We start from the raw sequence: 55,228 nt of genomic DNA, 5'->3' as shown, positions 1-55,228 counted from the left end.
GGCGCCGGTCGACAGGATGACGGTGCGCGACTTCAGGCTGGCGCCGTTCTCCAGCTTGACCTCGATCAGGCCGCCCGGGGTCTTGGCCGGGACCAGACCGACGGCCTTCTGCAGGTTCATGATGTCGACGTCGTATTCCTTGACGTGCTGCTCCAGCGCCGAGGCCATCTTCGGGCCCTCGGTGTGGGGGACCGAGATGAAGTTCTCGATGGCCATGGTGTCCAGCACCTGGCCGCCGAAGCGCTCGGCCGCGACGCCAGTCCGGATACCCTTGCGGGCGGCGTAGACCGCCGCGGCCGCGCCGGCCGGGCCGCCGCCGATGACGAGGACTTCGAAGGCGTCCTTGGTCTTGATCTTCTCGGCCGCGCGGTCGCCGGCGCCGGTGTCCAGCTTGGCCAGGATCTGCTCGACGTCCATGCGGCCCTGGCCGAAGGCTTCGCCGTTCAGCAGGATGGTCGGCACGGCCATGACCTGGCGGGCTTCGACCTCTTCCTTGAAGAGGGCGCCGTCGATGGCGACGTGGCTGATGCGCGGGTTCAGGGCGCTCATGGTGTTCAGCGCCTGCACCACGTCGGGGCAGTTCTGGCAGGACTGCGAGAAGTAGGTCTCGAAGCGGTAGTCGCCGTCCAGCGCCTTGATCCGCTCGATGACCTCGGCGTCGATGCGCGGCGGGTGGCCGCCGACATGCAGCAGGGCCAGCACGAGCGAGGTGAATTCGTGGCCCAGGGGCAGGCCGGCGAAACGCACATCCGCATCGCCCGAGGCGCGCGTGATGGCGAAGGAGGGCTTGCGGGCGTTGTCGCCCGACAGGTTCAGGCTGACCTTGTCCGACGTCGACACGACGTCTTCCAGCAGGGCCTTCATCTCCTGCGCCCCGGCGCTCTCGTCGAGGGAGGCGACCAGTTCGATCGGCTGGCGCAGGTTCTGCAGATAGGTGGTCAACTGGGTCTTCAGACCGGCGTCCAGCATGAGGCGCGCTCCCAAAAAGCTAAGGGGGAGAGGAGGGGCGTCCACAGGCGTGGGCGCGGCGGATTTTTCGGAAAAGATAGAGAGGCGCGCCGCCCCGCTCGGGCTGGAGCAGGGCGGCGGCCAGGGTCGATAGACCTTAGATCTTGCCGACCAGGTCCAGCGACGGGGCGAGGGTCTTTTCACCCTCTTCCCACTTGGCCGGGCAGACTTCGCCCGGGTGGCTGGCCACGTACTGGGCGGCCTTGATCTTGCGCAGCAGCTCGATGGCGTTGCGGCCGATGCCTTCGGCGGTGACTTCCATGAACTGGATCACACCTTGCGGGTCGACCAGGAAGGTGCCGCGGTCGGCCAGGCCGACGCCCGGACGCATGATCTCGAAGTTGTTGGTCACGTCACCCGACGGGTCGCCGATCATCGTGTACTTGATCTTGCCGATCGCTGGCGAGCTGTCGTGCCAGGCCTTGTGCGAGAAGTGCGTGTCGGTCGACACCGAATAGATCTCGACGCCCAGACGGGTGAAGACGTCGTAGTTGTCGGCCAGGTCTTCCAGCTCCGTCGGGCAGACGAAGGTGAAGTCGGCGGGGTAGAAGAAGAAGACCGACCACTTGCCCTTCGTATCGGCTTCGCTGACCGTGACGAACTTGCCGTCCTTGTAGGCCTGGGCGGTGAAGGGTTTGATCTCGGTGTTGATCAGCGACATGAGGCGCTCCGGTTGGAAAGGATGCCCGCTCTTACCGGCCCGACTCGCGATCGATCAAATTGATAAAAACACTTCGCAGGATAGAGTGGATCTATCAATTTCGCATAGGCGAGATGGGTTTGTCCGCCGGTGTCATAGCTGGTTGGCCGGATGATGAATAATTGAAGATTGGGTATGCGTTCAGGGCGCGGCGCTGAGGGACGCGTGTCGCAAAAACTTGTGGAGCAAGGGTTTGCCGAGGATCGGGCGCGCGCTCACGAGGCCGAGGCGGCTTCCATGGCGTCGTCGCCGATCTATTGCGCGGAATGAAATAATCCCTTCCACATTGCGCCAATTCAAGAAATCCAGCGCAGCAATATCTTCCTCGTCATGAGGCGACGGCGAACACCGGGTCGGCCTCGCTCAGAGGAGATCCGCCATGAAAAGCCTGCTCGTTTCGGTCCTGCTGGCCACCGCCGCCCTGGCCCCGATGACACCCGCGATGGCCGCGCCCAAGGCCCCGGCCGCCGCCGTGAGCGTCGCCCCGCCGGTGGTCCACTACCGCACCGCCACCATCGACGGCGTGAAGATGTTCTATCGCGAGGCCGGCCCGGCCGACGCCCCGGTGGTCGTGCTGCTGCACGGCTTCCCGACCTCGTCGCACATGTTCCGCAACCTGATCCCGCTGCTGGCCGACAAGTACCATGTGATCGCCCCCGACTATCCGGGCTTTGGCCAGAGCGACGCGCCGGACCACACCAAGTTCGAATACAGCTTCGGCCACTTCGCCGACATGACCGACACCCTGCTGAGCCAGCTGGGGGCCAAGCGCTACGCCCTCTACGTGATGGACTACGGCGCCCCGGTCGGCTACCGCCTGGCCATCAAGCACCCCGAGCGGGTCAGCGGCCTGATCGTCCAGAACGGCAACGCCTACGAAGAAGGCCTCCGCGAGTTCTGGAACCCGATCAAGGCCTATTGGGCCGACGGTTCGGCCGCGCACCGCGAAGCGCTGGCCGGCGTCCTGACCCTGGATACGACGAAATTTCAGTATACGGACGGTATCAAGGATCTGAGCAGGATCAGCCCCGACAACTGGGTCCACGACCAGGCCCTGCTGGACCGCCCGGGCAACAAGGACATCCAGCTGGACCTGTTCTACGACTACCGCACCAACGTGCCGCTCTACCCGCAATTCCAGCAGTTCTTCCGCGACCGCAAGCCGCCGACCCTGGTTGTGTGGGGCAAGAACGACCAGATCTTCCCGGCCGAGGGCGCCGTTCCCTACAAGCGCGACCTGCCCGACGCCGAGGTGCACCTCCTCGACACCGGCCACTTCGCCTTGGAGGACAAGCTGGACGAGATCGCCCCGCTGATCCGCGACTTCCTGGACCGCAAGGTCGCCCGCTGATCGACCGGATGGAGGCGGGCTCGCTTAAGATCGCCTCCATCCGGATTGGCTTGGTGTCTTTTTGATATTTGGTCAGGCCAATTTAGTTGATCGGCTAGGCCATCTCGTGCGAACCATTGGATGCGAACCTTTGCCTTGGGTGCTCGTATCGCTTGTGCGATCGGGTCATCCCCGACATGTTCCGGCATCCAGTGGAGTGTGCATTGACCGGCAAGAGACCGACCATCGACGACGTCGCCCGCGTATCGGGCGTGGCGCGCGTGACGGTGTCTCGAGTGCTGAACGGCGGGCCCAATGTCCGCGACGAGGTCCGGGCCCGGGTCATGCAGGCCATCGAGCAGCTGGACTACAAGGTCAATCCGCAGGCCCGCAGCCTGGCGGGCGGCGCCAGCCGGCTACTGGCCTTCGTCTTCGCCTCGGACCTCGAGAACGATCCGAACTCCTATTACGAATCCGCCCTGGAGCTGGGGGCCCTGCGCGCCTGCCTGACCCTGGGCTACCAGGTGCTGGTCCAGAACGTCCCGCAGCAGACGCCGGACCGCGAGAAGCGGGTGCTGGACCTGATCACCAGCCAGCGCTGCGAGGGCCTGATCCTGTCGCCGCCCTATAGCGACGATGTCTCGCTGATCCAGGCGGCCCTGGCCCAGGGCTGCAAGGTGGTGACGGTGTCGCCGGGCGGGCCGGGGCGCGGCATCGCTGACGGCGTCGGCGTCGACGACGAGGCCGGCGGTTACGACATGGCGCGCGAGCTGCTGCGCCTGGGCCATCGCCGCTTCGGCTTCATCGCCGGACTGGAGGGCCACCTTTCGGCCGACCGCCGGATGAAGGGCTTCGAGCGCGCCCTGGCCGAGCAGGGCCTGGGCGACGACGCCTGGACCATGGTGCGCGGCGACTTCACCTTCCGCTCGGGCACGCACCTGGCGCCGGGCCTGCTGGACCATCCGCTGAAGCCCAGCGCCCTGGTCTGCGCCAATGACGACATGGCCGCCGGCGCGCTGTCGGCCGCCCATGCGCGCGGCCTCAGCATTCCGCGCGACCTCTCGATCACCGGCTTTGATGACGCCCCCGTCGCGGCCATCGTCTGGCCGCCCCTGACCACGGTGCACCAGCCGGTGAAGGTGCTGGGCCAGCGCGCCGTCGAGATGCTGGTGGCCCGGCTGAACGGGACCAACACCACGCCCGGACCGGTGTTCCAGCAGCTGGAGCACGCGGTCGTCTGTCGGCAGACCACCGCCGCGCACTAGCCGCCCGCCAAGGGCTCTCCCCAAAATCCAATTGTTTCGATCTTGACAACGTTGTCGGCTCCGAGGTTAGTGGAAGCGCTTCCATGGAAGCGCTTCCACGGCCAAGGTTGGCCTCACGACAAAAAGGTTTGGTCGCTCGCGCAGGAGCGGCTTCAGAGGGGAGAAGAGCTCAATGCGAAACCGCAACAGCGGCGCGCGTTCGTCCGTCCAGAAATTCTACGTCACCGCCTCCACGGCCGCGATCACGCTGGCCCTGGCCGGCTCGGCCTTTGCACAAACGGGGGCCCAGCAGGCCCCGGCCCCGCAGGCCGACGACACGGTCGACGCCATCGTGGTGACCGGCATCCGCGCCGGCATCCAGAACTCGATCAACATCAAGAAGAACGAGACCTCGATCGTCGAGGCCGTCTCGGCCGAAGACATCGGCAAGCTGCCGGACGTCTCGATCGCCGAATCGATCGCCCGCCTGCCGGGTCTGGCGGCCCAGCGCGTCAACGGCCGCGCCCAGGTCATCTCGATCCGTGGTCTCGCGCCCGACTTCACCACCACGCTGCTGAACGGCCGCCAGCAGGCCAGCTCGGGCGACAACCGCGCCGTCGAGTTCGACCAGTATCCGTCGGAGCTGCTGTCCAGCGTCGTCATCTACAAGACGCCGGACGCCCAGGTCTCGGGCATGGGCCTGTCGGGCACCGCCGACCTGCGCACCGTGCGTCCGCTGGAATACGGCAAGCGCGTCCTGGCCCTGAACCTTCGCGGCGAAAAGACCTCGGGCAAGAAGCTGAACGACGACTCCCGCAACACGGGCGGCCGCTTCAGCGCCAGCTACATCAACCAGTTCGCCGACGACACCATCGGCGTGGCCCTGGGCTACGCCCACCTGGATTCGCCCTCGCAGGTGAAGCACTACAAGGGTTACGGCTACGAGGCCTTCGATCCGCTGAAGACCACGACCAACGCCGCCATCCCGCTGACCGACGCCGCCCGCGCCATCCCGGACGCCTCGGACGGCGCCCTGATGCTGAACGGCCAGGAGGTCTTCGCCACCTCGCGCAACAACAAGCGCGACGCGGTCATCGGCATCTTCGAGTGGGAGCCCACCGACCGCTTCCACGCGACCGCCGACCTCTACTACTCGACCTTCAAGCAGCATGAAGTCACGCGCGGCGCGCAGTGGTTCTCCAACCCCGGCGCCGACGCCGGCGCGGAGTTCACCTCGGTGAAGACCGATGACCTGGAAGGCTCGAAGTTCGCCCGCAGCGGCGTGCTGAACAACGGCGTCTTCCAGCTGCGCAACGACTACAACACGCGCCAGGACCAGCTGTTCTCGGGCGGCCTGAACACCGAGTACAAGATCAACGACAAGACCCGCCTGGTCGCCGACCTGTCCTACTCGTCGAACAAGCGCAAAGAGCAGATCATGGAGACCTACGCGGGCTACGGCCTGGGCGTGGGCGGCGTCACCGGCGCCACGCCGACCGTGGGCCGGACGTTCGACAAGATCGGCTTCGTGGTCGCCGACGACGGCTTCTCGCAATATGACGAAGGCCTGAACTACGCCGACGCCAGCAAGGTCAGCCTGGGCGACCACGCCCCGTGGGGCGGCTGGGGCCACGACGGCGCGATCCGCTTCCCGCACGTCAAGGAAGACGTCACCGCGGTCGACGTCCACCTCGAGCACGAGATGGACGGCTTCATCACCCAGGTCAGCGCCGGCGTGAACTACACCAAGCGCAACAAGGGCAAGACCGTCTCGGACAACGACCTGTTCCTGAAGAACGGTCGCCAGCAGGTGCTGGTGGATGCGGCCGACCTGGTCAGCCCGACCCAGCTGGGCTTCGCGGGCTTGGGCGGCGTGCTCAGCGTCAACATCGGCGACGCCTGGCGCAAGTACTACAACTGGTCCCCGATCCTCGACGCCAACTACTACGACAAGAACTGGGACATCACCGAAGAGGTCACGACCTTCTTCGCCAAGGCCAACTTCCAGACGGGCGACCTGCGCGGCAACGTCGGCGTCCAGGTGGTCAAGCAGTCGCAGGAATCGAGCGGCGTCGTGATCAACGGCCTGGCCTCGGGCCAGCCGATCGTCCCGACCAAGATCAACGCCAAGGACGACTACACCGACGTCCTGCCCAGCCTGAACCTGATCTACGACCTGGGTAGCGGCCATCGCCTGCGCTTCGCCCTGTCGAAGACCATGGCCCGTCCGCGCATGGACGACATGCGCGCCAACGTCACGCCGGGCTTCGACCTGCTGGTCTGCTCCAAGCAGACCTGCGGCGCCGGCGCGACCGTGCACCCGTGGTCGGCCTCGGGCGGCAACCCGCACCTGCGTCCGTGGGAAGCCAAGGCCGCCGACCTGGCCTACGAATGGTACGTCAGCCCCGCGACCTACGTGTCGGTGGCCGGCTTCTACAAGAAGCTCGACACCTACATCTACTCGCAGACGGGCACGTTCGACTTCACCGGCATCCCGCTGCCGCCGGGCTCCAACATCACCGCCGGCACCACGATCGATCCGATCGGCCAGATGACCCTGCCGGCCAACGGCAAGGGCGGCGTGGTCAAGGGCCTGGAGTTCAGCGGCGCGGTCGACTTCGGCCAGTTCGCCGATCTGCTGAAGGGCTTCGGCGTCCAGGGCAGCCTGTCGCTGACCAAGTCGAACCTCAACACCACCAACAACCCGGACCCGAAGCAGGAGGTCCGCATCCCGGGTCTCTCGGGCACGGTCTACAACGTCACCGGCTACTACGAGCGCGGCGGCTTCCAGGCGCGGATCAGCCAGCGCTACCGCTCGTCCTTCAAGGGCGAAGTGGTGCAGCTGTACGCCACGCGGGGCTTCACCGAGATCCTGGCCGACAAGCAGGTCGACGCCCAGATCGGCTACACCTTCGAGGACGGCCCGCTGGCGAACCTCGGCGTCCTTCTGCAGGTCAACAACCTGACGGACTCGCCGTACCGCACGCGGATCGGCCTCGACCAGGGCGGGACCAAGACCGCCAACGGCGGCTCGCTGCCGGAGACCTACGAGAAGTACGGCCGACAGTTCCTGTTCGGCGTGAACTATCGGTTCTAAGCAGGAGGCTGAGCCGGCCGCGCTCCCCCGCAGGGCCGGCTCGCCAGGCAAGAACCAACGGAGGCGGGGCCGCGCAAGCGGCCCCGACCTTTGAGCAACGGGAGGCGGGTGGTTGCAACCGCTCAAGAAGATACTGATCGCCGGCGGCGGGTCCGCCGGATGGATGACGGCGGCGCTGGCGTCGCGGCTGTTCCAGGGTCTCTACGAGATCGTCCTGATCGAGTCCGAGCAGATCGGCACCGTCGGGGTCGGGGAAGCCACCATCCCCGCCATCAAGAAATTCAACGAGCTGCTCGGCATCGACGAGGACGACTTCCTGCGCAAGACGCAGGGCTCCTTCAAGCTGGGCATCGAGTTCCGCAACTGGTTGCGCAAGGGCTACAGCTACCTGCACGGCTTCGGCGTGCTGGGCCAGGACCTGGGCTGGCTGCGCGTCCACCAGTACTGGCTGCGCATGCGCGAGCTGGGCCAGGCGCCGGAGTTCGACGACCTGTCGATCAACAACGCCATGGCGCGGACCGACAAGTTCCTGCGCGCCCGGGCCGACATGAGCGAGTCGCCGATCGGCCACATCGCCCACGCCTTCCACTTCGACGCGGGCCTCTACGCCAGGCACCTGTCGACCTATGCGCAAGCGCGCGGCGTCCAGCGGCGCGAGGGCAAGATCGTCGACGTCACGCTGCGGCCCGACGACGGCTTCGTGCAGTCGGTGACCATGGAGGACGGCGAGGTCATCACCGCCGACCTGTTCGTCGACTGCTCGGGCTTCCGTGGACTGATCATCGAGCAGGCGCTGAAGACCGGCTACGAGGACTGGACCCACTGGCTGCCCGCCGACCGGGCCATCGCCGTGCCGACCGAGCGCTCGGAGCACTTCACGCCCTATACCCGCTCGACGGCGCATGACGCCGGCTGGCAGTGGCGCATCCCTCTGCAGCACCGCACGGGCAACGGCCACGTCTACTCGTCGAAATATATCGATGACGACGAAGCCGAGCGTGTCCTGCTGGCCAATCTGGACGGCGCCCAGCGCGCCAACCCGATGCGCCTGCGGTTCACCACCGGCAAGCGCAAGAAGATCTGGAACAAGAACTGCGTCTCGATCGGCCTGGCCAGCGGCTTCATGGAGCCCCTGGAGTCGACCAGCCTGCACCTGATCCAGTCGGCCGTGATCCGCATGGTCCGCCTGCTGCCGGACGCCGGCTTCGATCAGGCGACGATCGACGAGTTCAATCGCCAAAGCGACTTCGAATACGAGCGCATCCGCGACTTCATCATCCTGCACTACAAGGCCACCGAGCGCGACGACACGCCGTTCTGGCGCTACTGCCGCGACATGGAAGTCCCCGCGACCCTGCAGCGGAAGATCGACCTCTTCCGCGCCAACGGCCGGGTGTTCCGCGAGGACGACGAGCTCTTCACCGAGGAGAGCTGGATCCAGGTGTTCCTGGGCCAGGGGATCATCCCGCGCGCCTACGACCCGCTGGTCCGCGTCCACTCGGACGAGGCGATCGCCGCCCACCTTCGCAACATCCAGACGGTGATCGGCAAGTGCCTGGCCGTGATGCCCAGCCACGCCGAGTTCGTGGCCAAGACCTGCCTGGCCCCGCCGCTGCCGGCTGCCCCCGTTCCAACCCCTTAGCTATGCCTACACGGAGTAACGCCATGACGACCGCCGCCCAGCCTTCATCCGCCCTGCGGATCCTGTGCCGGACCACCGCCGCCGTGGCGTTGCTTTCCCTCGTTCCGATGTCGGGCGCTGTCGCCCAGGTCATGCCGACCAAGGGCAGCGCTCCGCTGGCCCCGCGCACCGGCGACGCCGCCTGGGCCCGCGCCGACGCCCTCGTCAAGCAGATGACGATGGACGAGAAGATCACGTACCTGCACGGGCTCTTCCCGCCCAACACCAAGCCGGCCCCGGCCGACATGATCCCCTCGGCCGGCTACGTGCCGGGCGTGCCGCGCCTGAAGATCCCGACCCTGCGGGAAAGCGACGCCAGCCTGGGCGTGGCCAACCAGGTCGAGCAGCGCAAGGGCGACGTCGCCACCGCTCTGCCGTCGGGCCTGGCCCTGGCCTCCACCTTCGAGCCGAAGCTGGCCTATGCCGGCGGCGCGATGATCGGTTCGGAAGCCCGCGCCAAGACCTTCAACGTCTTGCTGGCCGGCGGCATGAACCTGACCCGCGATCCGTGGGCGGGCCGCAATTTCGAATATCTGGGCGAAGACCCGCTGCTGGCCGCCGAGATGGCCGCCGAGCAGATCAAGGGCGTGCAGTCCAACCACATCATCTCGACGATCAAGCACTTCGCGCTGAACGCCCAGGAGACCGGCCGCCACGTGATGGACGCGCAGATCGGCGAGGCCGACCTGCGCGAAAGCGACCTGCTGGCCTTCCAGATCGCCATCGAGAAGAGCAATCCCGCCTCGGTCATGTGCGCCTACAACAAGGTCAACAGTGACTGGGCCTGCCAGAACGACTTCCTGCTGAACAAGGTGCTGAAGCGCGACTGGAACTATCCGGGCTTCGTGATGTCGGACTGGGGCGCGGTGCACAGCACGGTGAAGAGCGCCCTGGCCGGTCTCGACCAGCAGTCGGGCCAGGAGCTGGACACCCAGATCTTCTTCGGCGACGACCTGAAGGCCGCCGTGGCCAAGGGCGAGGTCAGCCAGGCCCGGGTCGACGACATGGTCCGCCGCATCCTGCACGGGGTGATCACCTCGGGCCTGATGGACAATCCGCTGCCGACGACCGCCCAGCCGATCGACTACGCCGCCCACGCCAAGGTCGCCCAGGCCGTGGCCGAGCGCGGCTCGGTGCTGCTGAAGAACGACGGGAACCTGCTGCCGCTGGCCAAGACGGCCAAGAAGATCGTGCTGATCGGCGCCCATGCCGATGTCGGCGTGATCTCGGGCGGTGGTTCGTCCCAGGTCCGTTCGGTCGGCGGCGCGCCGGTCGAGATCCCGCTGAACGGCGGCGAGGCCGCCTCGTTCGTCCGCGTCACCTGGCACGCCTCCTCGCCGCTGGAAGCGATCAAGGCCGCCGCGCCGGGCGCGCAGGTGATCTATGTCGACGGCAAGGACCCGGCCGTCGCCGCCGCTGCGGCCAAGGACGCCGACGTCGCCATCGTCTTCGCCTGGCACTGGCAGACCGAAGCGCAAGATGCGCCGTCGATCGTGCTGCCGGAGAACCAGGACGCCCTGATCGACGCCGTCGCGGCGGTCAACAAGCATTCCATCGTGGTGCTGGAGACCGGCGGCCCGGTGACCATGCCGTGGCTGGATCGCGTCGGCGCGGTGCTGCAGGCCTGGTATCCCGGCCAGCGCGGCGGCCAGGCCATCGCCCGCCTGCTGTTCGGTGACGTGAACCCTTCGGGCCGCCTGGCCATGACCTTCCCGAAGAGCGCCGACCAGGCCCCCCGCGCGAGCGCCCCGGGCTTCGCCGAGCAGGCCGCCATCGACGACGCCCGCCGCGCCGGCCAGAAGGTCGATGGCATCAAGGGCTTCACCGTCCAATATCCGGAAGGCGCCGCCGTCGGTTACCGCTGGTACGCGCAAGAGAAGCGCCAGCCGCTCTATCCGTTCGGCTACGGCCTCTCCTACACCGCCTTCGCCTACAAGAACCTCAAGGTCGAGGACGCGGCGGGCCTGAAGGTCAGCTTCGACGTCACCAACACCGGCAAGGTCGCCGGCGCCGACACGCCGCAGCTCTACGTCACGGCCGGCCAGCGCAAGTCGATGGTCCGCCTGGCGGGCTTCGAGAAGGTCGACCTGGCCCCCGGCCAGACCAAGCGCGTGACCCTGACCGTCGAGCCGCGCCTGCTGGCCGACTACGACGTCGCCAAGCCGGGCTGGACGATCCCGGCCGGCAGCTATCCGCTGTACGTCGGCAGCCACGCCGGGGACATGGCCCTGACCGGCAAGGCCAACCTCAAGGCCTGGTCGCGGAAGCCCTGATGCGCACGCTCGCCCTCTCCCTCACTGCCGCCGCGCTCGTCGCGGCGGCCCCCGCCGTCGCCGCGCCCAAGCTGCAAAGCTGGACGACCACCGGCGACAAGAGCCAGCTGCTGGCCGCCCAGGCGCCGTCTGGCGTCGTGGCGGCCGACGCGGTCGCCGGCCTGCCGGTCATCGCCGTCGACGCCAAGGAGCGCCACCAGACGATCGTCGGCTTCGGCGCGGCGATCACCGACGCCTCGGCCTGGCTGATCCAGAACAAGCTGGCCCCGGCCCAGCGCGACGCTCTGCTGAAGGAGCTCTACGGGCGCGGCAAGGACGGCCTCGGCTTCAGCTTCACCCGGCTGACCATCGGCGCTTCGGACTTCTCGCTGGACCACTACAGCCTCGACGACGCCCCCAACGGCGCGGCCGATCCGAAGCTGGAGCACTTCTCGCTGAAGCGGCCGCAGGAGTTCGTCTTCCCGACCGTCCGCGCGGCCCTGAAGATCAATCCGGACCTCAAGGTCATGGCCTCGCCGTGGAGCGCGCCGGCCTGGATGAAGACCACCGGCTCGCTGGTGAAGGGCCAGCTGAAGCCCGACGCCTATCCGGTCTATGCCGACTTCTTCGCCCGCTACATCAAGGACGCCAGGAAGGTCGGCGTGCCGACCGACTACATCAGCATCCAGAACGAGCCGGACTTCGAGCCCGAGAACTATCCGGGCATGCGCTGGCCGGCCGTCGATCGCGCCAAGTTCTTCGGCGAGAACCTGGCCCCCGTGTTCAAGCGCGAGAAGATCACGACCAAGGCGCTGGATTGGGACCACAACTGGGACCAGCCGCAGCAACCGACGACGGTGCTGGCCGACGCCAAGGCGCGGGCCTTCGTGTCGGGTGTGGCCTGGCACTGCTACGCCGGCAATGTCGACGCCATGGAGACCGTCCGCGCCGCCCATCCCGACAAGGAGGTGTTCTTCACCGAGTGCTCGGGCGGGGAGTGGGCCCCGAAGTTCGACGACAGCTTCTCGTGGCTGGTCGAGCAGTTGATCATCGGCACGACCCGTCGCGGCGCGAAGGGCGTCCTGATGTGGAACCTGGCCCTCGACGAGAAGTTCGGCCCCCACGCCGGCGGCTGCGGCAACTGCCGTCCGGTGGTGACGATCGACAGCACGAGCGGCGCGATCACCCGCACCCAGGAATACTACGCCTTCGGCCAGGCCAGCCGCTTCGTGAAGCCCGGCGCGATCCGGATCGGTTCGCCGGAGAAGGTTGGCGATCTGCGCACGGTGGCGTTCCAGAACCGCGACGGCGGGCGGGTGCTGCTGGTGCTGAACACTGGCAAGACGTCGGTGGACTTCGCAATCGTGGAAGGCGGCCGGCGCTTCAAGGCCAGCATCCCGGCCCGCGCGGCGACGACGTTTACGTGGTGATGTGAAATCCCTCTCCCCTTGCGGGAGAGGGTGGCCCGCGCAGCGGGTCGGGTGAGGGGTTTCTCGGCGCGTCCGGCGCGACCCCTCATCCGTCGCCTACGGCGACACCTTCTCCCGCAAGGGGAGAAGGAGAAGCTTACGTCGCGATCTTCGCTTCCAGCTCGTTCAGGCGCGCGCGGGTCGCCGCCAGGTCCGGCCCGAACTTGGTCGGGTCGGCGGCGGCGAGGCGGCCGGCGATGTCGTAGCTTTCGCGGTAGAGGTCCAGGGCCCGCATGCGGTGGCCACGGTCCTCGCGCAGGTCGGCCAGGCGTTCCAGATTCACCGACAGCGCGCGCTGGGCCCCGACGTCGCCGGCTTCGCGGCCGCCGCGCGAGCGGCGCAGGGCCAGGGCCTCCTCGAAGGCCGAGAGGGCGGCGTCCAGGCGGCCCTCGGCCTCGGCCACGTCGCCGACGCCCGACAGCGAGCCGGCCAGCAGTTCGGCGCTCTCGTCGTTGCCGCGCGTCTGGCGCACCTGGCGAGCGTACGAGACCGAGGTGTCATAGGCCTCGGCCGCGTCGTCCATCTGGCCCTGGGCGCGGGCGAAGTCGCCGAGGTCGCGATAGACGACCGCCTGCTCCTCGTCGGTATGGGCGGCAGCCTTCATGGCCATCAGGGTGCGGGCGGCCTCGCTCCAGGCCTCGTCGCGGCTGAGCGAGACGAGGCGGGCGCGCAGTTCGGCGAACGTCTTGGGCTTGGGTGGCGGCGGCGGAGCCTGCGGGATCGGGGCCGGGGCGGCCACCGGCATGACGGGCGGCGCGACGGCTACTGGCGTCGGAGCCGGCGCGGGCTGCGGCGGCGCGACCACCGGCTGGGCCACGGGCTCCTGCAGCTCCAGCCCGAAGGCCATCGGCGCGGCCTTGCGCTTCTTGGGTTTGCGGCGGGGCAGCAGGGCGGCGACGATGAGCACCCCGCCCACCATCGCCGCCGCCACACCAACGATCGGCCGATGCGGCTCGAACGGTCCGAGATCGAGATTCGTGGCCCAGTTCCCCAGCGAGCCCCAACCCGCCACCACGTATCCCGACGTCGCCAGGATCAGCCCCAAGATGATCCCAACCAGTCGCGCCAGCATCACGTCCCCCCGAACGCATACCCCTCGGAAGGGGTGTCCAACCGCCAGGCCGCACAAGTCATCCGACAGCCCCGCTTCCGTCGAGCCGTCTCAACCGGCAGGGGAAGGGGGGCGAACGGATGACTCTTCAGCGGGCGCCTGGCGGCTCAGGCGCCTCTAAATCAGCCACGCGCGCGGGCGCGGATACGCCTCGCCGCGCGACAGATAGTAGATGCCCATCACGCAGCGAGCCACGAACCACAGGCCGACCGCCCCCAGAATGAGGCCGCCAGCGATGATCATCGGCAGGCCGACCAGCACGATCAGCATCGGGATGCCGAAGGCGATCAGCAGCGCGCCGATCACGAACCAGGCGATCGACAGCCAGAAGGTCCGGATGGCGAAGGTGAAGTGGCTCTCGTTGATCGGCCCGGCCGCGTCGCGGTTCACATAGGCGACGATCAGGCCGACGATCCAGGTCAGGCCGTTGGTGAAGCCCAGCAGGTAGAGGCCATAGACGACGGCCGGCAGGACCTTGTCCTCTTCGGCCACGGGCGTGGTGACGGCGGTGGTGTCGGTCATGGTCTTCAGATCATCCAGTTCTTGGGAGTGGGATAGGGCTGGCCCTTGAAGAGGTTCGACAGGCCCACGACGCCGCGTACGACCAGCCAGACGCCGACGGCGGGCAGCAGGACGATGCCGATCCCGACCGGGGTCAGCAGCAGGGCGACGATGCTGAAACCGATCGCCAGCCAGAAGGTTCGGATCTGGAACTCGTAGTGGCTGTCCAGCCACTCGGGCGCGTCCTTGCGGCTGATATAGGCGATGATCGCCCCGATCAGGCAGGTCAGGCCGCCGGTCACCACGCCCGCGATGTGGAGGGCGTAGATGGCGCCGGGCAGGGTCTTGTCGTCCTGCAGGCGCGGCGGCACGGCGGGGTCGATTGTCGGGTTGGGGTCACTTGCGGAATTTGGCACGAGCTTGAGCCTAAGAGAACGTCGTTGGCTCAAAGTCGCGCCGATCGACGCGGGATGCAAATGAAGGTGGCGTCATGAAGAAGCCTTAATTCGCGCCCCGCGCGACGCGGGGAAGACCTTAAGGCAGCAGGTCGTGCGGCGGGTCGTGGGGATCGAACGGCGTCCCTCGGTTCAGCCAGGGCAGCACCGCGAACATCAGGATCAGCACGAAGCTCATCCGCGCGGCCATGTCGACGCCGACCGAGGCCATGCCGGCGGTCAGGGAGAACAGCAGCATCGCCGCCGCCCCGAAGGCGGTCAGGCCGATCATCCAGGTGAGGGCGGCGGGCGCGTCGAACCGCGCCAGGCCGAACTTCGCGCGCGGCGCCAGGTCCGCCCCGACGGCGGCGACGGCGCGGGCCAGGGTCGAGAAGCTGGCCAGGCGATCCTCGAACTGGCCGGGGCCGACATAGCTCTGCGAGGCGATGCTGAGGCGGCGACGGCCGAAGGTCAGCAGCAGGCTGCGGCGACGACCGCCGGACTTGTCGGTCGCCAGGCTGTAGCGGGTCAGGCTGGACAGCGGGAAGCGGCGCTCGACCTTGCCGCGCGTCTCCACCAGCGTCCCGGCCTCCAGGGTCCAGGCCGTTTCGGGCTGGAAGGGGGCTAACCGGGCGCGGTGGGTGACGTCCAAATCCTAGCTCCGGACGGCGGTGATCTCGACGCCGGCGGCGGCCGCGTGCGGGGCCAGGGCCGAGGGCTTTTCCACCCGCACCCGGGCGCGGGTGACGCGGTGGTCGTCGAAACAGGCCTGGGCCAGGCGCTCGGCGAAGGTCTCGACCAGGCCCAGATGCCCCTCGGCGACGATGGCGCGCGCGGCTTCGCCGATGGTCTCGTAGTTCACCGTGTCGCTGAGCCGCTCGAAGTGGCTGGCGGCCACGTCCAGCTCGACATCGACGATCAGGGTCTGCAAGCGGCCCAGTTCATGATCGTAGACGCCGATGCCGGCATCGACCTTGAGGCCGCGCACGAAGATCTTGGTCACGATGATGCGGGCGAGCGGCGCGGCGGGCGTGGTCTCTGCGAGCGAAGAAGCGGCCAACCTGGCCTCCTAGGGAGCAACAATGTCGGGCGTTTTCCAGCCCAGGTGCTGGCCGCCGTCCACGGCGATCATCTGGCCCGTGACCGACGTGGCGTCAATGAGGTAGCGCAGCGCCGCGGCGATGTCGTCGGGCGCGACGCGGCGCTGCAACAGGATTCCGGCCGCCTCGGCCTCGAACTCGCCGGGCGCCTGGTGCGTCGAGGGCAGGGTGGGGCCGGGGCCGATGGCGTTGACGCGGATGCGCGGGGCCAGAGCCTGGGCCAGGGTCTGGGTCGCCCACCACAGCCCGGCCTTGGCCAGGGTGTAGCTGAAGAACTGCGGATTGGGCCGCCAGACGCGCTGGTCGACGATATTGACCACCAGGCCATGAGACTCGGCCGGCAGAGCGGCGGCGAAGGTCTCGGCCAGCACGATCGGCGCGCGCAGGTTAGTCTCGAGATGAAGGTCCCAGGTCTCGCGGGCCAGGTCGCCGACGCGGTCGTCCTGGAAGGCCGAGGCGCTGTTGATCAGCAGGGTGACGGGGCCAAGCTCGGCGCTCAGCCCAATCAGGCCGCGTACGTCGGCTTCGACGGAAAGGTCGGCGCGGACCGGGATCGCGCGGCGGCCCAGGGCGCGCACGGCGGCGATCGTCTCCTCGGCCTCGTCGGCGGGGCCTCGGTGGTGGACGGCGATGTCGTAGCCGGCGCGAGCGGCTTCAAGAGCCAGGGCCTGGCCGATCCGGCGACCCGCGCCGGTGACCAGGGCCGCGCCGCGCGCCTGCACGCCCATTAGTCGATGCGGCCGAACTCGAAATAGTTCAGGGCGAGGATGACGCCCAGGAAGATGGCGATGACACCGATCGCGAGCATGGCGCGGCTCCGGAAAAAGACTGCTGTTGCTGCGGCTTTAGCGGCCCATGCCGCTGACCGCAAGCGCAAGCCGCGCTAGGAAGGCGCCATGCTCTGGCGCCGCCGCATCGAACCGTTCACCCGCCCGCTGGTCTACGCCTTCTTCCGGATGGCGCGCGGCCTGACCCTGGGCGTGCGGGCGGTGGTCGTGGACGAGGCCGGCAAGGTCCTCTTGATCCAGCACACCTACATCAAGGGCTGGTACTTGCCTGGCGGCGGGGTCGAGCGCGGCGAGACGGCCGAGACCGCCGTGGTCCGCGAACTCCAGGAGGAGGCCGGCGTGCGCGCCCTGTCGCGTCCGCGCCTGGTCTCGGCCCACAGCAACGAGGTGCTGCACCCCGGCGACCACGTGCTGGTCTACCGCGTCGAGGCCTGGGAGCCCTGCGCCTCGGACGCCGAGGGCGAGATCCACGCGGTCGGCTGGTTCGATCCGAACGACCTTCCCGAGGAGACGACCAAGGCCACCCGGCGACGGATCGCCGAGGCGCTGGGCCAGGCGGAGCCAGATGTGATGTGGTGAGGGCTAGCCACCTGAACGCCGATCACATTAAATGCTTGTTTGAAACCGCCCCGCAGAGCGGACCCACCATCCAAGGGCAGGAGAACGGCATGCGCGAGTACACCAAGTTCTATATCGACGGGGCCTGGGTCGATCCGGCCGTCCCCAAGCGCCTGGACGTCATCAACCCGGCCAACGAAGAGGTCGCCGGCGTGATCTCGATGGGCTCGGAGACCGATGTCGATCGCGCGGTCCGCGCCGCCCGCAAGGCGTTCGAGAGCTTCTCCCAGACCAGCCGCGAAGAGCGCATCGACATCCTCGAGCGCATCATCGCCGAGTACCAGAAGCGCTTCGAGGACATGGCCAAGGCCATCACCGAGGAGATGGGCGCCCCCGCCTGGCTGGCCCAGCGCGCCCAGGCCGCCATGGGCATCGGCCACGTCCAGACCGCCGCCGCCGTGCTGAAGGGCTACAAGTTCGAGGAAGACCGGGGCACGACCCGGATCGTCAAGGAGCCGATCGGCGTCTGCGCCTTCATCACGCCGTGGAACTGGCCGGTGAACCAGATCGCCTGCAAGGTCGCGCCCGCCCTGGCCACGGGCTGCACCATGGTGCTGAAGCCGTCCGAGATCGCGCCGTTCAGCGGCTATATCTGGACCGAGATCCTGCACGCCGCCGGCGTCCCGGCCGGCGTCTTCAACCTGGTCAATGGCGACGGCCCGACGGTCGGCGCGGCGATGTCCAGCCACCCCGAAGTCGACATGGTCTCGTTCACCGGCTCGACCCGCGCCGGCATCGAGGTGGCCAAGAACGCCGCCCCGACCGTCAAGCGCGTCCACCAGGAGTTGGGCGGCAAGAGCCCCAACATCATCCTCGACGACGCCGATTTCGCGCGCGCGGTGGGCGGCGGCGTGGCCTCGGTGATGATGAACTCGGGCCAGTCGTGCAACGCCCCGACCCGCATGCTGGTCCCGGGCGCGCGCATGGACGAGGTCATCGCCATCGCCAAGGCCGCAGCCGAGGGCCACACGGTCGGCGACCCGAACGGCAACCACAAGATGGGCCCGGTGGTCTCCGAGGTGCAGTGGAACAAGATCCAGGGCCTGATCCAGAAGGGCATCGACGAGGGCGCCACCCTGGTCACCGGCGGCGTCGGCCGGCCGGAGGGCCTGGACAAGGGCTACTATGTGAAGCCCACCGTCTTCGCCAACGTGAAGCCCGACATGACGATCTCGAAGGAAGAGATCTTCGGCCCGGTGATCTCGATCCTCGGCTACGACACGGTCGAGGAAGCTGTCACGGTCGGCAACGACACCGAGTACGGCCTGGCGGCCTATGTCTCGGGCGGCGACCCGGAGGCGGTGCGGAAGGTGGCGAGCAAGCTCCGCGCCGGCCAGGTGAACCTCAACGGCGCCAGCCCTGATCTTATGGCCCCGTTCGGCGGCTACAAGATGAGCGGCAACGGCCGCGAATGGGGCGACCACGCGTTCGGGGAGTTCCTCGAGACGAAGGCGATCCTCGGGTACGCGCCGAAGGTGGCGGCGGAGTAGGTTTCCGCTCGCATTGAGCTAGCAATTGGGAGGGGCGGGGCTGTGAGGCCCCGCCTTTCGCTATTTTTACAGCCTATCGTCTTGTTCAGATAAGGCGTTTTCGAACTGGCGCTTTATTTTCTTTAGAAGTCTTTTCGATCTGGTTCATTATATTTTCATACTCTCTTCTGGTGCTCATGGTGGCCCATTGAGATCTGAATGCGCGCTCCTGTTGCGTGGATATATAGGGAAGGGCAATGTTTAGTTGTCTATAGAATGTCGTTTCTGCTTGAACGGACGTGTAAAATAGAAATCCAATATAGTATACCAATATTGTAAGTATTGTTGACGATGTGCCAACGACGTATCGCGTTCTTTTAGATATTTCCAAAGGGCGGGGTTTAATTCTTGTGCTGGATTTTCTGGCGTCTTGGCCTGCCTTTGGTAAATTTCTGCCTTTTATCCTTATAAAGGAAAATAAGGCGGTGCTTTGTGATATCGCCCCGATTACCGTTAAGAATAAGGCCGCTGCAAGAAAGCTTAGGGCATTTGAAGAGCCCATAGATGCTTGATCGTATCCTAGATCAATAAGGTATTGTATAAATATGGAAATTCCACTAAACGTGGCCCTTGATATCTTTTCTGCTAGGAATTGCAGAGAAATTGTAAATATAACTGAAGATAAAATTCCATAGAATATAGCCTGTCTGGCCGCCTTCCTCTCTGAAGGGGGTGAAATTTGTTCCTTTATTTCGTTGCTATCTGTCATGGGTGCTGATGCTAATTTCAGGGGGTGCCTAGCTAGCTTCTCGGAGATGACTGAGGTTGGCTGAGTGTTTAGTTCGTGTAAAGCGGGTATTTTGGGGCGGCTGTTAGGTCACTTATAAATTTAGCTTTTGTATAACGACCTCTCTGGTCGGTGATTACCTTACATCTCTTGGAGGCGGCAGCGTGCCGGACTGACCTCCCAGCCCGGCGATCGTCTCGCCGTGAGATGTAAGGCTGGCGCCCTTCCTGTGAGGAAGGTCCTTTCGCACCACGCGGGACCGTCCACTCAAACCCCTCTTCCATAGGGAGAGGGAGGGGCCCGCCGCGAAGCGGTGGGAGGGTGAGGGGTTTCACCGCCAACCGGAAAATCCCCATTCCTTTTGTTGAGGGCGGCCAAGGCGCGGGGTCATGCTCCCACCATGGACACGACCGCCAACGCCCGTCGCCTTCGCCAGGACCAGACCCTGGCGGAGAAGGCGCTGTGGAGCCTGGTCCGCAACCGCCGCGTGGGCGGGTTCAAATTCAAGCGACAGGTCCCAGTTGATCGGTACTTCGCGGACTTTGCCTGTGAGCAGGCGAAAGTGATCGTGGAGCTGGACGGGGCGTCTCACGAGGGGCAGGAGGATTATGACGCGCGGCGGACCGAGGTGCTGGAGCTTTTCGGATATGTGGTGCTGAGGTTCCGCAACGAGCAGGTGCTCACTGATCCAGGCGGAGTGGCGGACGAGATGCTCGCCGTGCTTCGGTCGGATAGGGTGTAACCCCCCACCCTCCCACCGCCTTCGGCGGCGGGCCCCTCCCTCTCCCTATGGAAGAGGGATTCATATAACCTCCCCGCCATGAGCGATGAACGCCCCGACGAGACCCCGATCCAGCGCGCCCTGCGCCTGAAGCAGGCCGCCCTCGACGCTCGACCCAAACCGCCGCGCGGTGGGAAGTTCCAGCGGCAGCGGGCCGCGAGCGCCGCAGCGGGTAACTCCAAGCCCTGGATGACGAAGTAATGGCCGGACTCAAGGACAAGCGCGGTTTCATCGACAAGGACCGTTTGGATCTCTCCGAGCGCCAGGCCGTCGAGTACTGGATGAAGCGCTGGGGCGTCACCCGCGACCAGATCACCGCCGCTCACCGCAAGGTCGGGCGGATGACCAAGGACATCGCCGCCGAGCTCGGCAAGAAGCGTTGACGCCGGGCCTGCTTGGACTACTCTTCCGGTTCAGGATTGTGTGGAGCACTACCATGAAGGCGGTTTTCGCGGTTGCCGGCGTCGTGCTGGCCCTGGGTTCGGTTTCGGCCATGGCTGACGAAGGTCAGCGCTTCGACTGGGCCGCCCAGACGGCGCGCTACACCAACGACCGCACCTCGCCGCAGGTCGCCAAGCAGTGCTTCAACGGCCAGATGATCGCCGCCGCCAACCGCGCGGGTGGCAACACCCTGTACGTGCAGTCGGCCGACGGCGGCGCCATCTACCAGATGCGCCTGGCCGGCGACTGCTCGGGCCTGAACGCGGCCCAGAAGATCTCGCTGCGCTCGGACGGCAGCGACGTGGTCTGCCCGGGCGATCGCGCCGAGCTGACCGCCCGCACGTCCGCCGGTTCGCAGCTGTGCCGCGTCGCCGACGTGCGCCGCGTGACGGCCAGCGAAGGCGCCTCGCTGGCCAAGGCCTCGATCCGCTAGACCGCGTCGCCGCGTCCCGTCACACGCGGTCGTATCTGTGTCATCGTTTGCACGTCTCCTGTGAGTCGAGACGAGCGGAGCGACCGGCATGGCGGGCGTGGACGTTGGTGGCGTAGAACTCGAATTCACCTGCCCGCAATGCGGCGGCCAGGCGCGGGCGGCCATCGAGGCCGTGCGCGTGCTGCCGGTGATTGATTGCCCCAGTTGCGGGGCGCGCTTCGGCGTCGACCTGGAGGCGTTCAGCGCCCAGGTGACGCAGGCCGAGGCGGCGGCCAAGCCCGCGCGGCGTAAGCGGACTTAGCGGGCGTTCGCCGCGCCGCCGGCGTCTTCCTTCGACAGGGCCTGCAGCAGGTGATTGCGGCCCAGCGGCGTGATCTCCCAGCCACCGCCGCCGCGACGGGCCAGGCCCAGCTGGGTCAGGGCCTGGGCCGCGCCGATATTGACGAAGTTGGAATCCTGGCCGGGTTGGCGTTCAGCCAGGCTCTGCAAGGCGCGGAACTGGCTGTCGGGCAGCGGGGCGATGGCGGGGGAATCCTGGGTCATGTCGCTCTCCGATGCGCGGATGAAGCGTACCACGTTCCGGCCGGGGCGGCGCTGATTTCAAGAATTATGTCAGTTCTCTTCAGAATTCCGGTCGCTGGAATATTTTCGCGACCTAAGAAAAACGCATCGTTTTAATCGTGAACGATTAAACCAGCGGCGTTGTCGATTTCGTGTTAATCCTGCGAAATGCGTGAAATTACCAACCGAACCGTCCTCACCGTCTCTCGACATGAGGGCGCGTGGAGCGTCGAGCTGGATGGCGAGCACTTCGGCCAGTCGGCCGACAAGGAAGTCGCCAAGGCGGCCGCGCATCGCCGCGCGAGAAGCCTGCAGGACTCCGGTCAGGCCTGCCAGATCCGCATCACCGGCGAACATGGTTTTGGAGGCCGGTCGTGAGCAAGAGTCCCGTGTTGAAGACCCAGCCGTCGCCCGCCGTCCTGTTCGGCCGCGAGATCGAGACCGCCATCGCCGGCGGCGCCTCGGCCAAGACCATGACCCTGCGCTTGACGCTGAACGACGGTCGTCGCCTGCGCCGTGACGACAGCGTTCCTCTGGAGCAGATCAGCTACAAGGACGGCGAGATGCGGTTCCTGGGCGTCCGCGTCCTGGAGGGCGGCGTGATCACCAGCGCCCTGGACCAGTCCGCCAAGTAAGCCAGTCCTCCAAGTAAGGGGGAGGCTTCCCCGAACGGCAACCTTGCCGCGCGTCCGCTTTCCGTTACCGTCGGTTCCAACAGAACAACGATAACTTGAGGGAGTGAGACCATGACGCCGCCAGACGGCGCGTCGCCCTCGCGCGACGTGTCCAGCGTTCCGTTCAAGCCCCTGGCCATGAAGGGCCCGGACGTCAGCGTCGACCGGCGTCCGGACGGCTCGATCGTCATCACCTCGAACCACGCGCCCGGTGAGGGCCCGCGCTCGATCGCCCACCTGATCGCGCGCAAGGCCGCCGAGCACCCGGACCGGCCCTACATCAAGCAGCGCGAGCCCGGCCACGGCCCCTGGCGGCAGGTGACCTACGGCGAGGCCCAGCGGGCGGTCGACGGCATCGCCCAGTGGCTGCTGGATCGCGGGCTGAGCAACGACGACAGCGTCATGATCCTGTCGGGCAACTCGATCGAGCACGCCCTGATGACCCTGGGCGCCTATACCGCCGGCGTCCCGGCCGCGCCGATCAGCCCGGCCTACAGCCTGATCTCGACCGACCACGCCAAGCTCAAGCACTGCTTCGACAAGGTCGCGCCGCGCGTGGTCTTCGCCCAGAGCGGGCCGATGTTCGCCAAGGCGCTGGAGACCTTGAAGGCCATCGACCCGACGATCGCGGTGATCACCGCCGATGGGACCGAGGGAACGATCCCCTTCGCCGAGGTCGCCGGTACGACGCCGACGGCGGCGGTCGAGGCGTCGCGCGAGACCCTGGGTCCGGCGACCGTGGCCAAGTACCTGTTCACCTCGGGCTCGACGGGCCTGCCCAAGGCCGTGCCCCAGACCCACGGCATGATGGCGGGCGTGATCGCCGGCCAGGAGGGCATCCGCACCGACGAACCCACGGGCGAGGTCCCCCAGAGCCTGGAGTGGATGCCCTGGAGCCATATCTCGGCCGGCAATATCGGCTTCAACGGCGTATTGTGGGCCGGCGGCACCCTGCACATCGACGAGGGCAAGCCACTGCCGGGCATGTTCGAGACGACGATCAAGAACCTCTACGAGGTCTCGCCGATCGTGTTCGGCTCGGCCCCGATCGCCTTCTCGATGCTGGCCGAGGCGATGGAGAACGATTCGGCGCTGCGCCGCTCGTTCTTCAAGAACCTGCGCTACATGGGCTATGGCGGCGCGACGCTGAGCAACGACGTCTACAATCGGATGCAGGCCCTGGCCGTGGCCGAGACCGGCCAACGCATCCCGCTGACGACGATGTACGGCGCGACCGAGACCCAGGGCATCACCGTCACCCACTGGATCACCGAGCGGGTCGGCCTCGTGGGCCTGCCGCTACCCGGCATCGCCCTGAAGCTGGCGCCGAGCGGCAGCAAGTACGAGGTCAGGGTGAAGGGGCCGACGGTCGCCGCCGGCTACCACAAGGATCCGGAGCGCACGGCGGCGGCCTTCGACGAGGAGGGCTTCTACAAGCTGGGCGACGCCGCGCGGTTCGTCGATCCGGAGGACCCCGCCAAGGGCCTGGTGTTCGACGGCCGGGTGACCGAGGACTTCAAGCTCGACAGCGGCACCTGGGTCAGCGTCGGCGTGCTGCGTCCCGACCTGGTGGCCGCCTGCAGCCCCTACATCCACGACGCGGTGATCACCGGCCAGGACAAGCCGTTCATCGGCGCGATGCTGTGGCCTTCGCCGGCGGGCTTGCAGGCCCTGGTCGCCGATCCGGGACCGGGCACGCCGCTGGAGAAGCTGGTGGCGATCCTGCGCGAGCGATTGAGTGTGTTCAACGCCGGTGCGGGCGGCTCGTCGCGGCGGATCGGACGGTTCACGATCCTGACCGAACCGCCCTCGATCGACGCCGGCGAGATCACCGACAAGGGCTACGTCAACCAGCGCTGCGCGTTGGACCGCCGCGCCGAGCGGGTCGAGGCGCTGTACGCCAAGACGCCCGGCGAGGGCGTGTTCCCGATCTAGCCCGTCACCACTTCAGCCCGCCGCGCACCAGCACGGCGGTCTTGTCCGACATGCCCATGGCCATCAGGTCGGCCGGCTTGGCGGGCGGGGCCTTGGCCAGGACGGGCCAGCCGTCGTGGTACTCCAGCGCCGCGACGTCGATCTTGCCGGCGCCCGTGGTTGTGAAGCTCAAGGTGACGCCGTTCGGATCGGGGGCGTGATAGGTCACGGACGACCACTGGCCCGCCTCGGTCTTCAGGGTGATCGGCCGGCCGTTCAGGCGCGGCGAGGCCAGCGGGCCGCTGGGGCGCAGGCGGATGCTGACCATCTCGGCCCCCGGCGCGGGGATTAGCCGGACCAGCAGGCGGTCCTCGGCGCGATCGACGGTCAGCTGCGGGGCCTCGACCGGCACGGCGCGGGTCTCCGACATCCAGACCGGGTTACGCCAGAAGGGGGCCAGGGGCTGTTGCTTGGGGTCCGAGCCGCCGTCGTCGGGCAGGACACGCTTGGTCCAGGCGTCCAGGCGCGCGGCCTCGGTCAGACGCCAGGCCTTGCCGGTCGACAGATCGGCGACGTGCAGGGCCTGGGTGACGGCGGGGCGACCCGGCTCGCCGCCGCCGCGCGCGGCGTTGGCGATCAGGACGACGCCGGCGATGGCCAGCACCCCGGCGGCGCGCCACGCCCAGCGGGTGGTGGCGAAGTCGTGAGCCAGGGGCGACAGGGCCGGGGCGGCCAGCATGGCGAACAGCGCCAGGATCGCCGGCTCCATCAGGCCGACGCCGGCGAAGGTCCACGAGCCCCAGGCCGTCAGTTGGGCGGTCGACAGCACGGCCAGGAGGCCAACGGCGAAGGTCAAAGCCAGGGCCACCCGCCGGTCGCGCGCACCGCCGACGCCGATGACCAGCGCCGCGCCGAGGGCGGCGACCAGCAGCGGCCAGGTCAGCATCACCGTCGCGCCGGGGGCCAGGACCTGGGCGACCGTGGCCAGGATCAAGAGCACGATCATCCCGCCGATCCAGGCGCCCAGCACCTCGGTCTTGAAGCCTAGCGACAGGCCGGCCAGCACGCAGGCGGCGACGCCGAGACCCAGGCCGATGGGATCGAAGCAGCCGACCAGGCTGCACGCCCCGCCCAGGGCGAGCGCCGCCACGCAGGGGATGATCCGCCGCGCCCCGCGCGCCTGGGCCGTGGCCACGCCCAGCCCGACGGCGACGGCCAGCAGGCCGCAGCCCCACAGCAGGAAGTCGAAGCGGGTGAGGATGCCGTAATAGCGCTGGACGTCGTCGATCATCATCAGCCGGCCGGCCAGGTGCAGCACCGTGGCGATGCTGGTCGCGGTCAGCAGCAGGCCGGAAAAGCCGCGGGCGATCTCCCAGCCGCTGGCGGCGCCGAGGCTCAATGTGCGCCAGGCGGTGAAGAGGATCAGGGCGGCGGCGAGGCCCAGCAGCACCCAGCCGACGACGGGCGAATAGCTGATCAGGAAGAGGCCCAGCACGTCCGAATAGATGGCGTTCTGCGTCTTGGCCGGCAGGGTGGGGGCGTCGGCCAGGGCGCGGATGGTCGGCAGGGCCTGGTCGCCCATGTGCTGCAGGCTGCCGCGCTCCAGGTGGTCGGGGCGGGCCAGCGGCGTGTGGTAGGCCAGCTGGTCGTCGATGAAGGCCAGGTTCAAGCCGGGCAGGCCGCGCTTCACCGCGTGGGTGAAGTCGGTGTCGTTGGGCATCTTCTCGTAGACGGTCGAGGCCAGGGAGTTGGCCGAGGGGCCCTTGGCCTCGCGGGCGAAGACGCTCATCAGCGCGCCGTTGCCGGGGCCGGTCTGGAACATGGCCGCGCGGCCGGCGTCGCCGCGCGCCTCCATGTTCACCACCAGGCCGACGCGCTCCAGCGTCGGGTCGCGGTTGAAGAAGGCGTCGGCGCCCAGCAGGCCCGCTTCCTCGGCGTCGGTGAACAGGAAGATGACGTCGCGGGCGTGGGGGCCGTCGGCCTTCAGGGCGCGGGCGATCTCCAGGGCGGCGGCCGTGCCGGTGGCGTCGTCGGCGGCGCCGGGCGAGTTGTGGACCGAGTCGTAGTGGCTCATCACCAGGATGGCCGGCAGGCTGGGGTCCTTGCCGGGCAGGACGCCGATCAGGTTCTGCACGGCGGCGACGGTCAGGGTGCGGCCGTTCTGCGACTTGGCCCAGAAGCCCTCACCGGGACGGATCGAGACCTGCAATCCCAGCTCGCTGATCCGCTCACGCAAGTGGTCGCGGACCTTGGCGATCTCGGCCGAGCCCGTTGGGTGCGGCTTCTGGGCGATGGTGGTGACGTCGGCCATGGCGCGGTCGGCGGAGAACTCCGTGGCCGGAGCGCTGGCGGGGACGGGCGTGGGCGTCCTCTGGCTCCAGACGCCCAGCGCCAGGCCGATGGCCAGGCAGATCCAGAAACCCAGGAAGCGGATCGTCTTCATGGCGTGGCTCCGGCGCGTGAACGATTCCCCCGAGAGGCCATGCTGAGGTGATGCGGGGCGATCGCAAACCCCTCTCGAAAAGCTCCGACCAAAGAAAAGGGCGACCCGGTCGCCCGGATCGCCCTCCCTCTTCCGAAAGCCGGCGGCGCCTTGTGCGCGCCGCCGGTTCCCCCTCCCGGCTAGAACTTCGAGCGCAGCGTCACCCCGTAGGTGCGCGGCGCGCCCAGGAACGCATCGTAGGTGATGGTGTCCAGGGCCGGATTGTAGGTCTTCTGCGTGGCGCTGAGGCCCGAGGAGCCCTGCAGGGTGCCGTTGAAGGCGACCTGATAGTACTTCTCGTTGAACAGGTTCATGCCCCACAGCTCGACGGTCCAGCGATCGTCGTCCGCACCGATGCCCACGCGGCCGTTGACCACGGTGAAGGCCTTCTGGACCTTCGGCGGGAACAGGTCCGAGCCGGTGTTGTAGGCCGACGAGTACTTGGCGCCGATGTTGAAGCGGGCCTTCAGGTTGCCGCCGACCGAGGTCTCGTAGGTCATCGAGCCCGAGGCCGAATACTTCGGGGCCAGCGACATGCGGCTGCCCGGCAGCAGGGCCAGGGCGTTGCCCGGGTCGTTCGGGATCGCCTGGTCGCCGTACTCGGTCAGGGCGTAGGTCAGGCCGCTCTGGATCATCAGGCCGTGGACCGGCGTGAACCAGATGAAGTCGGCGTCGACGCCCTTGGATGTCACTTCCGGGATCGAGCGGACCACGAACGAGGTGCCCAGGAAGGTGTTCAGCTGGAAGTCGGTGAACTTCTGATAGAAGCCGCTGACGTTGAAGAGCACCGTGCGGTTGAACAGGGTGTTCTTCAGGCCGATTTCATAGCTGTCGACGAATTCCGCCGGGAACGACGTGTCGAAGATCGGCGTCACGCCCGAGCCGCCCGAGGGCAGGCCGTTTGACGACTGGGTGCGGTCCAGGTTGAAGCCGCCGCCCTTGTAGCCGCGCGCGAACGACGCGTAGCTGAACACTTCCGGCGAGAAGCGGTACGAGGCCTTGATCGTGCCCGTCCATTCCTTGTCCGTCCGCTGCTGCTTGGTGCCGCGGCCGTTGAACAGCGGGTTGGCCCAGGGCAGGCAGAGGTTGCCGATGATGGTCGGGGTGGCGGCCGCGCCGACGATGCCGGCGATGCGGGCCTGGCCGGCCGGCGACAGGGCCGTGGCGCAGCCGACGCCGCCGTCGCTGGTGGTCTGGAAGGTGTTGAGCTTCTTCTCTTCCGAGGTGTAGCGCAGGCCGGCGGTGATCTCGAACGCGTCGGTCACGTGCCAGGTGTCGTTGGTGAACAGCGCGATCGTGGTGGCGCGCTGGTCGTAGCGGTCATAGAGGCCTTGGCCGGGCGTGAAGGTGGTGTTCGGGGCGCGGCCGGTCAGCAGCGACACGAAGTTGGCCACGCCGCCCGGGGCGACCGAGGCCGACAGCAGGCGGCCCAGATACTGCTCGTAGTCGTTGCCGTAGAGGAAGTTGGCGCGGGTCTCCAGGCGCTCATCGGCCAGGAAGGCGCCGAACAGCCAGTCGAACTTGTCGGTCTTGCCGGCCAGGCGCAGTTCCTGGGTGTAGGTCGTGAACTGCGAATAGTTGGTGCCGTCCTTGTTGCGATAGGCGAGGTCGGCGAGGCTGAAGTCGGCGTCCTGGCCGTTGTCGGTGCGCCACTGGCGGATGGCCGAGATGCTGGTCAGGGTCGTGTTGCCCGGCAGGTCGATGTCGCCCTGCAGCGAGACGCCCTTGTCCTCGATCGTGGCGGGCGCGCCGCGGTTCGAATAGGCGACGCGGTCGAACGGCTTGGCCGTCGTGGCCAGCGGCTGGGCCTGGCCGGAGACGATGGCCAGCACGCCGGCGGTCGGGCCGGTGCGGATCTGCACGGCGCCGCAGCAGTTCTCGTCGCGCTTTGAATAGTCGGCGATGACGCGGAACGTCGCCTGGTCGTCCGGCACGAACAGCAGCTGGCCGCGGACGGTGTAGAAGCCCTGGTCGGCGTCCTGATCGCGCGACGAGGGGCCGCGGCCGGTGATCACCTTGTTGTAGCCGTCGCGCTCGCGGGCGGCGACGTACAGGCGGCCGGCCAGCTTGTCGCTGTACAGCGGGCCGGTGACCGAGGCGGCGACGCCGTGGGCGTTGTAGTTGCCCAGGGTCACTTCGCCGGAGGCGCCGAAGCCGAACTCGGGCTCCTTGGTCACCACGTTGATGACGCCGGCCGAGGTGTTCTTGCCGAAGAGGGTGCCTTGCGGGCCCTTCAGCACTTCGATTCGCTCCATTTCGCCCAGGTCGCCGAAGCCGACGCCGTTACGGGGGCGATAGACGCCGTCGATCACCACGCCGACCGAGCTTTCCAGGCCGGGGTTGTCACCGACGGTGCCGACGCCGCGGATACGGGCGGTGGTCGAGGCTTCCGACGAGGTCGAGGTCACGGTCAGGCCCGGCGTCAGGATCGTCAGATCCTTGATGTCGCGGATGCCGGTGTCCTGCAGCAGCTTGGCGCCGATGGCGGTCACCACGACCGGCACGTCCTGCAGGTTCTGCTCCCGCTTCTGGGCGGTGACGATGATGCTGTCGACGGTTTGTTGATCTTGAGCCTGCGCGGCGCTGGTAGCGCCCATACCGGCGAGGACAACAGCGGACGCAGTGCCGCAAAGCACCTGGGTGAAGCGCATTTCCTACCTCTCGGTTTATCGGCCGAAAGCGCTTGCCCGCTCCCAGCTCGTTTTTCGTTGTTCCGTCGAACGATTGTTCGAATGGGTAGCCAAGGGTTAGGCGCCACATACGGCCTCGGCAAGCAAAATCCCTTGCGAGCGTTAGGTTCTGGCGATTTCTGTTGCCGGGAAGCGACAGCACTCGCGCGCCGTCATCAAAATTCGAAAGTGGCTTGCGCACGCGGCGAGTGGGTCTCATTTGGCGACCCATGAGCTTCTCGTCCGCCTATCGCCCCGATCCACGCTTCCAGGCCCTGGGCCGCGACTTCGCCGACCCGGTCGAGCCCGCCGATTTTCCGGAAGCCATCCTGCGATTCCGTAACCAGCGCGCGGCGGCCAGCGTCGGGCTCGAGGGCTTGAGCGACGAGGCCTGGGTCCGTCACTTCGGCCGCTTCGAGCCGCTGCCGGACAACCAGTCCATGCCGCTGGCCATGCGCTATCACGGCCACCAGTTCCGCGTTTACAATCCCGACCTGGGCGACGGTCGCGGCTTCCTGTTCGCCCAGCTGCGCGAGCAGGGCAGTGACCGCCTGCTCGATCTCGCCACCAAGGGCTCGGGCCAGACGCCTTGGTCGCGATCGGGCGATGGCCGGCTGACCCTGAAGGGCGGCGTGCGCGAGATCCTGGCCGCCTCGCTGCTGGAGGCCCTGGGCGTCCCGACCTCGCGGGCCTTCTCGCTGGTCGAGACGGGCGAGGCCCTGACGCGCGGCGACGAGCCCAGCCCGACCCGCTCGGCGGTGCTGACCCGGCTGTCGCACAGCCACATCCGCTTCGGCACCTTCCAGCGCCTGGCCTATTTCGACCGGCGTGACCTGATCGTCGAGCTGGTCGACCACGTGGTCGAGACCTACTTCCCCCATCTGGCCGATGCGCCCGACCGGCCGGCGGCGCTGCTGGAGGCGACCGTGGCGGCCAGTGCGAAACTACTGTCGCGCTGGATGACGGCCGGCTTCGTGCACGGGGTGCTGAACACCGACAACATGGTCGTCACGGGCGAGAGCTTCGACTACGGCCCCTGGCGCTTCCTGCCGCGCAACGACCCCAACTTCACGGCCGCCTATTTCGACCATCAGGGACTCTACAGCTTCGGCCGTCAGCCCGAGGCGGTGTTCTGGAACCTGCAGCAGTTGGCCGCCTGCCTGACCCTGGTCACCGACCAGGCCGGGATCCTGGCGGCGCTGAACGGCTTCTCCGACGCCTATCGCCTGGCCCTGCGCGGGGCGATGCTGGACCGGCTGGGCGTTAAGAGCCGCAACCCGGACGAAGACGTCGAACTGGTCAACGCCGCCTTCCGCGCCCTGGCCGAAGGCGGCGAGGCGCTGCGCTGGGAGCCGTTCTTCTTCGACTGGTTCGGGGGCGAGGCGTCCACGGGCCGGGCCATGGACGGTCCGCGCGCCGAGCTCTACCGCACCGAGACGTTCGAGACCTTCCGTCGACGGTTGGCCGACTTCGAACCCGACCGACCCGAGCGCCTGGCCGATCCCGTCTTCCAGCGTCCGGAGCCCGAGGAGTTGATCATCGAAGAGGTCGAGGCCCTGTGGGCGCCGATCGCGCAGGACGACGACTGGACGCCGCTCAACGCCAAGCTGGACAGGATCGAGGCGGCGCGGGTGGCTTACGGCTTGGGCGGCAAAAACGCCGCACCCTGAATTTTTTCATTCGGGCTCGGAACAACCGTCAAGTTTCCGTCTTACAGTTCCGGCACAGTGCCTCCGACGAACGCCCGCGTGGAGATTCCCGATGCGCATCTTCCAACCGATCATGCTGGTCTGCGCCGTGGCCATGTCCTTCATGGGCGCCTTGGGCATTCCGGGCTGCTTCCGCGCCATCGGCGAGTGCCTGCGCGACCGTCCCGAGCTCGCCTAGCCGCGTCTAAGCGCTGAGCGCTTCGAGCTGGACCGCAGGCTCGCCCGTCAGCTGACGGCGCGCGGTAACGCGGAACGTCTCCAGGAACGTCTCCAGGAACTGCCAGGTCTCCTGGTCGTGATCCAGGTGATGGGTCAGCAGGCCGATCGGCTCGTCCCATTGGCCCGCCTTGCGCCGCTGAACCAGCAGCCGCCGCATCCGTGACAGGAACTTCCAAGTTCCGCGGAACCGGCCGCCGCCCTTCCAGCGCAGCACGTCCAGGTGCGCGTCCAGCCGCGTGACGCCGCCGTCCGAGCCGCTGTTGAGATCGAAGCCCGACACCACCGAAATCGACGAGTCGGGTAGGACCTCCAGCAGCTGCGGCTTGAGATTGTTCCACGGCGGCACGAACAGGGTCGGGACGGCGCCGGCGCGATGGAAGGCGGCCACGGTCGCCCGCAGTTCGGCGCGGACCCAGTCGATATCGTCGCTGTCGACGATCTCGCCGAAGCCCTGGCCTTCGGGCTGACGATTGACGTGCTTGAAGCCGTGGACGGCGATCTCGACGGCGGGCTCGCGCTCCAGGCGACGGACCAGCAGCGACAGACTGGGGCCGGCGATGGCCGCCAGAGTCAGCGGCGCCCCGCGCCGACGCGCGAGGTCCAGCAGCATGTCCAGCGCGACGTGGGGGCCGCGAGCGTCGTCGTCGCGCCACCACAGCACCGGCGCGTGGCCGGCCTTGGCCCAGCGCGCGAGCTCCGGTCCCAGGACCAGGCGAAAGGCGAGCGGCAGGTCGGCCATGGGACTTACTGGCCGGCGGCTTCGGCGCGGCGCAGCGGCAGCGGCGCGGGGGCCGGACGCTCGGCCTTGGCCGCCTTGGCGCGGGTGCGCAGGATCTCGCGGGCCCGCAGGTTCGACAGGATCGGATAGAGGCCGGCCATCAGCGAGATCAGGAAGCCCAGATCGCCTTCCTTGTAGCCCTTGCGCGAGACGTAGCACTTGAAGAACCGGCGCACGCCGCGGAAGGCGTCGTCGGCCAGGCCCTTGATCTTGCCGTTGTCGGCCAGGTCCTGGGCCTTCAGGGCGGTGTAGCGGCCCAGGCGCGCGAACATGTCGGCGATGTCCTCGTCGACCATGTGGTTCAGCGGCGTCTTCAGGCGGCCGCCATAGGCGCCGTCCAGCTTGGCGCCCGGATGGACGCGCTCGGCCTTCCACGACTTGACGCCGCGACGGAACAGGCGGGCGGCCGAGGCCGTGCCGAACGAGCCGCCCCAGCCGTGGCGCACCAGCTGCTCGCCGACATAGTTGTCGATCGGGATCTGGTACCAGTCGGCGGCGTCGGCGCGCTCGACGGTCTCACGGATCTCCTTGGCGAAGGCGGGGGTGACGCCTTCGTCGGCGTCCAGCTCCAGGATCCACTCACCGGTGCAGCGGGCGATGCCGGCGTGCTTGCGCGGGCCTTCGATCGGGAAGATGCCGGCGACCACCACGGCGCCGTGGTGACGGGCGATGGCTTCGGTGCCGTCGCTGCAGCGGTCGGCGACCACGACGATCTCGTCGCAGAACGACAGGGCCGCCAGGCACGCCGACAGGCGTTGTTCTTCGTTGTGCACGCAGAGCAGGGCCGAAAGCTTGGCCATCACATGTCCTCGATCGAACGACCACGCCCCCGCAGCCGTCTTCGATAGAGTGACGCCGCCGCGCGCGGCCGCCCCCCGCTTCCGCGCATGACAAATGTGTAAGCTTTGCAACAAATTGCCCCCGAAATGAGGGGCGGCGGCGACTAGAAGTTGGCCGACAGGGCCAGGCTCCAGGTACGCGGTCGCTGCGGGGTCACCTGACGGACCTGGCCGAAGCTGAAGGGGTTGCCGTAGGCGAAGGTGTCGCTGGAGCTGTTCCAGGGATTGCTGACGAACACCGCCGCACGCCAACGGTCGGTCAGCACCTGGGCCGACAGCTTGCCGGTGTAGTAGCCGCCCATGGTCGGCGAGAAGCGCGGGTCGAACGTCAGGCGGGACTCGCCGATGTAGCCGGTCTCGGCCGTCAGCATCAGGGTGGCGTCCGCGAGGATCGGCCGCTGGTAGGTGACCAGGCTGCCGAACGAGACGTCCGGCACGCCGGGCAGGCTGGCGCTGTCGGTGATGCCGTAGCCCGGCGCGATGCGGGTCAGCTTCGGCGAGTTGAAGAGGGCGTTGCCGCTGAGGGTCAGGTGCGGGGTCGCGCGCCAGGCGGCCTCGACCTCCAGGCCCCGATTGCGGCCGTCGCCGATATTGGCGGTGTAGGACAGGCCCGAGGCGAAGTACTGGTCGGTCTGGATGTCGCGCCAGTCGTCATAGAACAGCGCCGCCCGCAGGTTCACGCGGCCGTCGAAGGGGTTCAGCGTCGCGCCGACCTCGTAGTTGCGCAGGTGGTCGGGCTGGAACACGCGCCGCGTCTCGGACGGCGTGGTCAGGCCCCCGGAGTTGAAGCCGCCGGCGCGATAGCCTTCCGAGCTCAGGGCGTAGATCATGCCGCCGCGCGCCAGGTCGCGCTGGATCGACACCTTCGGCGAGAAGCCGCTGAACGAGGCCTCGCGGTCCAGGTCGCGCGACTGGCCCGGCGCCGGCGCGGTGACGTAGGAGCGGGTGTGGACCGTGGTCTTGAACGCCCGACCGCCCAGCGCGACCTTCCAGTCGCGGCCCAGGTCGTAGGTGGCCTCGCCGTAGAGGGCGTATTCGTTCAGGCGGTCCTTGCGGTTCTCGTCGTAATAGCTGCGGGTGACATTGCCGGACCGGGCCCGCAGATCGGAATCGCCTTCCTCGATGCTGGTGGCCAGGAAGCCGCCGACCATCCAGCGCAGCCGGCCTACGGCGGGCGCGGTGTAGATCATGTCCTCGACCACCATGCGCACGCGGGCGGCCTCGTCATAGACGCCCAGCTCCAGCGCCTCTTCCGAGAACTCGCTGAGCGAGACGGTGGCGTCGTAGCGGCTGGCGTAGCGGTGGGTGACGTAGCCGGTCACCGATTCGAACTGGCCCCAGTCGCCCGAGCCGCTGATCTTGACCGAGGATTGGCTGAGGCGGTTGCGGTGGATTTCGCGGACCTGGTTGGCGCGGCGGGGGCCGCCCGGCGTCAGAGTGACGTACTGGGTGTCCTTGGACGAGACGCTCTGCAGGGCCGTGCCCAGCCGGACCTGCCAGTCGCCCAGGTTCACGCGCCAGGCCAGGCGGCCGCCCCGGCGCGTGGTCTTGTCGACGTTGGACAGGCGAAGGTTGACGTCGTCGAGATAGCCGCCGTCGACGTCGTAGTAGAAAGCGCCGCGCGCCGCGGAGGTCTGGCCCGTCGGCGCGTTGACCACGCCCTCCAGCCGATAGCTGTCCGAGCCCGATTCCGTGGTGGCGATGGTCGAGCCGATCGAGGCCGAATAGGTCCCCAGCTCCGGCTGGCGGGTGACGATACGGTAGATGCCCGACAGCGAGCCACCGCCGTACAGCGAGCCCTGCGGGCCGCGCAGCACCTCGACCCGGTCGACATCGATCAGCCGCAGGTCGGGGTCGGGGGCGTTGTAGTTGACCGGCACCTCGTCGAGATAGGTGCCGACCGTCGACTGGGTGCGGCCGGTGAAGGTGCCGTCCGACAGGCCGCGCAGCAGGATCTTGTTGCGCGCCGCGCCCAGGTTGGTGGTCATGAAGCCGGCCGTCTGGCGCGCCACCGAGCCGGTCTCGCCGACGCCGGTGTCCTGCAACTGCGGCGAGCCGATGACGCTGACGCCGCCGGGCAGGGCGCCCAGGCGGGGCGAGCGCTTGCCGGCGTTGATCACCAGCGGGGCCAGGGGCGCGATCGGCTCGGGCGTGGCGGCCGTCGGCTTGGCGGCGACCACGGGACGGGGCGGCGGGGGCGGAGCGGGACGGACGACCGAGAAGCGGATCGTCCGGGCGTCGATGAAGACGTAGGCGCAGCCCTTGCCCTGGCTGGCGCGGTCCAGGGCCTCGCGCAGGCTGAAGCTGCCGACCAGGGGAACGCCGGGACCCTTGCAGGCCTCGACCCCGCCGATGGTCGCGCCCATGCGGACGCCCAGTTCGATCAGGGTCTCGGCGGCGGTGGCCTTGCGGATGTCCAGGCGCGCGCGGGTTTGCGCGGCGGCTTCACGCGCGCTGACGCCCAGTCCCAGGATACTGGCGGCGAGCAGGATCGAAGCCCGATTCAGGATCGGGCCCGATGCAGAACGTCAGTTGGGAGCGGAGGGCCTTCCGCGCAGGACAATCGAATCATCGCTCGGCGTCGCCGAAATCGGCATGAGGCTGGTCAGGCGGCGAACCATCGCATCCTGGCCATCCACGATCAATACGCCGGAGAATCGAAGGTTGGCCGTGTTTTCACCTTCAAGGCGAAGCGGCCGGTCGAAATAGTGGTTCATGTCGCCGACGATCCGGCCCAGCGGCTCGTCGCGATAGATCAGACGGCCCGAGCGCCAGCCCACCTGATCCTCGGCCGCGACCTTGCGCACGGTGACGCCCGAGGCGCCTTCGACGTGCTCCAGCATCTGACCCGGGCGCAGGCGCACGGGGGTGTCGTCGCCATCGGTCGAGACCTCGACCAGGCCGCGCAGCACGGTGACCGTGAGCTGGCCGTCGCGGCGGCGGACGTCGAACTTGGTGCCGACCACGCGCACGGTCTCGTCGCCGGCGGTGATCAGGAAGGGACGAGCCTGGTCGTGAGCCACGTCGAACAGGGCCTGGCCGTCGTGCACGGTGACGCGACGGGCGTCCTTCTCGAGGCGCACGGACAGGTGCGAGTCGGTGTTCAGGTCGATGTGGCTGCCGTCGGCCAGCGCGATGGCGCGGTTCTCGCCCTTGGCCGTGGTGTAGAGCGTGTCGGAAGCCGGCAGCAGCTCGCCCCAGGGCGCCACCACCAGGGCGACGGCGGCCGCGGCGCCCGCCGCGCCCAGACCGCCCAGCCAACGCCAGTCGATCTGGAACGCACGCTTCGCCGCGGCGCGCTTCGGTTCGGCCAATTCCCCCCGGACGGCCGCACCTCGCTGGAAGATCTCCTCGTCGACGGCCTGGATGGCGTCATACGCCTCCTGCGCACCGGGCTCGTTGAGCCAGGCGTCAAACGCCAGCCAGTCGGTCTCTTCGACCTCCGGCCGCTGCAGTCGGGTCAGCCAATCGGCCGCCTCTTGCAGATGCTGCGCTGACCGGCTCATCCGGTGTTGCTCCGACGAGGATCCATCATCCCCCAAATCGTAGACGGCGCCGACCCGGCCCATCCCCCATGTGACACTTCATAAATCACCGTAGCCGCCTCGTCAGGGTCTTCAAGGCGGAGCTTATGTGCTTTTCGACCGTGCTGACGCTGATGCCCATGCGGCGCGCGGTTTCCATGTGGCTGTGCCCTTCCAGCTTGTGCAGCTGGAAGGCCTGGCGGGTCTTTTCCGGCAGGTCCTCGACGGCCTCGACCAGGGCCTTCAGCCGCTGGCGGCTGGCGACGACCTCGTCGGCGGCCGGTTCGTCGGCGACCTCGTGGCCGGCCACGACCGTGGTGTTGACGCTGCGCCAGTCGCTGTCGCGCGTGCCGGAGCGCTTCTGGCTGCGCAGGCGATCCAACATCAGGTTCGAGCCGATCCGGTGCAGCAGGGCCGACGGATTGTCGACGGGGCCGACCGAATCCATGCCGCTGATGCGGATATAGAGGTCCTGGACCAGGTCCTCGGCCTCGGCGCGGGAACCCAGACGCGCCGCGAAGAAACGCACCAGATTGGTGCGCTTTTCCTCGTACAGGCCCAGCAGTGCGGCCTTGTCCGAGTCCGTCACGCCCAAAAGATCACCTACATCCGCCAAGCGCCGCCCCTCTACGGCGCAGCACTATCCATCTTTTTGGCGGAAAGACGATCGTTTGTTGAGAACGATCCTCAGGCCTTTTCCACAGGGCAGTTTGAGGCCTTGCGGGGCGGAAAACCTTAGATAGCAGCGGTTTTCATGGTTAAGCCTTGCCGTGCGGAGGGCGGCTGGCCCGTCCGGCCGGGCCTATGCTTGGATTTATGTGTCGAAATGTCGCGGCGCGGGCTCGATGAGGCCGCGTCGTCTTGCGCGAACCGAACCCAAACCGGGGAGAAGTGGGGAGGCCGCCCTCCTCATGCTGGGGGGAGGGGAGGAGGGCGGCGCTAAAGGCCCTGCGGGGGAGGGGAGGGCCTTGTCCTTGGAGACGTCGCCACCTTGCGCCTGTCGACGATGAGAAACTTGTACGGAACGATCGGCTTTTGCCCGGCCAGGCTGCGATCCGTCCGCATGCGGTCCAGATCGGCAATGTAATCCATTGTAAAATCGGGACCCTCATCCCTGGCCGTCGCCGCGGTCTTGCTCTCTATACTTGCAAAACGCGATCGGGGAGCGCGGAAACCATGGGCCAGTCCGGGACGATGCGACGGCCGGTCACGACCATCGCCAAGCGATCGCGGTCTCACCGCCGCTTCGCGTCGCTGATCGTGGCCGTGATCCTGGCCTTGCTGAGCTGGGGGTTGCTCGCGCTGATCTGGTGGGCATGGTTGGCGTGACCTCAAGCGCGACCGGCGTTATCCTGCCGCGGTTCAACCGTTCGAGGGCGAAGACCATGCGCGCAAGCGGCTTTCTGCTGGCCGGGGCTTGCCTGGCGCTGCTCGGCGCCTGCGCCTCGCCCCGCGCCGTGGGTCAGGGCGACGTCACCGGGCTGAAGGGCCTGGCTCCCTATGCCAGTTCGGCCGACGGCGCGGACGCGGCCTTCGCCAAGGCGGTGCAGGTCCGGGCGATCGATTCCCTGGGCGGGACCGCTGGCGGCAAGCCCGCCTATCTTGTCCAGGTTGGCGTGGCGGTGGCCCCGTCCCACGTCGGCGTCTCCAGCGCGGCCGGGACCCTAGACGACAAGGCCTGGCGCAGCGCGGCGGAGCAGCGGCCCTGGTGGCGGCCGTGGCAGGCCAAGGGCCCGGCTCGCACCGTCACCCTGGCGGTGCTGGAGGCTGGGACGGGCAAGACCGTGGCCTGGTCGTCGATCCGGGTGCGCAAGGGCGAGCCGGCGGCGGTGGCCGACCTGCTGGTCGCGGCCCTGAAGCCGACCTCGAAAGGCTAGTTCGCTACCGCCACGTGGCGCGGCAGGCGCACGGTGAACTCGGCCCCGACGCCCGGCGCGCTGCGGCACGAGACCTCGCCGCCGTGGCGGGCGACGGCGGCCTGCACGAAGGCCAGGCCCAGGCCCACGCCATTGACCGCGAAGTCGTGGCCCGGCCGCTCGAACCGCTGGAACGGACGGAAAGCGGTGGCGGCCTCCTCGCGCGAGAAGCCCGGACCCTGGTCGGCGATGGCGACATTGGCGGTCGGGCCGCTGGCCGAGGGCTGCTCCGACAGGCTGACGGTGATGGTCGAGCCCTCGGGGCTGTACTTCACCGCATTGCCCAGCAGGTTGACCAGGGTGCGGGCCAGCACGCCGCGATCGCCCAGCACGGTCAGGGCGTCGTCGCCGCCGACCTGCTCGATGCGGATCTTGCGCTGCACCGATTGGGGCCAGACCTCGTCGATGGCCTCGACGGCGATGTCGGTCAGGTCGACCGGCTCCAGATAGACCGGCGTCACCTCGGCCCGGGCCAGCTGCACGAAGCCGTCGGCCAGGGCCAGGGTCCGCTTGGCGTAGGCGGCGATGCGCTCCGACAGCTCGGGCGGGACGTCGGGCGTCGTGGTCAGCAGAGCCAGGATCGAGGTCTGCGGCGAGCGCATGTCGTGGGTCAGCAGTTGCAGCGCCTGCTCGCGCTGGCGCATGGCGGCCGTCAGGATCGAGATGTCGGCCAGGCGGACGATCCAGCCGGCGGGTGCGCCGGTCGCGTCCTTGCGGAACACGGTCTGCAGCTGGAAGGCGCGGCCGTCGGGCAGGTGCAGGTCGATCGGCTCGTGACGCTCGGTCGCCTGCGGCCAGTCCAGCTCGAAGCGATGGCCCAGCGGGTCCAGGGCGTTGATCAGGTCGGCCAGGGACGAGCCGGCCAGGACGATCTGGCTGGGCTTGAACAGCGCTTGGGCGGCGGCGTTGGCGGCGATCACCCGGCCGCGCGCGTCGGCGACCAGGGTTGCGTCGGGCAGGCTGAACAGGGCGTCGGCCGAGAACCGGCGCAGGTCGTCCATCTGGGTGATCGCCTCGCCCAGGTCCGAGGCCTGGCGGGCGACGACGTCGGTCTCGAAGTCGGCCGGAGCGGCCTTGCGGCTGCGGACGATGCCGCGCACGCGGGCCAGCTCGCGGCTGAGCAGGTCGTTGACCCGGCCCAACTGCCCCCAGCCCCAGACCAGGGCGATGATCTTCAGGCCCAGCACGGTGGTGATCGGCGACAGCCAGACCTGGCCCAGCCAGAACATCGCCGCCGAATAGGCGAGACCCACCAGGCACAGGCCGATGGTCAGCACCAGGTTGGCGCGCGGCGGCAGGACCAGGAACCCGACCATCAAGAGCCAGAGCAGGGTGAGCGTGAAGGCCACGCGGCTCCACGGGCCGGCGGGCTTGACCATCAGGCCGCTGCGCAGGCCGTCCAGGACGCTGGCCTGCAGCTGCACGCCGGTCATGCTGGCCGCGTCCGGGGTCACCGGCGTCGGGAAGGCGGGGCCCAGGCCCGGCGCGGTCAGGCCCACGAAGACGGTGCGGCCGGCGATCAGCGAGGGCGGGGCCTCGCCGTCCAGCACGCTGGAGAAGCTGACATGGCGATAGATCGACGGCGGGCCAGCGAACGGGATCAGCAGGGTCTGGTCGAAGCCACGGGTGATATCGCGCGCCCCGACGGGGTGGGTGGCGCGATGGACGACGGTGACCAGGTCCGGGGTCAGGCTGGGGCCGTTGATCTCGAACGGGGCCATGCGGCGGACCACGCCGTCGTCGTCGAAGCGGACATGGGCCAGGCCGACGCCGGCCGCGCCCTGGGCGATGGCCGGCACCGAACCGACCACGCGCGAGGCGGTGTCGCCGCCGCCATTGGCCAGGAATTGCGGCAGGTAGACCCGGCCCGAACGGGTGATCGCCTCGCCCAAAGCCTGGTCCTGGGCCGGATCGCCGGCCTCGCTGAACAGCACATCGTAGACGATGGTCTTGGCGCCGGCTTGCGTCAGCCGGTCAACCATGCGGGCGTGGGTCTCGCGCGACCAGGGCCAGGCGCCGAGTTGGGCGAGACTCCGGTCGTCGATGTCGACGATCAGGATCGAGGCGTCGGCCGGCCGGCCGTTGGCGCGGGCCAGGATGTCGTACAGCACGTTGTCCAGCCGCTTGGGCGGCAGGACGGCGAAGGCCACCATGACCAGGCTGGAGACGATCGCCAGCAGCAGCCAGGACAGCAGCCGGCCGCTGGGACGCGACGCCTGACGCGGTGACTGGCGTGACGCGACGCTGGTCACTTCCCGATCTGCAGCTGTTGCAGCGTGCCGAGCTTCTCGGTCACCGCGCCGTCCTTGAAGCGCACGGCGGCCACGCGCCAGGAATAGCTCCCGGGCGGCAGGTCGGTCAGGGTCAGCTGGGGCTCGGTCAGGCCGGGCTGATCGACGACCGGGACCTTGGCCTCGGCGTCGGAGAACAGCTGGAAGCGGTAGTTGCGCACGCCGTCACCGGCCGCGCTCCAGCGGAACAGGAACTTGCGGTGCTTGCCCTCGCGGCTGTCGGACGGCGCGCCTGCCGTCAGCGTGTTGAGGTCGCGATCGAAGCTGTAGTCGGAGGGGAAGCCTTCCAGGCCGCCCGGATCGATCGCGGTCAGGCGGACGAAATAGGTGCCGTTCTCCAGCTGGCTGAAGTCGGCGGTCGGCCATTCGCGGGTGGTGGTCTGGGTCCGGGCCTCGGCGAAGATGTCGATGAAGCCGGCGTCGCGGGCCAGCAGCAGGCGGTAGGACGCCGCCCCCGGCACCGGCTGGACCGTGAAGCGGACGATGGCCTCGCTCTGGGTCTGGCCGCCGGGACCCATCTTCGGGCCGGGCAGCAGGGCGACCGGTGCGCCGACGCCACTGGCCGAGGTCCCGACGCCAAAGCCCGCCGCCACGGGCGGGCCCTCAGGCTGGGCCTGGCCGGCCCCGACGCCGACCGCGCCCTTCAGCACTTCGGTCTGGGCGGTGTCGCCGCCGGCCCCGACGCGGAACTCGGTGCCGCGCACGGCCGAGACCGACACCGGCGTGCGCACCTCGAACCGGGCGCCCGGCGTCGTGGTCGGCGTCGCCGAGATCGTGCTCTTGCCCTGGTCCAGCTGGAACACCCGCTGGGGCGCGTTGTTGATCAGCACCTGGCGCAGCTTGGAGATCCGCACGCGGGTGTTGGACGGCAGGGTGACGCGCGAGGCGTCCTCGAGCTCGAAGGTGGCGAAGGCGCCGGGGCCGGTGCTGACCACCTGGCCCTCGGTCAGCGGCATGCCGACCCGGGCCGGGGCGCGCTGGCCGTTGGTCTCGATGAACACCGGGCCGGTGAAGGCCGACAGGCTGGCGGCGATCGGCGTCGACTTCAGCAGGTTCGGGTCGATGTTCAGCTGCGAGCCCGGCCGCAGGCGCGTGGGCTGGGCCACGCGGTTGGCCTTCTGCACGGCGCGATAGTCGCCCGGACGGTTCATGTAGCGGCTGGCCAAGCCGATCAGGGTGTCGCCCGGCTTGACCATATAGGCTACCGGCGGCTCCGCGCCCTGGGCGTTCGCGCCCGTCGCCATCAGCAGCCCAGCAAGAAGAAGGCCCGCCCCCGCAGCCTTGGTCATCTCTACTCTCCCCCGCCCGCCGCCGTCGTCTCGGGATCACACGCTTCCAGACGATAGCCGAAACCGTAGACCGTGCTCAGCCGGAATCCGTTGGTGGGGCGCAGGTGCAGCTTGGCGCGCAGGCGCGAGACGTGCGCGTCCAGGGTGCGGGTCTCCAGGTCCGGCCGCTGGCCCCAGATGCGGCGCAGCAGATACTCGCGCGACAGCGGGCGGGACAGGTTGTTGAACAGCAAGGACGCCAGCTGGAATTCCTTGGGCGTCAGGGCCTCGACCTGGCCGGCCCAGCTGGCGGTGTGGGCGCCGGGGTCCAGGCGATAGGGGCCGTGCTGCTCGACCTGCGGCGAGGTCGCGGGCCGGTGGATGCGGCGGGCCACGGCGTTGACGCGGGCCAGCAGCACCTGCGGCTGCAACGGCTTGACGATGTAGTCGTCGGCGCCGGCGTTCAGGCCTTCGACCAGATCGGCCTCGACCGAACGACTGGTCAGCAACAGCACCGGCGGCGCGGTGACCGGATCCTCGCGCAGCAGGCGCAGGGTCTCGACACCCGACAGCTCGGGCATGTTCCAGTCGAGGATGATCAGGTCGAACGTCTGCTTGCGCAGCTCGGCCAACAGGCGCGATGGCGTCGTGAAGCTGGTGCAGACAAAGCCTGCCGGATCCAGAACCGAGGCGACAAGCGCATTATGGCTTTGGTCGTCGTCTAGAAGGGCGACTTTCATGCGCTCACTTATGCTGGGAAGTGGCGCGTTCCGCGGGGGAGCGGAACGCGCCGCGGGAAGCCCGTTGTCTGTGGGGTGACGAGCAGGCGACCAGCCAGTCATTATTATCGCGCCCCGCCCCGGGTTGCTCGTTTTCCGACTGCGTTTTTACAATGCTTTACAGTCCGGTCGAGCAAGCATTCATGTCGGGAGGCTGACGATCGTACCCAACTTGGGCGCGAGATCGCCTTTCGGGCGAACTTCGACGTGTGAAAGCCCAAGCCAGGCGGCCATTACGGACAATTCGCCGGCCAGGCGGGCGGCGGTCTCGTCATCGGCGTCCGGTTCGTTGTGGGCGGCCAGGACCAGCAGCTTTCCGGCCTTTCGATCGGCTTTCAGGTCGACTCGGGCGGTGATCGCCTCATCCTGCAGGAACGGCAGCACGTAATAGCCGTGGGTGCGCTTGTCGGCCGGGGTGTAGATTTCCAGCCGCACGCGAACGCCGAACATCCGCTCGGTGCGGTCGCGGAACCAGATCAGGTTGTCGAACGGCGAGAGCAGGGCGGTGGTCTTGATCGAGCGCGGCCGGCGGGCTTCCGGCCACAGATAGGCCGGCTGGTCCCAGCCCTTCACGGCGACTTTGGTCAGGGTCCCGTCGGCGACCAGGGCGGCCACGCCGTCGCGGGCGTCGGCGACGCTGAGGCGGAAATAGTCGCGCAGGTCCCGCTCGGTGGCCACGCCCATGGCGCGGGCCGAGATCTTCAGAAGTTCGCGACAGGCCTCGGCACGGCTGGGCGTCGGGGTGTCGAGCACCGACTTCGGCAGCACCTTCTCCGGCAAGCCATAGACCCGCTCGAAGCTGCCCCGCCGCGTGGCGGTGGTCAGGCGGCCGGTCCAGAACAGGCACTCCATGGCCCGCTTGCCCTCGCTCCAGCCCCACCAGCCGCCTTCGCCCTTGGCGCCGAGGTCCAGCTCCGAGGCCGCCAGCGGCCCGCGCTCGGCGACGGCGGCCAGGGCCTGGTCGATGAAGTCGGCGTGGCTGCGCAGGAAGGCCGAGACGTTCTTCCACACCCCGACGCCGTCGAGGGCGTCCTGCATGCGCCAGCGCAGCAGCGGGTGGGTGGCGAGCGGCGTCAGCGAGGCCTCGTGCGCCCAGTATTCGGCGAGCGCCGGCTTCCTGCCCCAGGCCAGGTCCTCCAGCAGCGTCCGGTCGTAGGACCCCAGGCGCGAGAACAGCGGCAGATAGTGCGAGCGCGAGACGACATTGACCGAGTCGATCTGGACGACGCCCAGGGCCTCGATCGTCGAGAGCAGGTGGCGCTTGCCCGGCGCGGCCGGGCGTGGACGCCCGAAGCCCTGCGCCGCCAGCGCGATGCGTCGCGCGTCCTTCGCGGAGAGGGTCTCGACCATGGTCGCAGTTGAGCTTGCGTCGGGATCGGGCGCAAGGCAGTGAGACCGCTAACAACGCAAGCGCGTCAGGCGAAAGTGTGAGCGGTTTCGCCGTCTGACGCGCGCCAACAATAGAGAGAGGTGACGCCATGACCGTGATCGAAAAGGGCCCGGCCCGCCTGGTGCTGGCCCCGAACGTCGGCGGCGCGATCGCGGCCTTCACGATCGAGGGCCGTCACGTGCTGCGGCCGATGGTGACCGGCGCGACCGACGCCCTGGCCTCGGCGTGCTTCCCGCTGGTCCCGTTCTGCAACCGCATCCCGCACGGCCGCTTCACCTTCGAGGGCCGCGACTATGTGCTGCCGCCGAACCTCGGGACCCATCCGCATCCACTGCACGGCCAGGGCTGGCGCAACCCGTGGACGGTGGAGAAGGCGCAGGGCGGCGAGGCGCTACTCTCTTATGTGCACGCGGCGGACGCCTGGCCCTGGGCCTATCGTGCCGAGCAAAAGTTCACGCTGAGCGAGACCGGCCTGCGCCTGGAGCTGTCGGTGACCAACACCGGCCCGAACGCCATGCCGGCGGGCCTGGGTTTCCACCCCTATTTCCCCGCGCGCGAGGGCGAGACCCTGACGGCGACCAATGACGGGGTCTGGATGATCGACAAGGACGTCTTGCCGACCACGCACCACGCCGGCGTCTGGGGTCCGGACTGGGCGCATGGCGCTGGCGTCGCCGGCCACGAGCTGATCGACCACTGCTACACCGGCTGGGACCAGCACGCGGTGCTGAAGGCGCCGGGCCAGCCGGACACCACCATCACCGCCTCGGCCGAGTGCCGCTGGCTGCACGTCTATGTGCCGCCGGGCCAGGGCTTCCTGTGCGTCGAGCCGTGCGCCAGCCGCCCCAACCCGTTCGGGGAGGGCGAGACCGGCATGGTGACGCTGCGGCCCGGTCAGAGCCGCAGCATCTGGATGCAGGTGGTTACGGGGTGATCCCCGCCTGGGCCTTCAGCCGGGCGACCATGTCGTTCGACAGATAGCCGTCGGCCGGCAGTTGCTGGCTCTGTTGCCAGGCGCGCAGGGCCTTGCGGGTGCCTGCGCCGATGACGCCGTCGGCCGGGCCCGGATTGAAACCGACGCGGGCCAGGGCGATCTGGGCGGCCATGCGGTCCGACATCGACAGCGGGGTCTCGACCGGCCACGGCGTGACCGGCGCCGCGCCGCCGCCGAAGCGGTCGGCCAGCAGGCCGATGCCCAGGGCGTAGGACGTCGAGTTGTTATAGGTGCGGATCGCGAAGTGGTTCGGCAGGGCCAGGAACGCCGGACCGGCCGCGCCCGAGGGCAGGATCAGCATGGCAGGCTGTGAAGCGTCGGCGGCCGTCCACGGCAGGCCGTCGGCCCGGCGCACGCCGCGCGCTTCCCACCAGGCCGGGACCTGCTTCTCGACCTCGGTCACCGAATAGTCGAAGCCGCCCGGCAGAATCACTTCCTTGGCCCAGCCCACGCCAGGCTTCCAGCCGCCCTTGGCCAGCAGGTTCGCGGCCGACGCCAGGGAATCGGCGTCCGAACCCCAGATGTCGCGGCGGCCATCGCCGTCGAAATCCACGGCGGTCGAGCGATAGCTGGACGGGATGAACTGGGTCTGGCCCATGGCGCCGGCCCAAGAGCCGCGCAGCTGCTGGCGGGTGACCTCGCCCGAATCGATGATCTTCAGCGCGGCGATCAACTCGCCCTCGGCCCAGGCGCGGCGGCGGCCGTCGGCGGCGAGGCTGACCATCGAGCGGACGACGTCGAAATTGCCCTGCAGCTGGCCGAACGCCGATTCCATGGCCCAGACGGCCAGCAGGATGTCGCGCGGCACGCCGTAGCGGGCCTCGATGGTCGGCAGGTAGGTCAGCTCCTCGCGCTTGCGGCGGCCCACGGCCACGCGGTCCTCGCTGATCACGCCCTTGATGTAGTCGCCGACCGGCTTGGAGAACTCCGGCTGGCGGCTGTCCAGGCTGATGACCTTGGGATCGGGCGTGACGCCGGCCAGCTCGCGGTCCAGCAGGGCGGGCGAGAGGCCAGCGGCCAGGGCGCGGCCCCGGAAGTCCTGCAGCCAGGTGTCGAAGGCCATCTCGCCGGCGGGCACGGGCGTGGCCGGAAGCGGCTGCGGCGCGGCCGGCGTATGGGGCTTGGGCGCGGGCTGAGGCGGCGTGATCGCCGTCAGCGGGCCCTGCGGGGAGGTGTCCGCGCAGCCGGCGAGCAGGAGGACGAGAAAGACGCGACGATCGATGGCCATGCGTGGGAAGCTACCGGGGTTCGAGTAAAAGCTTCAATCACAAGCGCGCCAGAGCGGTGAAGTTCCCGCGACAGGCTTATGGAAAGGTCGCCTGGCGCATTGACTCCGGCTCGCGTCCTGCTTATACGCACCGCCTCCGAAACACCCCGGAAGTTCCGGCCGTATACTGCGTGCCCGAACCTCTCCGCCGACAGTACAGAGACCGGTCATGAAGGTTCGCAGCTCGCTGAAGTCGCTGAAGGGTCGCCACCGCGACTGCAAGATGGTTCGTCGTAAGGGCGTCATCTACATCATCAACAAGACCGACCCGCGCTTCAAAGCCAAGCAAGGCTAATGACCTTGTCGTCTCCCAGAGCCGTTCTCTGGGATGTCGGCAACGTCATCGTGCGCTGGGATCCCCGCGCACTGTACGCGAAAATGTTCAAGGAACCGGCCGATCTCGACCGGTTCCTTTCGCATGTCTGCACTATCGATTGGCACATCGCGCACGACCTGGGCGTCGGCTTCCCGGAGAACGCCGCGCCGCTGATCGCGCGCTTCCCCGAGTATGAGGCGCAGATCCGGGCCTGGGACGAGCGCTTCGATGAGATGCTGTCGGGACCGATTCCCGAGACGGCGTCCGTGATCGACGCCCTGGCGGCGCGGGACGTTCCGCAGTTCGCCCTGACCAACATGCCCCAGAGCAAGTGGCCGGCCGTTCAGGCCGTCTCGCCCGCGCACTTCGGCTATTTCCGCGACGCGATCGTCTCGGGCGACGAGGGCGTGATCAAGCCCGGCCGCCGCATCTTCGAGATCGTGCTGGAGCGCACCGGCTTGGAAGCCGCCGACCTGCTGTTCATCGACGACAGCGCGCCCAATATCGAGACGGCGGACGCGATGGGCTTCCACACGCATCATTTCACCGACCCTGCGGCCCTGCGCGCCGCGGTCGAGCGACACGGCCTGCTTTAAGTACGGAGTTCCCGCATGAACGTCGGTTTCATCGGTCTAGGCGCCATGGGCGCGGCCATGGTGCGCAACCTGCTGGGCAAGGGCGTGTCCGTGACGGTGTGGAACCGCTCGCGCGCCATCGTCGACGAACTGGCCGCAGAGGGCGCGACGCCCGCCGCCAGCGTCGACGAGGTCTTCGCCGCCGACATCGTCCTCTCCATGCTGGCCCACGACCAAGCCATGCGCGCGGTGCTGCTGGACAGCGGCGCGCTGGCCAAGGTCCGCAAGGGCGTCGTCCACATCAACCTGGCCACCATCTCGACCGCCCTGGCCGCCGAGCTGTCGGCCCTGCACGCCGAGCTGGGCCTCGGCTATGTCGCCTCGCCGGTGTTCGGCCGTCCGCCCGTGGCCCAGGCCGGGGGGCTGAACGTCCTGGCCGCCGGCGCGCCCGAGGCCGTGGCGACCGCCATGCCGGTGCTGGAGCTGCTGGCCGCCAAGGTCTGGCCGCTGGGCGACGACCCCGTCCGCGCCACCGCCCTGAAGCTGGCCGGCAACTTCATGATCGTCTCGGCCATCGAGAGCATGGGCGAGGCCGTGGCGCTGGGCGAGGCCTATGGCGTCGAGGCGCCCGAGCTGCTGGACATGCTGTCGAGCACCCTGTTCGCCGCCCCGATCTACAAGATCTACGGCGCCATGATCGCCGAGCGCCGCTACACCCCGCCGGGCTTCGCCGCCGAGCTGGGCCTGAAGGACGTGCGCCTGGTGCTGGACGCCGCCGAGGCCAAGGGCCTGTCCATGCCGCTGGCCGATCTGGCCGAGGCGAGCCTGGAATCGCTGCTGGGCGGGGACGAGAAGAACCTCGATCTGGCCGCCCTCGCCGAGATCGCGCGAGGACGTGTGGAAGGTCGCTGAATCGCGCTTCCCAGGGGCGCGCGTTCGCACTAGGTTCCGCGCCTCCCAATTCCAGCCTCTCGCGAGACTTCCCGCATGGCCGACGACGCCGTTCCCCACGCAGACGTTCTGAACTCGACCGCCCAGGGTCAGCTGAAGTCGATCATCGATCGCGTCGAGCGCCTCGAGGTCGAGAAGACCGAGATCATGGAGCAGATGAAGGAGGTCTACGCCGAGGCCAAGGGTAACGGCTTCGACGTCAAGATCCTCAAGAAGGTGGTCCGCCTGCGCAAGCAGGACCGCGCCAAGCGCCAGGAAGAGGACGCCATCCTCGACCTGTACCTCTCGGCCATCGGCGAGATCTAAGTTTTTAAAGGGTGCTTTGGCGCGCGGGCTCGGGGATAGTCCCGACAGCATGCGCGCCAAGCCGCCCGATCCGAAAGAGCAGGCCAAGAAGGCCGCGCTGAACGCCCTCAAGCGGGCTAAGCGCGCGGCCGAGAAGTCCGGTATCGAGCTCTCCGAATGGGAGGGCGAGTTCCTGACCAGCGTCGCCCAGCGCGTCGAGACCTACGGCCGGGCCTTCGCCGATCCCGAAAAGGGCGCGCGCGGCCAGGCCCTGTCGGGCAACCAGGCTATCAAGCTGAAAGAGATCGCCCGCAAGGCCAAGGGCGAACCCAAGCCGATGAAGCGCGGCAAGGGCTTCCAGCGCCGCGGTCGCGAGCCCGAACCCACGCCGGAAAGCGACGAAGAGTGATCCTGGCGCGACCAGGCCAGGTCTCGGAACGTAGGCTTCGCGCGTAACGTCCTTCCCAGGGAATGGGAGGGAAATCTCATGGAAAACGCCAAGTCTTCGCGCGATGTCGCGCTGACCATCCTGCTGGGGACGGCCGTGGCCGGGGTCCTGGATATGACCGAGGCCTGCGTCTACTGGGGCGTCACCAAGGGCGTGCCGCCCGAGCGCATCTTCCACAGCGTGGCCAGCGGCCTGCTGGGCAAGGCCGCCTTCGTCGGCGGCGCGGCGACGGCGGCCCTGGGGCTGGTCGCGCATTTCAGCATCATGGCGGTGATGGTCGCCTGCTACGTGCTGGCCAGCCTGAGACTGCCGGTCCTGACCAAGCGCCCGATCGTCATGGGCCTAGCCTACGGCCTGGCGACCTATGCGGTGATGAACTACCTCGTCCTGCCGCTGTCGCAAGCCAAGCACGGCGGGCCGTTCGTGCTGTCGACCTTCGTCAATAATCTCGGGGCGCATCTCTTTATGGTGGGCGTGCCAATCGCCCTGATCGCGGCGTCACGAGAAAAGATGACAAGAACAGCCTGAGATTTGTCTCAAAGGCTTACCAAAAACTGACGTTCTACCAACGTCGTTAAGGTCTTGGTAACGGTCCGAGCGGAAAATGTGAATAATTGTAAAGAGTTAAATACTCACCGTTGTGAGGTTCTGGGTCGCGGGCGGGTCGCGGCTCCAGTCTTGACGTACGCGGGCGAAAGCCTGGATCGGCGTCAAGCGAACCCCACGGCTCTGCCGGATCAAGGACAATGGCGACCACCTATCAATACCTGCTGCGCCGCAAGGCGGAGCTGGAAACCCGCATGGTTGAAGCCCAGAAGCGCGCCCAGGCGCCGTTCGAGGGCGAATTACGAGCGATCATCCTGGCGCTCGATGCGCTGAAGCAGGCCGGCATGTCCGAGCGGCTGTCATCCGGCGAGCCCGCGCCCTTCGCGCCCCCGACACCGGGCAAGCGCGGCCGGCGAGGGCGCTCGACGCGCGACATGATCCTGATCAGCCTGGCACAGGCGCCGGGCCTGAACGAGGCCGAGATCGCCCGTCAGCTGGATCATCGCTGGAGCCGTCCGGTGACCCCGGCCCAGGTCGGCCGTGAGCTGGAGCAACTGGAGATCGAGGGCATGGCCCGCCGGTCCGGCCCCGGCTGGATCCGTCTGGAAGAGCCCCAGACAAACGAAGAGCGGCCAAGCTTCAGCCTGGCCGCTCCCGGATACTAGATCGGTCGTCGCCTTAGCGCGCCGGCCTCGCCGACACCGCCGGACGAGCCGGCTTCAGCAGCGCCTTCAGGCGCTGCTCGCGCGAGAGCGGGCGGAAAATCATAAGCGCCATCAGCCGGTCTCCTTCATGTCGACCTCGATGCCCTGCTCGCGAACCTTGCGATAGAGGGTCGAGCGGCCGATGCCGAGGCGGCGGGCCACTTCGCTCATGTGGCCGGCATAGACGTCGATGGCGTGCTGGATAAGGTCGCGCTCGATGTCCTCCAGCGTCCGCAGGTGACCGCGGTCGTCGAGGATGCGCACGGGGGCCTCGGCCGCCGTCGGGGCGGACATGGCGGCGTGGGCGGCTTGCAGCAGCGCGGCCGGCGGCGGCGAGGGCGGGATCGAAACGGCCTCGATCGGCGCGGCCAGGCCCGAGATGGCCGGGAAGTCGTACGGCTGCAGATACGGAGCGTCGGCCAGCACGATGGCGCGATAGATGGTGTTCTCCAGCTGGCGGACATTGCCCGGCCAGTCGAAGGCGGTCAGCAGCGCAAGGGTCTCGGGCGAAGCGCCGATGACGCGCTTGCCTTCTTCCACGTTGAAGCGACGGATGAACGCCTCGACCAGGGCCGGGATGTCCTCGCGGCGCTCGCGCAGCGACGGGGCCTCCAGGGGGAAGACGTTCAGGCGGTAATAGAGGTCCTCGCGGAAATGCCCGGCCGAGACAGCCTGCTGCAGGTCGCGATTGGTCGCCGAGACGATGCGGACATCGACCTTCAGCGAGCGCTTGGAGCCGATCGGGTCGATCTCGCCCTCTTGCAGGGCGCGCAGCAGCTTGACTTGGACGTCCAGCGGCAGTTCGCCGACCTCGTCCAGGAACAGGGTGCCGCCGTCGGCTTCCTTGAACTTGCCCAGGTGCTTGTCCGAGGCGCCCGTGAACGAGCCCTTCTCGTGGCCGAACAGGATCGACTCGACGAGGTTCTCGGGGATGGCGCCGCAGTTGACGGCCACGAACGGCTTGCCGGCGCGGTCCGAGGAACCGTGCACGGCGCGGGCCAGCAATTCCTTGCCGACGCCGCTTTCGCCGGTGATCAGCACCGGGATCGAGCTCTTGGCCGCGCGTTCGCCCATGCGCTTGACCATCGACATGATCGGCGAGCCGCCTATCAGGTCCGCGAAGGTGGTCTTGCCCACCGCGCGCTTGGTCAGGCGCTCGACCTCGCCCTTCAGGTCGCCCATCGACAGGACGTTGCGGATCGAGACGGTGATACGTTCCGGGCTGGCCGGCTTGATGAAGAAGTCGGCGGCCCCGGCCTGCATGGCCTTGACCACGGTGTCGACGCCGCCGCTGGCGGTCAGCACGATCACGGGCTGGGTGAAGCCCCGCGCGCGCATCTCCTTCAGCGTCTCCTGGCCGTTCAGGCCGGGCATGACGAGGTCGAGCAGAATCACGTCGGCGGGGGCGCCCGAAGTCAGGTGCGCGATGGCCGCGTCGCCGCCGTCGGCGTGTGCGACCGCGAAGCCTTCGCGCTCGAGCACCGCCTGGATCAGCCGACGTTGTGTCGGGTCGTCATCGACGACTAGGACCGTTTTGGTCATAGGGCACATCCACCAGAACCGGCCATGCCCACATGGAGCACGGCTCTTGTTGGTTCAGAGTGATACAGGTCGGGGGTAAACATCGGCTTTCGAAGACGTGTCACGAAGCCTAAGGTTTAGGCTTAACAAGACCTTGCCGGGGAACGGGTCGTGGTGGGTACGGAACAACTGCGGGCGCTGGCCCTGGCCTTGCCGGAAGTGACCGGCGACGTGGGCGAAAACGGCCAGATCGGCTTCGAGGTCGGCGGCAAGGGCCTGGCCTGGGGCTATCTGGCCCGTCCCGCGCCCAAGGCCAAGCGCGTGCTGGTCCCCGGCGTCGTCGCCATCCGCTGCACGATGGACACCAAGGAGATGCTGCTGGAGGCCGCGCCCGAGCGGTTCTTCACCGACGATCACTATCGCGGCTATCCGGCGGTGCTGGTGCGGCTGGCGGAGATCGAAGCCGACGAACTGACTGGACTCCTGCGGCAAGCCTGGAAGATCGTGGTCCCCAAGGCGATCGCCAAGAAGTACGAGGTCTGAGGGGCATGTTCGTTGGGCACTATGCGGCGGCGCTGGCCGCCCGGGCGGTCGAGCCGCGCGCGCCGCTGTGGAGCTACGTCCTGGGCTGCCAGGCCATCGACATCGCCTGGAGCGGGCTGATCCTGGCCGGCGTCGAGAAGGCCGGGGTCGATCCCAGCCTGCCCGGAAGCCCGCTGGTGCTGAGCTACATGCCCTATACCCACGGCTTGCCGACGGCGGTGCTGTGGTCGATCGCGGTCGGGGCCGGGCTGATGCTGCTGTTGAAGCTGCCTCGGCGCGTGGGCGTGATCCTGGGCCTGACGGTGTTCTCGCACTGGCTGCTCGACTTCCTGGTCCATCGCCCGGACCTGCCGCTGCTGTGGGACGGGCCGATGGTGGGCCTGGGCCTGTGGAACTATCCGCTGCCCGAGCAGGTGCTGGAGATGGGCCTGCTGGCCCTGGCCGCCATGGCCTGGGGCTGGCGGCGCGGCCTGGAGGGACGGGGCTGGATGTCGGCCTTCTTCTTCCTGACCTTCCTGCTGTTCCTGCAACTGGTGCCGATGCTGTCGCCGCTGGGCGAAGGGCGGCTGTCCCTGGGCGGTTCGCCCCTGGTCGCCTACCTCGTCACCTGTGTCGCGGCGTGGATGGCCGAGCCGACAGTCGCCAAGGCCTGACGCCCTCGTGCATTGCGCCAGTGGGGGCGCAGCGCCTATCTGCTAGGGCATGAACGCCCCCTTCAAGCCCGACGCCCCGCCCGAATGGAACCTGGCCGACCTCTATGTCGGCCGCGACGATCCGCGCATCGAGACCGATCTCTCCGCCGCCAAGGCCGCCAATGACGAGCTGGCCTCGCTGGAGGGGATGTTCCTCGAAGCCCGCAAGGAGCCGCAGCGCCTGGGCGTGCTGCTGGATCGCGGGATCAGCCTCTATGAGCAGGCCACCAACGGCCTGTGGTCGGTCGGCGCCTATGCCGGCCTGGAAGCCGCCGTCGCCCGCGACGACCCGGCCTGGGCCAAGTTCGAGGCCGACCTGCGGGCCCGCTCCTCGCAGATCGCCGCCGAGAGCCTGTTCTTCACGCTGGAACTGAACCAGCTGGAAGACGCCGAGATCGCCAAGGCGCTGGAGGCCCATCCCGACGTCGCCCGCTGGAAGCCGTGGCTGCGCCGCGTGCGTCTGTCGCGGCCGCATGAGTTGTCGCCGGAGCTGGAGCGCTTCATCGTCGATAAGGGCCCGGCCGTCGCCAACTGGGTGCGGCTTTATGACGAGACCCTGGCCAAGCTGACCGCCAAAGCCGGCGACGAGACCCTGACCCTGCCCGAGGCGCTCAACCGCCTCTCCGACCCCGACGTCGCGCGCCGCAAGGCCGCCGCCGACGCCCTGGCCCAGGCCCTGGAAGAGCGAGCCTCGACCCAGGCCCTCGCCTTAAACACCCTGGCCTTCGAGAAGCAGGTCGAGGACCGCTGGCGGCGCTACGACACGCCAGCCCAGTCGCGCCACCTGGCCAACGAGGTCGACGGCGACGCGGTCGACGCCCTGGAGCAGGCGGTGGTCGAGGCCTATCCGCGCCTGTCGCACCGCTACTACGCGCTGAAGGCCAAGGTCATGGGCCGCGACAGCCTGGACTACTGGGACCGCAGCGCGCCCCTGACCGCCGCCGCCCCGCGCGCCTACGCCTGGGATGAGGCGCGCGGCATGGTGCTGGAGAGCTTCCAGGACCTGGCGCCCAAGTTCGCCGACACGGCCCGCACCTTCTTCGACCAGCCGTGGATCGACGCCCGGCCGCGTCCGGGCAAGCAGTCGGGCGCCTTCGCCCATCCGGTGACCGCCGACCGCCATCCGTTCGTGTTCATGAACTATATGGGCGAGCGGCGCGACGTGCTGACCTTGGCCCACGAGCTGGGCCACGCGGTGCACCAGACCCTGTGCGCGCCGCTGGGCACCCTGCTGGCCGACACGCCCCTGACCCTGGCCGAGACGGCCTCGATCTTCGGCGAGGGCCTGGTGTTCGACCGCCTGCTGGCCGAAGCCACGCCCGAGGATCGCAAGGGCCTGCTGGCTGGCAAGATCGAGGACGGCCTCAACACCGTGGTCCGCCAGATCGCCTTCCACCGCTTCGAACGCCGCTTCCACGAGGCGCGCCAGGAGGGCGAGCTGTCGCCCGACCAGATCGGCGGCCTGTGGCTGGAGGTGATGGGCGAGAGCTTGGGCCCGGCCGTGAAGCTGAACCCCGGCTATGAGCACTACTGGGCCTATGTCAGCCACTTCTGCCACGCGCCGTTCTACGTCTACGCCTATGCGTTCGGAGACCTGCTGGTGCGCGGCCTGATGGAGAAGCGCCGCGAGGATCCCGCCAAGTTCGCCCCGCTCTACGAGGACCTGCTCGCGGCGGGCGGCACGCGGACCTATGTCGAGGCGCTCAAGCCCTTCGGCCTGAACCCACGCGACAAGGCGTTCTGGGCCGCTGGCTGCGCGCAGCTGGAGCGGCTGGTAGACGAGTTCGAGGCCCTCGTTGGCTGACGATCGCAACGATCCTGAGCGCGACCGGCTCTCGGGCCGGTTGTCCCGCTTCGCCAAGGTGGGCGCGGGCCTGTCCGGCGCGGCGGTGTCTTACGGCGCCAACCGTGTCTTCGCCGGCGATGACGCCAACGCCCGCAACGCCAAGGCGCTGAAGGCGGCCCTCGGTGGTCTCAAGGGACCGCTGATGAAGGCGGCCCAGATGTTCGCCACGGTGCCCGACCTCCTGCCGCCCGAATTCGCCAAGGAGTTCGCCGAGCTCCAGACCAACGCGCCGGCCATGGGCTGGCCGTTCGTGCGGCGGCGCATGGCGGCCGAGCTGGGGCCC

55 protein-coding genes and 2 pseudogenes (2 of these 57 running past the window's edge) are annotated in these 55,228 nt (G+C 68.2%); 32 read left to right on the top strand and 25 right to left on the bottom strand.

Translation table 11 applies throughout. The annotated features are described in order from the left end of the window. Positions 1-969 carry the 5' portion of an alkyl hydroperoxide reductase subunit F gene (gene ahpF, locus AC07NI_RS10795; RefSeq protein ID WP_494618810.1) on the bottom strand. Its footprint begins 618 nt before the window's first position, so only the first 969 of its 1,587 coding nucleotides appear in the window; it begins with the start codon at positions 967-969; its stop codon lies beyond the left edge, outside the window. Positions 970-1,105: 136 nt separating this feature from the next. After that, the gene (ahpC, locus tag AC07NI_RS10790; RefSeq protein ID WP_494618809.1) at positions 1,106-1,669 is read right to left on the bottom strand and encodes an alkyl hydroperoxide reductase subunit C; all 564 of its coding nucleotides are present in this window, start codon (positions 1,667-1,669) and stop codon (positions 1,106-1,108) included. A gap of 418 nt (positions 1,670-2,087) precedes the next feature. Between ahpC and AC07NI_RS10785 the strand changes: the two genes are divergently transcribed. The 6 genes from AC07NI_RS10785 to AC07NI_RS10760 all read left to right on the top strand — a co-directional run bounded on the left by AC07NI_RS10785 (position 2,088) and on the right by AC07NI_RS10760 (position 12,742). Then, a complete protein-coding gene (locus AC07NI_RS10785) occupies positions 2,088-3,059 on the top strand; it encodes an alpha/beta fold hydrolase (RefSeq protein WP_494618808.1) in 972 nt (323 codons plus the stop codon). Between the two features lie 203 nt (positions 3,060-3,262). Continuing rightward, entirely contained in the window at positions 3,263-4,303 is a 1,041-nt protein-coding gene (locus AC07NI_RS10780; protein WP_494618807.1) for a LacI family DNA-binding transcriptional regulator, read from the top strand. Between the two features lie 172 nt (positions 4,304-4,475). Then, positions 4,476-7,379, top strand: coding sequence for a TonB-dependent receptor (locus AC07NI_RS10775; RefSeq protein WP_494618806.1), 2,904 nt, complete (start codon positions 4,476-4,478; stop codon positions 7,377-7,379). 112 nt (positions 7,380-7,491) lie between these two features. Then, positions 7,492-9,021 carry a tryptophan halogenase family protein gene (locus AC07NI_RS10770; RefSeq protein ID WP_494618805.1) on the top strand — a complete coding sequence of 510 codons (1,530 nt, stop codon included), beginning with the start codon at positions 7,492-7,494 and terminating at the stop codon, positions 9,019-9,021. A 23-nt stretch (positions 9,022-9,044) separates the two neighbouring features. Continuing rightward, entirely contained in the window at positions 9,045-11,333 is a 2,289-nt protein-coding gene (locus AC07NI_RS10765) for a beta-glucosidase family protein (protein WP_494618804.1), read from the top strand. Beyond that, complete coding sequence (locus AC07NI_RS10760) at positions 11,333-12,742, top strand: glycoside hydrolase family 30 protein (protein WP_494618803.1); 1,410 nt, start codon at positions 11,333-11,335, stop codon at positions 12,740-12,742. The genes AC07NI_RS10765 and AC07NI_RS10760 overlap by 1 nt, the downstream gene beginning before the upstream one ends. On the opposite strand, the pseudogene AC07NI_RS10755 reads toward AC07NI_RS10760, so the two are convergent. The 7 genes and pseudogenes from AC07NI_RS10755 to AC07NI_RS10725 all read right to left on the bottom strand — a co-directional run bounded on the left by AC07NI_RS10755 (position 12,732) and on the right by AC07NI_RS10725 (position 16,649). Then, positions 12,732-12,862 (bottom strand): annotated as a pseudogene (locus AC07NI_RS10755) (hypothetical protein). The gene AC07NI_RS10760 and the pseudogene AC07NI_RS10755 overlap by 11 nt on opposite strands. Before the next feature lie 16 nt (positions 12,863-12,878). Then, a complete protein-coding gene (locus tag AC07NI_RS10750; protein ID WP_494618802.1) occupies positions 12,879-13,853 on the bottom strand; it encodes a tetratricopeptide repeat protein in 975 nt (324 codons plus the stop codon). Between the two features lie 156 nt (positions 13,854-14,009). Further along, complete coding sequence (locus tag AC07NI_RS10745) at positions 14,010-14,414, bottom strand: DUF4870 family protein (protein ID WP_494618801.1); 405 nt, start codon at positions 14,412-14,414, stop codon at positions 14,010-14,012. Between the two features lie 5 nt (positions 14,415-14,419). Further along, a complete protein-coding gene (locus AC07NI_RS10740) occupies positions 14,420-14,809 on the bottom strand; it encodes a DUF4870 family protein (protein WP_494618800.1) in 390 nt (129 codons plus the stop codon). A 118-nt stretch (positions 14,810-14,927) separates the two neighbouring features. Beyond that, the gene (locus AC07NI_RS10735) at positions 14,928-15,479 is read right to left on the bottom strand and encodes a hypothetical protein (protein ID WP_494618799.1); all 552 of its coding nucleotides are present in this window, start codon (positions 15,477-15,479) and stop codon (positions 14,928-14,930) included. A gap of 3 nt (positions 15,480-15,482) precedes the next feature. Continuing rightward, positions 15,483-15,887: a dihydroneopterin aldolase gene (folB, locus tag AC07NI_RS10730; RefSeq protein ID WP_494618798.1), complete on the bottom strand. Its 405-nt coding sequence runs from the start codon at positions 15,885-15,887 to the stop codon at positions 15,483-15,485. 9 nt (positions 15,888-15,896) lie between these two features. Further along, the gene (locus AC07NI_RS10725; RefSeq protein WP_494620500.1) at positions 15,897-16,649 is read right to left on the bottom strand and encodes an SDR family oxidoreductase; all 753 of its coding nucleotides are present in this window, start codon (positions 16,647-16,649) and stop codon (positions 15,897-15,899) included. A 174-nt stretch (positions 16,650-16,823) separates the two neighbouring features. Here AC07NI_RS10725 and AC07NI_RS10720 point away from each other — a divergent pair, with 174 nt between their 5' ends. Together AC07NI_RS10720 and AC07NI_RS10715 are read left to right on the top strand one after the other, a co-directional pair. Beyond that, the gene (locus AC07NI_RS10720; protein ID WP_494618797.1) at positions 16,824-17,294 is read left to right on the top strand and encodes an NUDIX domain-containing protein; all 471 of its coding nucleotides are present in this window, start codon (positions 16,824-16,826) and stop codon (positions 17,292-17,294) included. An 89-nt stretch (positions 17,295-17,383) separates the two neighbouring features. Further along, positions 17,384-18,823 (top strand): aldehyde dehydrogenase family protein, encoded by a 1,440-nt coding sequence (locus tag AC07NI_RS10715; RefSeq protein WP_494618796.1) that lies wholly within the window; start codon positions 17,384-17,386, stop codon positions 18,821-18,823. Between the two features lie 85 nt (positions 18,824-18,908). Here AC07NI_RS10715 and AC07NI_RS10710 read toward each other — a convergent pair whose 3' ends face one another. Next, the gene (locus tag AC07NI_RS10710; RefSeq protein ID WP_494618795.1) at positions 18,909-19,571 is read right to left on the bottom strand and encodes a hypothetical protein; all 663 of its coding nucleotides are present in this window, start codon (positions 19,569-19,571) and stop codon (positions 18,909-18,911) included. Between the two features lie 418 nt (positions 19,572-19,989). Here AC07NI_RS10710 and AC07NI_RS10705 point away from each other — a divergent pair, with 418 nt between their 5' ends. The 5 genes from AC07NI_RS10705 (at position 19,990) to AC07NI_RS10685 (ending at position 21,545) form a co-directional block, all read left to right on the top strand. Beyond that, positions 19,990-20,331 carry an endonuclease domain-containing protein gene (locus AC07NI_RS10705; RefSeq protein WP_494618794.1) on the top strand — a complete coding sequence of 114 codons (342 nt, stop codon included), beginning with the start codon at positions 19,990-19,992 and terminating at the stop codon, positions 20,329-20,331. A 78-nt stretch (positions 20,332-20,409) separates the two neighbouring features. After that, positions 20,410-20,571 (top strand): hypothetical protein, encoded by a 162-nt coding sequence (locus tag AC07NI_RS10700; protein WP_494618793.1) that lies wholly within the window; start codon positions 20,410-20,412, stop codon positions 20,569-20,571. Then, complete coding sequence (locus AC07NI_RS10695) at positions 20,571-20,753, top strand: DUF3606 domain-containing protein (RefSeq protein ID WP_047413801.1); 183 nt, start codon at positions 20,571-20,573, stop codon at positions 20,751-20,753. The genes AC07NI_RS10700 and AC07NI_RS10695 overlap by 1 nt, the downstream gene beginning before the upstream one ends. A 53-nt stretch (positions 20,754-20,806) precedes the next feature. Further along, positions 20,807-21,244, top strand: a complete 438-nt coding sequence (locus AC07NI_RS10690) for a DUF6491 family protein (protein ID WP_494618792.1) — start codon at positions 20,807-20,809, stop codon at positions 21,242-21,244. 88 nt (positions 21,245-21,332) lie between these two features. Next, positions 21,333-21,545: a hypothetical protein gene (locus AC07NI_RS10685; RefSeq protein ID WP_494618791.1), complete on the top strand. Its 213-nt coding sequence runs from the start codon at positions 21,333-21,335 to the stop codon at positions 21,543-21,545. Here the strand turns inward: AC07NI_RS10685 and AC07NI_RS10680 are convergent. Next, a complete protein-coding gene (locus AC07NI_RS10680) occupies positions 21,542-21,787 on the bottom strand; it encodes a hypothetical protein (RefSeq protein WP_494618790.1) in 246 nt (81 codons plus the stop codon). The genes AC07NI_RS10685 and AC07NI_RS10680 overlap by 4 nt on opposite strands. A 186-nt stretch (positions 21,788-21,973) precedes the next feature. On the opposite strand from AC07NI_RS10680, the gene AC07NI_RS10675 reads away from it, so the two are divergent. The 3 genes from AC07NI_RS10675 (at position 21,974) to AC07NI_RS10665 (ending at position 24,414) form a co-directional block, all read left to right on the top strand. Beyond that, the gene (locus tag AC07NI_RS10675) at positions 21,974-22,183 is read left to right on the top strand and encodes a hypothetical protein (protein WP_494618789.1); all 210 of its coding nucleotides are present in this window, start codon (positions 21,974-21,976) and stop codon (positions 22,181-22,183) included. Further along, a complete protein-coding gene (locus AC07NI_RS10670) occupies positions 22,180-22,440 on the top strand; it encodes a hypothetical protein (protein WP_494618788.1) in 261 nt (86 codons plus the stop codon). The genes AC07NI_RS10675 and AC07NI_RS10670 overlap by 4 nt, the downstream gene beginning before the upstream one ends. A 111-nt stretch (positions 22,441-22,551) precedes the next feature. Continuing rightward, positions 22,552-24,414: an AMP-binding protein gene (locus AC07NI_RS10665; protein ID WP_494618787.1), complete on the top strand. Its 1,863-nt coding sequence runs from the start codon at positions 22,552-22,554 to the stop codon at positions 24,412-24,414. 4 nt (positions 24,415-24,418) lie between these two features. Here AC07NI_RS10665 and AC07NI_RS10660 read toward each other — a convergent pair whose 3' ends face one another. After that, positions 24,419-26,836 (bottom strand): M20/M25/M40 family metallo-hydrolase, encoded by a 2,418-nt coding sequence (locus AC07NI_RS10660; protein WP_494618786.1) that lies wholly within the window; start codon positions 26,834-26,836, stop codon positions 24,419-24,421. 179 nt (positions 26,837-27,015) lie between these two features. Continuing rightward, positions 27,016-29,526 (bottom strand): TonB-dependent receptor, encoded by a 2,511-nt coding sequence (locus AC07NI_RS10655; RefSeq protein WP_494618785.1) that lies wholly within the window; start codon positions 29,524-29,526, stop codon positions 27,016-27,018. Between the two features lie 248 nt (positions 29,527-29,774). On the opposite strand from AC07NI_RS10655, the gene AC07NI_RS10650 reads away from it, so the two are divergent. Beyond that, complete coding sequence (locus AC07NI_RS10650) at positions 29,775-31,214, top strand: protein adenylyltransferase SelO (protein ID WP_494618784.1); 1,440 nt, start codon at positions 29,775-29,777, stop codon at positions 31,212-31,214. Positions 31,215-31,305: 91 nt separating this feature from the next. Beyond that, entirely contained in the window at positions 31,306-31,431 is a 126-nt protein-coding gene (locus AC07NI_RS10645; protein ID WP_494618783.1) for a hypothetical protein, read from the top strand. 6 nt (positions 31,432-31,437) lie between these two features. On the opposite strand, the gene AC07NI_RS10640 is transcribed toward AC07NI_RS10645, so the two are convergent. The 5 genes from AC07NI_RS10640 to AC07NI_RS10620 all read right to left on the bottom strand — a co-directional run bounded on the left by AC07NI_RS10640 (position 31,438) and on the right by AC07NI_RS10620 (position 37,202). Then, a complete protein-coding gene (locus tag AC07NI_RS10640) occupies positions 31,438-32,211 on the bottom strand; it encodes a polysaccharide deacetylase family protein (RefSeq protein ID WP_494618782.1) in 774 nt (257 codons plus the stop codon). Positions 32,212-32,216: 5 nt separating this feature from the next. Further along, complete coding sequence (locus tag AC07NI_RS10635) at positions 32,217-33,050, bottom strand: glycosyltransferase family 2 protein (protein WP_494618781.1); 834 nt, start codon at positions 33,048-33,050, stop codon at positions 32,217-32,219. Positions 33,051-33,193: 143 nt separating this feature from the next. Further along, positions 33,194-35,455, bottom strand: coding sequence for a TonB-dependent receptor (locus AC07NI_RS10630; RefSeq protein ID WP_494618780.1), 2,262 nt, complete (start codon positions 35,453-35,455; stop codon positions 33,194-33,196). 162 nt (positions 35,456-35,617) lie between these two features. Next, positions 35,618-36,595, bottom strand: coding sequence for a FecR family protein (locus AC07NI_RS10625; RefSeq protein ID WP_494618779.1), 978 nt, complete (start codon positions 36,593-36,595; stop codon positions 35,618-35,620). A gap of 85 nt (positions 36,596-36,680) precedes the next feature. Then, a complete protein-coding gene (locus AC07NI_RS10620; protein WP_494618778.1) occupies positions 36,681-37,202 on the bottom strand; it encodes an RNA polymerase sigma factor in 522 nt (173 codons plus the stop codon). A 587-nt stretch (positions 37,203-37,789) separates the two neighbouring features. On the opposite strand from AC07NI_RS10620, the gene AC07NI_RS10615 reads away from it, so the two are divergent. Further along, positions 37,790-37,942, top strand: a complete 153-nt coding sequence (locus AC07NI_RS10615; protein ID WP_494618777.1) for a hypothetical protein — start codon at positions 37,790-37,792, stop codon at positions 37,940-37,942. Positions 37,943-37,998: 56 nt separating this feature from the next. Continuing rightward, entirely contained in the window at positions 37,999-38,490 is a 492-nt protein-coding gene (locus AC07NI_RS10610) for a hypothetical protein (RefSeq protein ID WP_494618776.1), read from the top strand. Here AC07NI_RS10610 and AC07NI_RS10605 read toward each other — a convergent pair. The 4 genes and pseudogenes from AC07NI_RS10605 to AC07NI_RS10590 all read right to left on the bottom strand — a co-directional run bounded on the left by AC07NI_RS10605 (position 38,487) and on the right by AC07NI_RS10590 (position 44,217). Continuing rightward, a complete protein-coding gene (locus AC07NI_RS10605) occupies positions 38,487-40,781 on the bottom strand; it encodes a CHASE2 domain-containing protein (RefSeq protein WP_494618775.1) in 2,295 nt (764 codons plus the stop codon). The genes AC07NI_RS10610 and AC07NI_RS10605 overlap by 4 nt on opposite strands. Next, entirely contained in the window at positions 40,778-42,109 is a 1,332-nt protein-coding gene (locus AC07NI_RS10600; RefSeq protein ID WP_494618774.1) for a FecR domain-containing protein, read from the bottom strand. Before AC07NI_RS10600 ends, AC07NI_RS10605 begins: the two co-directional genes overlap by 4 nt. 2 nt (positions 42,110-42,111) lie before the next feature. Next, complete coding sequence (locus tag AC07NI_RS10595; RefSeq protein WP_494618773.1) at positions 42,112-42,930, bottom strand: response regulator transcription factor; 819 nt, start codon at positions 42,928-42,930, stop codon at positions 42,112-42,114. Between the two features lie 55 nt (positions 42,931-42,985). Then, positions 42,986-44,217 (bottom strand): annotated as a pseudogene (locus AC07NI_RS10590) (winged helix-turn-helix domain-containing protein). A 128-nt stretch (positions 44,218-44,345) separates the two neighbouring features. Here AC07NI_RS10590 and AC07NI_RS10585 point away from each other — a divergent pair. Beyond that, the gene (locus tag AC07NI_RS10585) at positions 44,346-45,191 is read left to right on the top strand and encodes an aldose 1-epimerase (protein ID WP_494618772.1); all 846 of its coding nucleotides are present in this window, start codon (positions 44,346-44,348) and stop codon (positions 45,189-45,191) included. Here AC07NI_RS10585 and AC07NI_RS10580 read toward each other — a convergent pair. Next, positions 45,181-46,479 carry a lytic murein transglycosylase gene (locus AC07NI_RS10580; RefSeq protein WP_494618771.1) on the bottom strand — a complete coding sequence of 433 codons (1,299 nt, stop codon included), beginning with the start codon at positions 46,477-46,479 and terminating at the stop codon, positions 45,181-45,183. The two genes, AC07NI_RS10585 and AC07NI_RS10580, sit on opposite strands and share 11 nt — an antisense overlap. Positions 46,480-46,687: 208 nt before the next feature. On the opposite strand from AC07NI_RS10580, the gene ykgO reads away from it, so the two are divergent. From ykgO to AC07NI_RS10545, 7 genes are all read left to right on the top strand, one after another. Beyond that, on the top strand, positions 46,688-46,813 hold the full coding sequence (gene ykgO, locus AC07NI_RS10575; protein WP_004616427.1) for a type B 50S ribosomal protein L36: 126 nt from the start codon (positions 46,688-46,690) through the stop codon (positions 46,811-46,813). Beyond that, on the top strand, positions 46,813-47,430 hold the full coding sequence (locus tag AC07NI_RS10570) for an HAD family hydrolase (protein ID WP_494618770.1): 618 nt from the start codon (positions 46,813-46,815) through the stop codon (positions 47,428-47,430). Before ykgO ends, AC07NI_RS10570 begins: the two co-directional genes overlap by 1 nt. 15 nt (positions 47,431-47,445) lie before the next feature. Then, positions 47,446-48,321, top strand: a complete 876-nt coding sequence (locus AC07NI_RS10565) for an NAD(P)-dependent oxidoreductase (RefSeq protein ID WP_494618769.1) — start codon at positions 47,446-47,448, stop codon at positions 48,319-48,321. Between the two features lie 75 nt (positions 48,322-48,396). After that, the gene (gene gapR, locus AC07NI_RS10560; RefSeq protein WP_125159195.1) at positions 48,397-48,666 is read left to right on the top strand and encodes a nucleoid-associated protein GapR; all 270 of its coding nucleotides are present in this window, start codon (positions 48,397-48,399) and stop codon (positions 48,664-48,666) included. 49 nt (positions 48,667-48,715) lie between these two features. Next, complete coding sequence (locus AC07NI_RS10555; RefSeq protein WP_494618768.1) at positions 48,716-49,054, top strand: hypothetical protein; 339 nt, start codon at positions 48,716-48,718, stop codon at positions 49,052-49,054. A 78-nt stretch (positions 49,055-49,132) separates the two neighbouring features. After that, complete coding sequence (locus AC07NI_RS10550; protein ID WP_494618767.1) at positions 49,133-49,621, top strand: hypothetical protein; 489 nt, start codon at positions 49,133-49,135, stop codon at positions 49,619-49,621. 218 nt (positions 49,622-49,839) lie between these two features. Beyond that, a complete protein-coding gene (locus tag AC07NI_RS10545) occupies positions 49,840-50,304 on the top strand; it encodes a hypothetical protein (RefSeq protein ID WP_494618766.1) in 465 nt (154 codons plus the stop codon). Between the two features lie 13 nt (positions 50,305-50,317). Here the strand turns inward: AC07NI_RS10545 and AC07NI_RS10540 are convergent, their stop codons facing one another. Both AC07NI_RS10540 and AC07NI_RS10535 read right to left on the bottom strand, forming a co-directional pair. Then, positions 50,318-50,416, bottom strand: coding sequence for a hypothetical protein (locus AC07NI_RS10540; RefSeq protein ID WP_494618765.1), 99 nt, complete (start codon positions 50,414-50,416; stop codon positions 50,318-50,320). Next, positions 50,416-51,885 carry a sigma-54-dependent transcriptional regulator gene (locus AC07NI_RS10535; RefSeq protein ID WP_494618764.1) on the bottom strand — a complete coding sequence of 490 codons (1,470 nt, stop codon included), beginning with the start codon at positions 51,883-51,885 and terminating at the stop codon, positions 50,416-50,418. Before AC07NI_RS10535 ends, AC07NI_RS10540 begins: the two co-directional genes overlap by 1 nt. A 153-nt stretch (positions 51,886-52,038) precedes the next feature. Between AC07NI_RS10535 and AC07NI_RS10530 the strand changes: the two genes are divergently transcribed. The 4 genes in view from AC07NI_RS10530 to AC07NI_RS10515 are tightly spaced (at most 49 nt apart) and all read left to right on the top strand, a layout consistent with a single transcriptional unit that may run on beyond the window. Then, positions 52,039-52,407 (top strand): MmcQ/YjbR family DNA-binding protein, encoded by a 369-nt coding sequence (locus tag AC07NI_RS10530; protein ID WP_494618763.1) that lies wholly within the window; start codon positions 52,039-52,041, stop codon positions 52,405-52,407. A 5-nt stretch (positions 52,408-52,412) separates the two neighbouring features. Then, entirely contained in the window at positions 52,413-53,060 is a 648-nt protein-coding gene (locus AC07NI_RS10525) for a hypothetical protein (protein ID WP_494618762.1), read from the top strand. 49 nt (positions 53,061-53,109) lie between these two features. After that, the gene (locus tag AC07NI_RS10520) at positions 53,110-54,903 is read left to right on the top strand and encodes a M3 family oligoendopeptidase (protein ID WP_494618761.1); all 1,794 of its coding nucleotides are present in this window, start codon (positions 53,110-53,112) and stop codon (positions 54,901-54,903) included. After that, positions 54,896-55,228: the 5' portion of an ABC1 kinase family protein gene (locus AC07NI_RS10515; RefSeq protein ID WP_494618759.1), read on the top strand. It continues 1,023 nt past the right edge of the window; the window shows 333 of its 1,356 coding nt (coding positions 1-333); it begins with the start codon at positions 54,896-54,898; the stop codon falls past the right edge of the window. Before AC07NI_RS10520 ends, AC07NI_RS10515 begins: the two co-directional genes overlap by 8 nt.

The sequence above is a fragment of the Caulobacter sp. GW821-FHT10E02 genome (assembly GCF_059415225.1).
This window is presented reverse-complemented; position numbering and strand designations above follow the sequence as displayed.

Coding starts and splice junctions, on each gene's coding strand:
- ahpC (WP_494618809.1), bottom strand. CDS start 1,669: ATGTCGCTGATCAACACCGAGATCAAACCCTTCACCGCCCAGGCCTAC.
- AC07NI_RS10785 (WP_494618808.1), top strand. CDS start 2,088: ATGAAAAGCCTGCTCGTTTCGGTCCTGCTGGCCACCGCCGCCCTGGCC.
- AC07NI_RS10775 (WP_494618806.1), top strand. CDS start 4,476: ATGCGAAACCGCAACAGCGGCGCGCGTTCGTCCGTCCAGAAATTCTAC.
- AC07NI_RS10765 (WP_494618804.1), top strand. CDS start 9,045: ATGACGACCGCCGCCCAGCCTTCATCCGCCCTGCGGATCCTGTGCCGG.
- AC07NI_RS10760 (WP_494618803.1), top strand. CDS start 11,333: ATGCGCACGCTCGCCCTCTCCCTCACTGCCGCCGCGCTCGTCGCGGCG.
- AC07NI_RS10750 (WP_494618802.1), bottom strand. CDS start 13,853: ATGCTGGCGCGACTGGTTGGGATCATCTTGGGGCTGATCCTGGCGACG.
- AC07NI_RS10745 (WP_494618801.1), bottom strand. CDS start 14,414: ATGACCGACACCACCGCCGTCACCACGCCCGTGGCCGAAGAGGACAAG.
- AC07NI_RS10720 (WP_494618797.1), top strand. CDS start 16,824: ATGCTCTGGCGCCGCCGCATCGAACCGTTCACCCGCCCGCTGGTCTAC.
- AC07NI_RS10715 (WP_494618796.1), top strand. CDS start 17,384: ATGCGCGAGTACACCAAGTTCTATATCGACGGGGCCTGGGTCGATCCG.
- AC07NI_RS10710 (WP_494618795.1), bottom strand. CDS start 19,571: ATGACAGATAGCAACGAAATAAAGGAACAAATTTCACCCCCTTCAGAG.
- AC07NI_RS10705 (WP_494618794.1), top strand. CDS start 19,990: ATGGACACGACCGCCAACGCCCGTCGCCTTCGCCAGGACCAGACCCTG.
- AC07NI_RS10700 (WP_494618793.1), top strand. CDS start 20,410: ATGAGCGATGAACGCCCCGACGAGACCCCGATCCAGCGCGCCCTGCGC.
- AC07NI_RS10695 (WP_047413801.1), top strand. CDS start 20,571: ATGGCCGGACTCAAGGACAAGCGCGGTTTCATCGACAAGGACCGTTTG.
- AC07NI_RS10690 (WP_494618792.1), top strand. CDS start 20,807: ATGAAGGCGGTTTTCGCGGTTGCCGGCGTCGTGCTGGCCCTGGGTTCG.
- AC07NI_RS10685 (WP_494618791.1), top strand. CDS start 21,333: ATGGCGGGCGTGGACGTTGGTGGCGTAGAACTCGAATTCACCTGCCCG.
- AC07NI_RS10680 (WP_494618790.1), bottom strand. CDS start 21,787: ATGACCCAGGATTCCCCCGCCATCGCCCCGCTGCCCGACAGCCAGTTC.
- AC07NI_RS10675 (WP_494618789.1), top strand. CDS start 21,974: ATGCGTGAAATTACCAACCGAACCGTCCTCACCGTCTCTCGACATGAG.
- AC07NI_RS10665 (WP_494618787.1), top strand. CDS start 22,552: ATGACGCCGCCAGACGGCGCGTCGCCCTCGCGCGACGTGTCCAGCGTT.
- AC07NI_RS10660 (WP_494618786.1), bottom strand. CDS start 26,836: ATGAAGACGATCCGCTTCCTGGGTTTCTGGATCTGCCTGGCCATCGGC.
- AC07NI_RS10655 (WP_494618785.1), bottom strand. CDS start 29,526: ATGCGCTTCACCCAGGTGCTTTGCGGCACTGCGTCCGCTGTTGTCCTC.
- AC07NI_RS10650 (WP_494618784.1), top strand. CDS start 29,775: ATGAGCTTCTCGTCCGCCTATCGCCCCGATCCACGCTTCCAGGCCCTG.
- AC07NI_RS10645 (WP_494618783.1), top strand. CDS start 31,306: ATGCGCATCTTCCAACCGATCATGCTGGTCTGCGCCGTGGCCATGTCC.
- AC07NI_RS10640 (WP_494618782.1), bottom strand. CDS start 32,211: ATGGCCGACCTGCCGCTCGCCTTTCGCCTGGTCCTGGGACCGGAGCTC.
- AC07NI_RS10635 (WP_494618781.1), bottom strand. CDS start 33,050: ATGGCCAAGCTTTCGGCCCTGCTCTGCGTGCACAACGAAGAACAACGC.
- AC07NI_RS10630 (WP_494618780.1), bottom strand. CDS start 35,455: ATGGGCGCGACCATCGGCGGGGTCGAGGCCTGCAAGGGTCCCGGCGTT.
- AC07NI_RS10625 (WP_494618779.1), bottom strand. CDS start 36,595: ATGAGCCGGTCAGCGCAGCATCTGCAAGAGGCGGCCGATTGGCTGACC.
- AC07NI_RS10615 (WP_494618777.1), top strand. CDS start 37,790: ATGGGCCAGTCCGGGACGATGCGACGGCCGGTCACGACCATCGCCAAG.
- AC07NI_RS10610 (WP_494618776.1), top strand. CDS start 37,999: ATGCGCGCAAGCGGCTTTCTGCTGGCCGGGGCTTGCCTGGCGCTGCTC.
- AC07NI_RS10600 (WP_494618774.1), bottom strand. CDS start 42,109: ATGACCAAGGCTGCGGGGGCGGGCCTTCTTCTTGCTGGGCTGCTGATG.
- AC07NI_RS10595 (WP_494618773.1), bottom strand. CDS start 42,930: ATGACTGGCTGGTCGCCTGCTCGTCACCCCACAGACAACGGGCTTCCC.
- AC07NI_RS10585 (WP_494618772.1), top strand. CDS start 44,346: ATGACCGTGATCGAAAAGGGCCCGGCCCGCCTGGTGCTGGCCCCGAAC.
- AC07NI_RS10580 (WP_494618771.1), bottom strand. CDS start 46,479: ATGGCCATCGATCGTCGCGTCTTTCTCGTCCTCCTGCTCGCCGGCTGC.
- ykgO (WP_004616427.1), top strand. CDS start 46,688: ATGAAGGTTCGCAGCTCGCTGAAGTCGCTGAAGGGTCGCCACCGCGAC.
- AC07NI_RS10570 (WP_494618770.1), top strand. CDS start 46,813: ATGACCTTGTCGTCTCCCAGAGCCGTTCTCTGGGATGTCGGCAACGTC.
- AC07NI_RS10565 (WP_494618769.1), top strand. CDS start 47,446: ATGAACGTCGGTTTCATCGGTCTAGGCGCCATGGGCGCGGCCATGGTG.
- gapR (WP_125159195.1), top strand. CDS start 48,397: ATGGCCGACGACGCCGTTCCCCACGCAGACGTTCTGAACTCGACCGCC.
- AC07NI_RS10555 (WP_494618768.1), top strand. CDS start 48,716: ATGCGCGCCAAGCCGCCCGATCCGAAAGAGCAGGCCAAGAAGGCCGCG.
- AC07NI_RS10550 (WP_494618767.1), top strand. CDS start 49,133: ATGGAAAACGCCAAGTCTTCGCGCGATGTCGCGCTGACCATCCTGCTG.
- AC07NI_RS10545 (WP_494618766.1), top strand. CDS start 49,840: ATGGCGACCACCTATCAATACCTGCTGCGCCGCAAGGCGGAGCTGGAA.
- AC07NI_RS10540 (WP_494618765.1), bottom strand. CDS start 50,416: ATGGCGCTTATGATTTTCCGCCCGCTCTCGCGCGAGCAGCGCCTGAAG.
- AC07NI_RS10535 (WP_494618764.1), bottom strand. CDS start 51,885: ATGACCAAAACGGTCCTAGTCGTCGATGACGACCCGACACAACGTCGG.
- AC07NI_RS10525 (WP_494618762.1), top strand. CDS start 52,413: ATGTTCGTTGGGCACTATGCGGCGGCGCTGGCCGCCCGGGCGGTCGAG.
- AC07NI_RS10520 (WP_494618761.1), top strand. CDS start 53,110: ATGAACGCCCCCTTCAAGCCCGACGCCCCGCCCGAATGGAACCTGGCC.